The sequence below is a fragment of the Haliscomenobacter sp. genome (assembly GCF_033763495.1).
Lineage (GTDB): Bacteria > Bacteroidota > Bacteroidia > Chitinophagales > Saprospiraceae > Haliscomenobacter.
Genome location: NZ_JANRKL010000259.1, coordinates 1 through 53,306, shown reverse-complemented (window position 1 = coordinate 53,306; position 53,306 = coordinate 1). Strand labels below are relative to the sequence as shown.

General features: G+C 45.5%; 48 protein-coding genes. 25 read left to right on the top strand and 23 right to left on the bottom strand.

Going from position 1 to position 53,306, the window contains the following annotated elements:
- Positions 1 to 188: 188 nt before the first annotated feature.
- The 9 genes from SFV55_RS30120 to SFV55_RS30080 all read right to left on the bottom strand — a co-directional run bounded on the left by SFV55_RS30120 (position 189) and on the right by SFV55_RS30080 (position 7,778).
- The gene (locus SFV55_RS30120; RefSeq protein WP_320033319.1) at positions 189 to 566 is read right to left on the bottom strand and encodes a hypothetical protein; all 378 of its coding nucleotides are present in this window, start codon (positions 564 to 566) and stop codon (positions 189 to 191) included.
- A 68-nt stretch (positions 567 to 634) separates the two neighbouring features.
- Positions 635 to 1,549 (bottom strand): hypothetical protein, encoded by a 915-nt coding sequence (locus tag SFV55_RS30115; protein WP_320033318.1) that lies wholly within the window; start codon positions 1,547 to 1,549, stop codon positions 635 to 637.
- Positions 1,550 to 1,560: 11 nt separating this feature from the next.
- Positions 1,561 to 2,580, bottom strand: coding sequence for a cytochrome-c peroxidase (locus SFV55_RS30110; RefSeq protein ID WP_413776754.1), 1,020 nt, complete (start codon positions 2,578 to 2,580; stop codon positions 1,561 to 1,563).
- 307 nt (positions 2,581 to 2,887) lie between these two features.
- A complete protein-coding gene (locus SFV55_RS30105) occupies positions 2,888 to 3,715 on the bottom strand; it encodes an MbnP family protein (RefSeq protein ID WP_320033316.1) in 828 nt (275 codons plus the stop codon).
- A gap of 146 nt (positions 3,716 to 3,861) precedes the next feature.
- Positions 3,862 to 4,251 (bottom strand): hypothetical protein, encoded by a 390-nt coding sequence (locus SFV55_RS30100; protein ID WP_320033315.1) that lies wholly within the window; start codon positions 4,249 to 4,251, stop codon positions 3,862 to 3,864.
- A 139-nt stretch (positions 4,252 to 4,390) separates the two neighbouring features.
- The gene (locus SFV55_RS30095; RefSeq protein ID WP_320033314.1) at positions 4,391 to 4,864 is read right to left on the bottom strand and encodes a hypothetical protein; all 474 of its coding nucleotides are present in this window, start codon (positions 4,862 to 4,864) and stop codon (positions 4,391 to 4,393) included.
- Positions 4,865 to 4,910: 46 nt separating this feature from the next.
- Positions 4,911 to 5,540, bottom strand: coding sequence for a hypothetical protein (locus tag SFV55_RS30090; RefSeq protein ID WP_320033313.1), 630 nt, complete (start codon positions 5,538 to 5,540; stop codon positions 4,911 to 4,913).
- Positions 5,541 to 5,576: 36 nt separating this feature from the next.
- Complete coding sequence (locus tag SFV55_RS30085; RefSeq protein WP_320033312.1) at positions 5,577 to 6,527, bottom strand: hypothetical protein; 951 nt, start codon at positions 6,525 to 6,527, stop codon at positions 5,577 to 5,579.
- Positions 6,528 to 6,605: 78 nt separating this feature from the next.
- On the bottom strand, positions 6,606 to 7,778 hold the full coding sequence (locus tag SFV55_RS30080; protein ID WP_320033311.1) for a helix-turn-helix domain-containing protein: 1,173 nt from the start codon (positions 7,776 to 7,778) through the stop codon (positions 6,606 to 6,608).
- Positions 7,779 to 7,966: 188 nt separating this feature from the next.
- On the opposite strand from SFV55_RS30080, the gene SFV55_RS30075 reads away from it, so the two are divergent.
- The 5 genes from SFV55_RS30075 (at position 7,967) to SFV55_RS30055 (ending at position 15,789) form a co-directional block, all read left to right on the top strand.
- Positions 7,967 to 9,043, top strand: coding sequence for a glycoside hydrolase family 10 protein (locus SFV55_RS30075; RefSeq protein ID WP_320033310.1), 1,077 nt, complete (start codon positions 7,967 to 7,969; stop codon positions 9,041 to 9,043).
- Between the two features lie 402 nt (positions 9,044 to 9,445).
- Positions 9,446 to 10,546, top strand: coding sequence for an AraC family transcriptional regulator (locus SFV55_RS30070; RefSeq protein ID WP_320033309.1), 1,101 nt, complete (start codon positions 9,446 to 9,448; stop codon positions 10,544 to 10,546).
- A 100-nt stretch (positions 10,547 to 10,646) separates the two neighbouring features.
- Positions 10,647 to 11,168, top strand: a complete 522-nt coding sequence (locus SFV55_RS30065) for a hypothetical protein (protein WP_320033308.1) — start codon at positions 10,647 to 10,649, stop codon at positions 11,166 to 11,168.
- Between the two features lie 79 nt (positions 11,169 to 11,247).
- The gene (locus SFV55_RS30060) at positions 11,248 to 11,634 is read left to right on the top strand and encodes a VOC family protein (RefSeq protein WP_320033307.1); all 387 of its coding nucleotides are present in this window, start codon (positions 11,248 to 11,250) and stop codon (positions 11,632 to 11,634) included.
- Between the two features lie 228 nt (positions 11,635 to 11,862).
- Complete coding sequence (locus tag SFV55_RS30055; RefSeq protein ID WP_320033306.1) at positions 11,863 to 15,789, top strand: CheR family methyltransferase; 3,927 nt, start codon at positions 11,863 to 11,865, stop codon at positions 15,787 to 15,789.
- Positions 15,790 to 15,920: 131 nt separating this feature from the next.
- Here SFV55_RS30055 and SFV55_RS30050 read toward each other — a convergent pair whose 3' ends face one another.
- Together SFV55_RS30050 and SFV55_RS30045 are read right to left on the bottom strand one after the other, a co-directional pair.
- Complete coding sequence (locus SFV55_RS30050; protein ID WP_320033305.1) at positions 15,921 to 16,412, bottom strand: DUF5004 domain-containing protein; 492 nt, start codon at positions 16,410 to 16,412, stop codon at positions 15,921 to 15,923.
- Positions 16,413 to 16,591: 179 nt separating this feature from the next.
- Positions 16,592 to 17,758, bottom strand: coding sequence for a zinc ribbon domain-containing protein (locus SFV55_RS30045; protein ID WP_320033304.1), 1,167 nt, complete (start codon positions 17,756 to 17,758; stop codon positions 16,592 to 16,594).
- 269 nt (positions 17,759 to 18,027) lie between these two features.
- Between SFV55_RS30045 and SFV55_RS30040 the strand changes: the two genes are divergently transcribed.
- The 3 genes from SFV55_RS30040 to SFV55_RS30030 all read left to right on the top strand — a co-directional run bounded on the left by SFV55_RS30040 (position 18,028) and on the right by SFV55_RS30030 (position 23,877).
- Positions 18,028 to 20,385: a TonB-dependent receptor gene (locus tag SFV55_RS30040; protein WP_320033303.1), complete on the top strand. Its 2,358-nt coding sequence runs from the start codon at positions 18,028 to 18,030 to the stop codon at positions 20,383 to 20,385.
- A gap of 16 nt (positions 20,386 to 20,401) precedes the next feature.
- Positions 20,402 to 21,316 (top strand): DUF4249 domain-containing protein, encoded by a 915-nt coding sequence (locus tag SFV55_RS30035; protein WP_320033302.1) that lies wholly within the window; start codon positions 20,402 to 20,404, stop codon positions 21,314 to 21,316.
- Between the two features lie 203 nt (positions 21,317 to 21,519).
- Positions 21,520 to 23,877 carry a M1 family metallopeptidase gene (locus tag SFV55_RS30030; protein ID WP_320033301.1) on the top strand — a complete coding sequence of 786 codons (2,358 nt, stop codon included), beginning with the start codon at positions 21,520 to 21,522 and terminating at the stop codon, positions 23,875 to 23,877.
- A 107-nt stretch (positions 23,878 to 23,984) separates the two neighbouring features.
- Here the strand turns inward: SFV55_RS30030 and SFV55_RS30025 are convergent, their stop codons facing one another.
- A complete protein-coding gene (locus SFV55_RS30025) occupies positions 23,985 to 24,377 on the bottom strand; it encodes a Dabb family protein (protein ID WP_320033300.1) in 393 nt (130 codons plus the stop codon).
- Between the two features lie 130 nt (positions 24,378 to 24,507).
- On the opposite strand from SFV55_RS30025, the gene SFV55_RS30020 reads away from it, so the two are divergent.
- Both SFV55_RS30020 and SFV55_RS30015 read left to right on the top strand, forming a co-directional pair.
- Complete coding sequence (locus SFV55_RS30020; protein ID WP_320033299.1) at positions 24,508 to 24,852, top strand: DUF2853 family protein; 345 nt, start codon at positions 24,508 to 24,510, stop codon at positions 24,850 to 24,852.
- A 114-nt stretch (positions 24,853 to 24,966) separates the two neighbouring features.
- On the top strand, positions 24,967 to 25,884 hold the full coding sequence (locus SFV55_RS30015; RefSeq protein WP_320033298.1) for a DUF1295 domain-containing protein: 918 nt from the start codon (positions 24,967 to 24,969) through the stop codon (positions 25,882 to 25,884).
- 19 nt (positions 25,885 to 25,903) lie between these two features.
- Here SFV55_RS30015 and SFV55_RS30010 read toward each other — a convergent pair whose 3' ends face one another.
- Positions 25,904 to 26,542, bottom strand: coding sequence for a ribonuclease H family protein (locus SFV55_RS30010; protein WP_320033297.1), 639 nt, complete (start codon positions 26,540 to 26,542; stop codon positions 25,904 to 25,906).
- Positions 26,543 to 26,785: 243 nt separating this feature from the next.
- On the opposite strand from SFV55_RS30010, the gene SFV55_RS30005 reads away from it, so the two are divergent.
- The 5 genes from SFV55_RS30005 to SFV55_RS29985 all read left to right on the top strand — a co-directional run bounded on the left by SFV55_RS30005 (position 26,786) and on the right by SFV55_RS29985 (position 34,291).
- Positions 26,786 to 27,619 carry a hypothetical protein gene (locus tag SFV55_RS30005; RefSeq protein ID WP_320033296.1) on the top strand — a complete coding sequence of 278 codons (834 nt, stop codon included), beginning with the start codon at positions 26,786 to 26,788 and terminating at the stop codon, positions 27,617 to 27,619.
- 53 nt (positions 27,620 to 27,672) lie between these two features.
- Positions 27,673 to 30,630, top strand: coding sequence for a triple tyrosine motif-containing protein (locus tag SFV55_RS30000; RefSeq protein WP_320033295.1), 2,958 nt, complete (start codon positions 27,673 to 27,675; stop codon positions 30,628 to 30,630).
- A 47-nt stretch (positions 30,631 to 30,677) separates the two neighbouring features.
- Positions 30,678 to 31,307, top strand: a complete 630-nt coding sequence (locus tag SFV55_RS29995; RefSeq protein WP_320033294.1) for a response regulator transcription factor — start codon at positions 30,678 to 30,680, stop codon at positions 31,305 to 31,307.
- A 292-nt stretch (positions 31,308 to 31,599) separates the two neighbouring features.
- A complete protein-coding gene (locus tag SFV55_RS29990) occupies positions 31,600 to 32,154 on the top strand; it encodes a PepSY-associated TM helix domain-containing protein (RefSeq protein WP_320033293.1) in 555 nt (184 codons plus the stop codon).
- 97 nt (positions 32,155 to 32,251) lie between these two features.
- Positions 32,252 to 34,291, top strand: coding sequence for a glycoside hydrolase family 3 protein (locus tag SFV55_RS29985; protein WP_320033292.1), 2,040 nt, complete (start codon positions 32,252 to 32,254; stop codon positions 34,289 to 34,291).
- A gap of 36 nt (positions 34,292 to 34,327) precedes the next feature.
- Here the strand turns inward: SFV55_RS29985 and SFV55_RS29980 are convergent, their stop codons facing one another.
- Together SFV55_RS29980 and SFV55_RS29975 are read right to left on the bottom strand one after the other, a co-directional pair.
- Entirely contained in the window at positions 34,328 to 35,140 is an 813-nt protein-coding gene (locus tag SFV55_RS29980) for an SIS domain-containing protein (RefSeq protein WP_320033291.1), read from the bottom strand.
- A 41-nt stretch (positions 35,141 to 35,181) separates the two neighbouring features.
- Positions 35,182 to 35,961: an SDR family oxidoreductase gene (locus tag SFV55_RS29975; protein WP_320033290.1), complete on the bottom strand. Its 780-nt coding sequence runs from the start codon at positions 35,959 to 35,961 to the stop codon at positions 35,182 to 35,184.
- A 218-nt stretch (positions 35,962 to 36,179) separates the two neighbouring features.
- Between SFV55_RS29975 and SFV55_RS29970 the strand changes: the two genes are divergently transcribed.
- Both SFV55_RS29970 and SFV55_RS29965 read left to right on the top strand, forming a co-directional pair.
- Positions 36,180 to 36,755, top strand: a complete 576-nt coding sequence (locus SFV55_RS29970; protein ID WP_320033289.1) for an RNA polymerase sigma factor — start codon at positions 36,180 to 36,182, stop codon at positions 36,753 to 36,755.
- Positions 36,756 to 36,763: 8 nt separating this feature from the next.
- A complete protein-coding gene (locus SFV55_RS29965; RefSeq protein ID WP_320033288.1) occupies positions 36,764 to 37,351 on the top strand; it encodes a hypothetical protein in 588 nt (195 codons plus the stop codon).
- An 88-nt stretch (positions 37,352 to 37,439) separates the two neighbouring features.
- Here the strand turns inward: SFV55_RS29965 and SFV55_RS29960 are convergent, their stop codons facing one another.
- Positions 37,440 to 38,192, bottom strand: coding sequence for a GLPGLI family protein (locus SFV55_RS29960; RefSeq protein ID WP_320033287.1), 753 nt, complete (start codon positions 38,190 to 38,192; stop codon positions 37,440 to 37,442).
- 251 nt (positions 38,193 to 38,443) lie between these two features.
- Positions 38,444 to 41,260, bottom strand: a complete 2,817-nt coding sequence (locus tag SFV55_RS29955) for a TonB-dependent receptor domain-containing protein (protein ID WP_320033286.1) — start codon at positions 41,258 to 41,260, stop codon at positions 38,444 to 38,446.
- A gap of 358 nt (positions 41,261 to 41,618) precedes the next feature.
- Between SFV55_RS29955 and miaB the strand changes: the two genes are divergently transcribed.
- From miaB to SFV55_RS29925, 6 genes are all read left to right on the top strand, one after another.
- Entirely contained in the window at positions 41,619 to 43,067 is a 1,449-nt protein-coding gene (gene miaB / locus SFV55_RS29950; protein ID WP_320033285.1) for a tRNA (N6-isopentenyl adenosine(37)-C2)-methylthiotransferase MiaB, read from the top strand.
- A 110-nt stretch (positions 43,068 to 43,177) separates the two neighbouring features.
- Positions 43,178 to 44,497: a sigma-54 dependent transcriptional regulator gene (locus SFV55_RS29945; RefSeq protein ID WP_320033284.1), complete on the top strand. Its 1,320-nt coding sequence runs from the start codon at positions 43,178 to 43,180 to the stop codon at positions 44,495 to 44,497.
- A complete protein-coding gene (gene lptE, locus SFV55_RS29940; RefSeq protein ID WP_320033283.1) occupies positions 44,494 to 45,018 on the top strand; it encodes an LPS assembly lipoprotein LptE in 525 nt (174 codons plus the stop codon). Before SFV55_RS29945 ends, lptE begins: the two co-directional genes overlap by 4 nt.
- Before the next feature lie 23 nt (positions 45,019 to 45,041).
- Positions 45,042 to 45,470 (top strand): hypothetical protein, encoded by a 429-nt coding sequence (locus SFV55_RS29935; protein WP_320033282.1) that lies wholly within the window; start codon positions 45,042 to 45,044, stop codon positions 45,468 to 45,470.
- Between the two features lie 74 nt (positions 45,471 to 45,544).
- On the top strand, positions 45,545 to 45,904 hold the full coding sequence (locus tag SFV55_RS29930) for a hypothetical protein (protein ID WP_320033281.1): 360 nt from the start codon (positions 45,545 to 45,547) through the stop codon (positions 45,902 to 45,904).
- A gap of 278 nt (positions 45,905 to 46,182) precedes the next feature.
- Positions 46,183 to 46,545, top strand: coding sequence for a hypothetical protein (locus tag SFV55_RS29925; protein WP_320033280.1), 363 nt, complete (start codon positions 46,183 to 46,185; stop codon positions 46,543 to 46,545).
- A 58-nt stretch (positions 46,546 to 46,603) separates the two neighbouring features.
- Here the strand turns inward: SFV55_RS29925 and SFV55_RS29920 are convergent, their stop codons facing one another.
- Both SFV55_RS29920 and SFV55_RS29915 read right to left on the bottom strand, forming a co-directional pair.
- The gene (locus tag SFV55_RS29920; RefSeq protein WP_320033279.1) at positions 46,604 to 46,846 is read right to left on the bottom strand and encodes a hypothetical protein; all 243 of its coding nucleotides are present in this window, start codon (positions 46,844 to 46,846) and stop codon (positions 46,604 to 46,606) included.
- 194 nt (positions 46,847 to 47,040) lie between these two features.
- Positions 47,041 to 47,271, bottom strand: coding sequence for a hypothetical protein (locus SFV55_RS29915; protein ID WP_320033278.1), 231 nt, complete (start codon positions 47,269 to 47,271; stop codon positions 47,041 to 47,043).
- Positions 47,272 to 47,558: 287 nt separating this feature from the next.
- On the opposite strand from SFV55_RS29915, the gene SFV55_RS29910 reads away from it, so the two are divergent.
- The gene (locus SFV55_RS29910) at positions 47,559 to 48,026 is read left to right on the top strand and encodes a GNAT family N-acetyltransferase (RefSeq protein ID WP_320033277.1); all 468 of its coding nucleotides are present in this window, start codon (positions 47,559 to 47,561) and stop codon (positions 48,024 to 48,026) included.
- Positions 48,027 to 48,077: 51 nt separating this feature from the next.
- Here the strand turns inward: SFV55_RS29910 and SFV55_RS29905 are convergent, their stop codons facing one another.
- Positions 48,078 to 48,740, bottom strand: a complete 663-nt coding sequence (locus SFV55_RS29905) for a zinc-dependent peptidase (RefSeq protein ID WP_320033320.1) — start codon at positions 48,738 to 48,740, stop codon at positions 48,078 to 48,080.
- 333 nt (positions 48,741 to 49,073) lie between these two features.
- On the opposite strand from SFV55_RS29905, the gene SFV55_RS29900 reads away from it, so the two are divergent.
- On the top strand, positions 49,074 to 50,624 hold the full coding sequence (locus tag SFV55_RS29900; protein ID WP_320033276.1) for a S8 family peptidase: 1,551 nt from the start codon (positions 49,074 to 49,076) through the stop codon (positions 50,622 to 50,624).
- Positions 50,625 to 50,756: 132 nt separating this feature from the next.
- Here the strand turns inward: SFV55_RS29900 and SFV55_RS29895 are convergent, their stop codons facing one another.
- From SFV55_RS29895 to rpmI, 3 genes are all read right to left on the bottom strand, one after another.
- Positions 50,757 to 52,463 carry a hypothetical protein gene (locus SFV55_RS29895; RefSeq protein WP_320033275.1) on the bottom strand — a complete coding sequence of 569 codons (1,707 nt, stop codon included), beginning with the start codon at positions 52,461 to 52,463 and terminating at the stop codon, positions 50,757 to 50,759.
- A 143-nt stretch (positions 52,464 to 52,606) separates the two neighbouring features.
- A complete protein-coding gene (gene rplT, locus SFV55_RS29890) occupies positions 52,607 to 52,951 on the bottom strand; it encodes a 50S ribosomal protein L20 (RefSeq protein WP_320033274.1) in 345 nt (114 codons plus the stop codon).
- Between the two features lie 91 nt (positions 52,952 to 53,042).
- Positions 53,043 to 53,240: a 50S ribosomal protein L35 gene (gene rpmI / locus SFV55_RS29885; RefSeq protein WP_320033273.1), complete on the bottom strand. Its 198-nt coding sequence runs from the start codon at positions 53,238 to 53,240 to the stop codon at positions 53,043 to 53,045.
- Positions 53,241 to 53,306 lie beyond the last annotated feature (66 nt).

Here is a 53,306-nt window from a genome sequence, read left to right as displayed (position 1 = left end):
GGTATAAAGATAAAAAAAGAAGTGAGAAATGAAAAGTGAAAAGTGAAAAACTATAAATAATTTTTCACTTTTCACTTTTCACTTTTCACTTTTCACTTTTCACTTTTCACTTTTCACTTTTCACTTTTCACTTTTCACTTTTCACTTTTCACTTTTCACTTTTCACTTTTCACTTTTCACTTTTCACTTTAATGCATACACTCCTCCATCACTTGGTGGAAGCGATCGTGCAGTGAGGTGATGGCTTTGGTCAATTCTGCATCTGCAGGTTTGGTTTTTACAAACTTGACAATCGCTTTGGATTCTTTAGCCAGTAGTTTGATGGACGTTTTTACCCCGTCTTTTTGGTATTTTTCAGGGATAGCCGAAGCTTTTAGGACTTTGGCTTTTTCGGCCAATTCAGCAGAACGTTCCATCAATGGTTTGAGGTTGCCTTCTTCAGCAGGGTGGAGAGTTGCCGCCATTACTGAGTGGTAGGCATCCAGTTCATCCCAGCCAGTGGCTTTTTGAGCAAAAGAAAACTGGGCCAATCCCAGCAACAGCAATGCAAAAAAGTACTTTTTCATTGATTTGGTTTTATGAATTAATGAGTACAAAGATATTAGACTTCAATAGAAAAAAACGGTGGCATTCATCACCAAAGAATAAGTAACTGTGCCATAAACCGTCGTTTGGCGTCAAGATGCCCGCCGCCCAAATTTTGATACAAAGGCAGTTGATATTTCAACCCCAGCGACCAGCGATTGTTCAGGTAAAAGTCCAACCCAGTGTTGGCCGCCATTAATGAACCGCCCGTTGATTCTACTTCGGCGGCGCGTTGCCAATCGGTAGCACTTTTTTCAACATACAAGCCAGCATAAGGCATTAGGCCCAGGCTTTTGCTCAATTGTCGGATCAAAAATAAGTTGCCATTGCCACTAATTCGGGTGCCAAAGCGATAATCGTCCGCGTTTTTGCCATTCAATTTAACGCTGCCTTCCAGGTTCAAACCCCAGCCTTTCCAACGCAACGTATAATTGGAACTCAACAAATAATCCAAACTGCCGGTACCCAATTGAAAATTGGCGTTGTTCACTTGAGTCGCATCCGTTTCGGTATAACGAAACTGCCCAGTGGGTAATTTCAGCCCGCCCCCTACAAAAAGACTGTGTCGCCAGCCCTCCAGGTTATTTCCCCTTGCGGTATTCCACAGTTGGTAATTGGCCAAAAACAACACATCGCCCAAACCTTGAACCTTCATTTCGCGGTCGGTTTGCATGCGGTGGTTGAAGCTGAAGGGTACAAAACCCAGCAACTGTACCCGTGGATGCAGGTAATAGCGGGTGAACAACTCCGTGCTTTGAAAAATATCGTGTGCGCCATAAGGTACCAACCCTCCGTGCCCATCGTAAATGCTGTTGCGGTAGCGGACACCCAGGAAATTGTTGTTTTGTTGGGGCATGATGCCAAGGTAATAACCTCCGGCTGAACAGCCGCATACGTCACAAGCCCAAGTGTAGGAACAACTCAGGCTAAAAACGAGACTCAAAATCCAGGTGATTTTTGGCATGGCTCAATGGTTTATTGCTCCGACAATTTCCGATCGCGCAGAAAGGTATCGTCACTTAAGGTTTTTAAAAAAACCTTGATTTGTTCTTTTTCCTCATTGCTCAACTCGATGCCCAGTTTGCCGTTTTGCTTTAGGAGTGGGTCTAAAGTTGGCTGATCTTTGAGGCCCAGAGTATAATGCGTCAGCACTTCATCAAGGGTATAAAAGCGGCCATCGTGCATGTAAGGGCCAGTGTTGGCGACATTTCTTAAACTAGGTACCTTGAATTTGTAGTCGTCTTCATCGTTGAGGGTAATGCGGTAACGACCCCGGTCTTTGTTGAATTCGTGGCTCAGGCCATTGTTGCGAAAACTGAAATCGGAGAAGAGTTCTCCTTTGTGGCAGGAAGCACATTTTTGCTGAAACACCTGCATTCCGGCCAGTTCGGTCGTATTCAATTCCCCCCCGGCTTCCTTGCGCACATACTTGTCGTAGCGCGAATCGGCGGAAATGCACATCAACATGAATTGCGACATGGCCTTGAGCATGCGGTCGGTAGTCACTTCTGTGCTGCCAAAAGTGGCTTTAAACATGGGCGCATATTTACTGCTGTTGCGCACTTTTTCTACCGCTTTTTTTAAATCCTCATCCATTTCCAAGGGGTTTTCAATGGGCGCAATGGGCTGCAAATCCAAATCGTGCACCCCTCCGTCCCAAAAGAAGGTATTGTGCCAGGCCAGGTTCATGATCGGCGGGCTGTTGCGTTCACCCAACTGGTCGTCAATGCCGTGGCTGAGATCATGCCCGTGGTGGGTGAAGGCCGCACTTTGCTGATGACAGGAACCGCAGCTGATGCTTCCATCTCGCGAAAGAATAGGGTCGTAAAAAAGCGTACGCCCCAGTTCAAACCCAGCCCTACTGATCGGATTTTTCTTCAAGTCATAAACCGGTTCTGGAAAATTGGCTGGTTTGACAAAAGTAATTGCTTCCTGCTCGGCTTCGGGTTGGCAAGACCAAAGTAGGGCGGCAATAATGAGGATGAGATTGAGCATAGTCTTCATGGTAAATAGGCTTGAAAAACAGGAGTCATACCGAGTTTTGGGATGACAAACCGCGGATGCGGTTGAATTTAGAATAGCCCCGGTCGTCCGGGGTCATTTTGGTAGCAAAAGGTTTCGCAACCGCGGACGCGGTTGAACTTTTAGCTCAATTGAGTTCAACCACTGCCGTGGTTGCCGCCAATTTGACCCAACTATTTACCCCGGACGACCGGGGCTATTCTAAATTCAATCGCTCCGCGATTAGGGTTATCCCCGGTTTTGACTTTTCAAAAATTTGGGATGACGAACTGTTTATTCATTAATCATTGTGCACATGGTGCACCTGGAACATCTCCACGTAATTGTTGGCAATGTTCACGGAATAAGGGGCAAACATAACCGTGGTATTGGCTCCAATGCTCACTTTGCTACTGACTTCGAATGCCTTCAAGATGTCTACAATAATGTGTACTTGTGGGGTAATGCTGCTGCGAACGGTTGCTTTTTCGCCAGAAAAAGTACGGGTAATGGATTTGATGTTGTTGATGGTTTTGCTGTTCATCCCGCCAAATCCGCCGATGTGGTAGCGGAATTTTTTGTTGCCCGCTGCATCAGCAGTTGCTTGAGGAGACAAACCTTCCATCTTGAAAAAAATGTAACCCGAGTTCCAGCTCCAATACATGTTGTCGTCGCCGCTGTGGGCCGCAGGATCTAGAATGCCCGTACGTTTGGACAAGTCCATGGTGTTGCGCGCACTGTCGACACCTACTGTGAAGGAGACTTCACTGTAATCGCCCGCAGGAATGTTATTGAGTTTAATCTCCCGGGAGTCAGCCACGCTTTCTTTTACCAGAAAATAGCTGCTGTCTTGTGGTACAGTGTACACCGTTCCATCACTCTTTTTGAGCTTGATGTTGCTGATGTAATAGTTGAGTAAGGTCACATTGAACTGGTCTCCATTGGCATTGGTATAGGTCTGGGGGCCGTTCAATTGCAGGTTTTGAGAACCGACTACGTTGTCAAACTCCAGGATGATGCTACCCTTGTCGTTGGGGCCAAACTCAGCATCATCGTTTTTATCACAGGAAAAAGAGAGGACCAAAGTTGCCAGCACAGCAAGTGCCGCAAGGATATTTTTGAAATACATTGCTGTTGAATTGAATAGTTAAAAATGCCACACGCGCACAATAGCACAACAGCCAGGGCCGGATTATCCTTTGTGGCTTAGTGCCTTTGTGGCGAAATGAATGAAAATTGAAAATGGAATAGCCAGGGCAGGCTTCGCCCATGAAATTACAGCAATGTAACTGCGGGTGGTTTGATGAGGGCAAGCGTATGGAAAATGGATAGGGGAGTCTGGTAATAAAAATGCAGCTTGGACTGTACCTTGGAAAACACCTTAGGTAAGTGGATGGCAAAAGTTTGAAAAACGTACACCAGGTCTTTGCCCAGCAAATTTTCCAAGCCATTCACAAAATTGTCGTGCCCCTGGCGGTGTACCTCCCGCATTTTGGTCATCAGAAAACATTTGCCATTACAGCTCAGTTCTGGACGGTCCCTGTTGATACACAATTCCTTGGCAATGAAAGTCTGATTGGCTTTGAACCATACCCACACCAATCCCATTCTCCAGCTTGGCCAGAGGATCAGGATCAGGAAAAAGTAGGCAAAAAAGGTTCTCATCGCGTCGTTAATCGCACTTCAATTTGGGAAAATTGCTGTTATCGAGGCAAAGCTAAAGTTTGTGGCCAATTTTTAACAATGATTTTTGGAAAAAAAGAGTATGATAAAAGTCACTATTAAAAATAGGCCACAGTTCCCATTATTTCAACAAGGCTTGATCGGCCACATGCCCCGATTCGGGTGCACCCGCTGCAATCCATTGCCGCACAAATTCAATTTGGTTGGCCGTCAGTTTTAGCCCCCCAGTGGGCATTTTCTGCCCAAATTGATACGCAGAACCTTCCCAACTGATTTTTGCATAAAGGAAACTTTTGGCAGGATCACCTGGTTTGACAGACTTCAACCCAGCAGCTCTTGCCTGTGGATTGTGGCTGTCTTGATTAAGTAAACGTTGATAGGTTTTTTCATCGCCTAAGCCATGATGGCCAAAATCACCTTCCTTCGCGTGGCAACCGGATAAGGCGCAGGAGGTTTTAAAAATTTTTTCATAGATGAGGTTGTAACTGCCTTCGGGAGGGGTATAGCTCGGCTTAGCAGTTTCATCTTTTTTGCAAGCAATAGTGAACAAGAGGCTGGCAAAAACTGCCACGGCTATTTTTTTGGTTGAAAACATGTCAAGTGATTTAAATTTTGAAGAAAGAGGTTAAAGGACTATACCTTTAGAACCCGTAGCGAAGTCCTACGCGAAAGGTTTTATAGAGGTAAAGATTAGGCGCGCCTTCGGGATCAACGGGCATGTATTTCAAGGCCAGTAGCCAGTTGGCACCCACTTGAAAGTCGATAGGGTGGGCAGAAGATGGGGCAAAACGCCAACTCCATTGGATGTCAGGCCCCAGGGTTTGCCGCAAAAAACCTGGCGTTGAATTGTCGGTAGGTACCCATTTCCCTTCCTCGTAGGCGTAACGAATGTCTTTGGTTTTGGCCCTGCCAACGCGGTAAATAAAGCTTGGGGTGAGCCGGAGTTGACTGAATATTCGGATATCAGCTCCCAGGCGGGTACCCAGAAACAAATAGTTTTCAGAATAGGGATTCTGCCAAAATCCAGCGTGCAAATCCTGGAAAAGTCGGGTTTCTTTGCGTTTTCCTTCATCCCAGGTATGTTCAATGGCCAAGGAAAAACCGGGACGTATCGATACCGGATTGGTGGTTTGCAAGGAGCCTGCATCAATGGCAATACCCTTATCCTGGTGAAAGATGTTCAAGGTAGCAGCCCAAGGATTCGTGGTTTGCCCAAAACCCGCGACTGCATAGCTCAAGCAGAGGGCAAGGCATACAAATTTTATTTTCATAACATATGGCTTGAAACACCAGTGCTGGTGTTTTTTTTACAAGTAGAAGTAAAAGAAAATGCCCATTTCATCCTCGGAGGTTACCCCAAAACGGATTTCGCGGTTGGTGTCATTTTCATAGGTGATCATGGTGCGCACACCATTGCCTTTTTCGATTTCAATAAAGTCGGGCAGGTACACAAACTTGGGGTCATGCCAATTGTCGTTCGTGTACATCAGTTGCCCATCTTTGGGGCCGCCAACGTAGTACACTTCAAATTTTTTGCCCCGTTTGTGCATGTGGGAGAACAAGACCTTGAGTTTTCTTTTTTCAGGAAAGACATCGGTGTATTCAATGGTCGTGGTTTTTTTAGCAGGAAGCACCAGTACATCGATGTTGTCTGCGCTTTGTTGTTTTAAAAAATACTTTACTGCTGATTTGGGTTTGGTGTAAATGTTCATACTCACTTCCCCAAAAATGGTTTGATTCGATTTGTTGAAGTAGTGTGAGTTCAGATCGAGCGTTGAATTGGCGGCAATGGGCACAGCAAAACCTTCCGGGAATTCAACCCGTTGGTAGGGCGATGCAGCTTCGGCCAGCAAATTCATGTTTTCCATATTCGAAAAAGTATTGATGCGGCCATCAGCCTGATTTTGGTCCCGCATTTCGCCGATTTTGGGCAGCCCGGCCTTTTTTTCATCTTGGTACTGGTAAGCGATGACGTGATGCGAACCTTCGCGTTGTTTCACTTCATACCCCGACATGTAAATTTCTTCGGTGTTGCCGATGGGTACGCGCATGAACCATTCCCGTTCAAAATTGGCAGGAATGGGAAAGGCGGGAACGTGTAAATTGTAGCCCGTACCAGGATCTGGCTTTTTCAGGGGTACAAAATCCGAGGGGATGGTAGCTGGATCATAATCCCAAGGCTCAACCTTTACACAAGCATAAAGGGCAAGGCTTAGCAAAGAGAGTAGCAGGATGATTTTTGAAATGTTGGTTGCCATACTGAAATTGTTTTTCAATGGCTCAAAACTCCAAAATCATTCGGTCAGTGGTGTTCGAGGTTATAGATTGGAACAAGTTTATTGCAAAATAGAGCGGCTATTGGGTTCAAATTCGGGGTTTGATCTTTCCTGTTTTTGAAACTCAGTAGGCGAAATGCCTACGTTTTTTTTGAAGGCGGTATTGAAGGCGGTTTTGGAATTGAAACCAGCTTCAAAAGCAATCCCAACCATGGTGAGGTGGCTATGCTTTTTCGAAATGAGTAATTTTTTGCTTTCCTCGACGCGGTAACGATTGATGAATTGGGCAAAATTTTCACCAAAGCCCAGGTTGATCAACTCCGAAATTTCATGCAAACTCAAGTCCTGCTGTTTGGCCAATTCGGCAAGACTGATTTCGGGGTTTAGGTAGGGTTTGTTTTTTTCCATACTTTCCAAGAGCAAGGCTTTCAGTTGATCAAATTGATCTTCTGGAATGCGCTGACGCCGTGAGGACAATGACTCGTCCTGTTCTTCTAAAATTTTCTCGGCCTCTTCGGCTTGTTCGGGCGAAAAAGGGAAAACTTCTTTTTGTTGCAAAGAAAAATACCCTAAGGCATAAATGGCGATAAAATAAATGAATGAGTACTTATTTTCCGTTTGTTCGATGGGTAAGAAGAAGACTTCAAGCAACCAGGTTAACACCATTAAATCTACGCCGCATAAAAAATAAAACAACCATTTGAGTTGAAATTCTTCGGGGGTTGCGGTGAAATTTTCAATGTTTCGCTGGTGCCTGAGGAGAACCCTGAAAGAAAAAAACAAATAACCTACTATCTGCAAGACAATCAAGGCGATCACAATGACATCGGCAACCTCCAATTCAACAGCAGTGGTGCTTGGCTTAGCTTGAGCCACCTCGGGAGTAGACAGCCAAACCACGAAGTTCAGGGTCATCAACAACATACTTGGCGAAAAATGCCAAAGGTCTTTTATCCTGAAGTTTCGGTTGGGGGTCACAAATCGCAGAACACAGAGGTACAGCGTAGGGGCCAACACTAAAAAATTGAAGTTGAGCAATAAGATCAGCCAGTAAGGTTCTTCAGCAAAGCCATAAATTTTTAGGTTTCCATCAAAAAGCGCTGAACTCAGCAACAACAAAAAGAGCGCTAACCAACGGTTGGCAATGATGTTGACCTCACGGCGAACCGTAAGCACTAAAAAGGAAAGGAAAATGGCACTTCCCGTACTGAGCACATTGAGCAAAGTAAGCATGATCGGAATGACTTGTAGAACCTAAAGTTCTGTTGATGATTGATTCCCTTTAGATGGAAGAATTGTGGAGTGCCCCCTATTGGGTCAATGGTGAAAAGCGAATAGCGAATAGCGAAAAGATAGTACCTTTGTAGCGTTGTATGCGAAATTGCTATTCGCTATTATCTATTCGCTATTCGCTTAAAATTATGCGTTATTTCATCCTTTTCCTTTGCTGCTTTTTCAGTTATTCGCTACAGGCGCAAGCCCCTCATGGAGCCATACGAGGCATTTGGGTCACTGCACAGGACAGCGTTTTGGACTCCAAAACAAACATTCAAAAGGCTGTCGAAAATTGCAAAAAAGCGGGCATCAACAACATTTATGTCTCGACCTGGAATCGAGGGCGTACCCTCTATCCCAGTGCCATTATGATGGAACGTTTTGGGGTGGCTATTGATCCTCGTTTTGGCAAACGAGACCCCTTGAAGGAGTTGGTTGAGGCAGCCCATGCCGAAAAAATCAAGGTTCATGCCTGGTTTGAATACGGTTTTGCCTCTGCCCAGGGGGATTCGGGAGCTTATTTGCTAAAAAAATACCCCTACTACGCTGCCATAGGACCAGATGGGAAGGGAATTGAAAAAAATGGCCTTACCTGGATGAATGCTTTTCACCCCCTGGTGCAAAATTTTGTCAAAAGCCTGGTACTAGAGGTGGTGAAAAGGTACGATCTTGATGGCATTCAAGGCGACAACCGTTTGACCGCAGCTCCATCCCTGGCCGGTTATGATGCTTATACCCTTGCCGAATACAAAAAGGAACACGGGCGCCTTGCCCCACCAATTAATCATTTGGATAGCAACTGGATTCAATGGCGGGCACATCGTCTGAATAAGTTTGGCAAAGACTTGTATCAATCTGTCAAAGCCGCCAAGCCCAATGTGTTGGTCAGTATGGCACCCAATGTATACCCCTCGTCGCTTCAGGAATACCTCCAGGATTGGCCAAGTTGGCTGCGCGAAGGATATGTGGATTATGTAGTGGTGCAACTTTACAGCTACAAGTTGGACGAGTATGAAAAAATCTTGAAAGAAACGATTCAACAGGTCGGTAGTAAAAAAGGGCAGCTTTATGCAGGGGTGTTGATTGGCCTGGAGGACGGATATCGCGCCAAACCTGAACTATTAAAGGGCATGCTGGAGTTGAATCAAAAATACGACCTACCAGGGGAGCTGTTTTTCTATCACGCTGCTTTACCCAAGTCGGGGAAAATGTTAAAACGGTAGGTAAGCCCATTTGCCTGAGGTTATTTATTTGTATTAAGTCTAAATAAATTTTAATTTTGTGACCATACTTCGAATAACCTCTGCAAATTATGGCTACTCAAAAGAAAGGTTTCGACCCTATGAACATGAAACTCCCCTTTCCGCTCATGGTCATTGCGGGTAAAAAGCACAAAAAAAAGTGCTGCAAAAAATACAAAAAAGGGAATCGCTGTAAAAGTTGCCCCAACGGCTAAACTTTACTTCAGCTCAAATTCCCAGATCGGCAATATAAATTGCCAACAGCAAGAATAGGTGAGTTTTGTACATGGTCTCTTTGCTTTGAGCTGTAAAAAAGGGAATTTAGCTGAAAAACAACTTATTTTACAGCAGCTTTCATGATTTATTGCTAAAAAATCACCCACTATGACGCTCCACTTTTGGGCAATTGCAGCAATAGTTGCGGCAGCTCAAGGGCTTTTATTGACCGTTCTGCTTTTTTCATTGAAGGAGAATCGTTTGCCCAATCGAATCCTGGGTTTGTTGATGGCCCTGCTAGTGGTAACCCTGCTGGAGTGGGCATTGTGGTGGATGCATTGGATGGATCGTTTACCTGGCTTTAAAGTCATTAGTTATCCGCTCCAGCTTGGTTATGGGCCGCTGTTGTTTTTGTACTTTATGGCGACTTTTGAGCGCCCCAAAATGAGTGCGCAAAAACTGCTTTGGCACGCCATACCTTTTATATTCACCACTTTTTTGTTGTTGCCTTTTTATCTCCGCTTTTTTCCATCCCTTACCGCCTACCTAAGTTGGATTCCTGAATGGCCGCTAGTCCACTGGTATTTGATCCCGGTTTTTTTCCAAATGATCACTTATGGCATTTGGATGAAAATTATGCTAAAACCGCATGTCCAGAAAAACCAGGAGTTGAAACGTTGGAGCATCTGGTTGGTCAATGCGTATTGGGGCATTGTGTTGACCTTTTTGTACTACCGACTTTCACATGTTTTTGGTCTGCACGCCCCTCAATGGCGACAACTAGACGCAGTCAGTCTGACTTTTTTTATCTACCTCGTGGCCTGGCTGGGCTACATTGAGCCCAGGGTCTTTGCCGGGATGACCTTAAAAGAAGCGATCAAACCCATTAAGTACCGCAATTCGGTGCTCAGTGTAGAAAATTCCAGCGCACTTTTTCAGCGGATTTTGGAGTTGATGGAAACCCAAGAACTGTTTCGCGACAACCAACTTTCCCTGGACGGCTTGGCCCAAAAACTCAAGGCGCAACGCCATCACGTTTCGCAAGCCATCAACGAACAAGCGGGCAAAAGTTTTGCCGAGTTTGTGAATACCTACCGGGTCAAAGCGGCGCAAGAACTCCTGGCTGGCACCTCAAAACAAGAACTCAATGCCATTGAAGTTGCTTATCAAGTAGGATTTGGTACCAAAAATGCCTTTAACCTGGCTTTTAAAAAAATAACTGGCACTACTCCTTCTTCCTATCGCCGGATGCAGGAAAAGAAAGTCTAATCCCATCGGATTTCCCCTTTTTCCGACGATTTTTCCCTGCTGAACTTGAGTTTGAACTTTGTTTTGTACCACAAACAAACTCAAACTTAACTTCTGTATTATGAAAACATCTCGAAAAGAATTCATCCGCAGCGCCTTGGCAGCTTCTACTGGGCTAATGGTACCTTCATTCGTACAAGCCAATGCTTTAGATCGACCATTGGTTGAGCCTATTGACCTGGCCATTGTCAAGGAATTTGTGCTCAAGTCGCACAACGATTTTGTGCGGGTGCAAGAATTACTAGGGGAATATCCCCATTTGCTCAATGCCACGGTGGATTGGAAAGATGGAGATTTTGAAACGAGCATCGGAGCGATGGCACACATGGGCTATGTAGATCAGGTCAAATTTATGCTTGAAAAGGGCGCTCGGTTCGACATTTTTGTGCTCTCTCTTTTGGGGCAAACCGCCTTGGTGAAATCTTTAATCGAGGTGTATCCTCAGGCACTGCATTCAATCGGACCACATGGTTTTACCCTTTTGCACCATGCAAAAAAAGGTGGAGACAACGCTAAGGAATTGTATGAATACCTCCAGGAAAAGGGATTGAAAGATGAATTCATCAAAACCTTCAAGGATTAACAAGGTTTTTTAACAAAAAGAGTGGTTTGTTGTGGTTTTTTTAACAAAATAAGTTATTTTCAAGCCAAACAAATCAACAATGAAAAGAGTAACAGGTATTGGTGGGGTCTTTTTTAAATGCAAAGACCCCAACCAAGTCAAAGACTGGTACAAAACCCATTTGGGGATGGATACCAACGAATGGGGCGCCAGCTTCGAGTGGCGCAGCAGTGATAATCCTGAACAAAAAGGGTATACACAGTGGAGCCCTTTTACGGAGACTACCACTTATTTCGCTCCTTCCACCAAAGATTTTATGTTTAATTATCGGGTCGAAAACCTGGTGGCACTGGTTGAAATCTTGAAACAAGAGGGGGTGACAATACTGGATGAAATTGAGGAATTTGAATACGGCAAGTTTGTACACATCCTGGATTTGGAAGGCAATAAAATTGAGTTGTGGGAACCAATGGGTGAGTTATCTTAAAAATTGGCAGTGGGGCAGATCAAATGGTAAAGCTAGGCTAGACCCCAAACCCCATTGCTCGTTAAAACAAAAAAATATTCTTCAACTAATCACTACATTTACCAAGTGTAGCAGCAGATGATGTGCTACTACAATTCCAAAACACACTTCTTGGCCTGTTTTAGCAGCCGATACTCGATCAAGGAGGGGATTCATTCAAAGGCTTGATTTTAAGCTAAATTTTGAACAATGAAATCTAATCCTATTTCGAATAAAAAAAAGGCAACACCCCCAAAAGGAAACAGTAAGTCGGCCAAAACGAGTGAAAAGGACCCAGTTGAAACCAGCCCAAGCAATTCCAACGAAACAAAACCGGAAGGCCCACATCCATTCCCGATTGTAGCCATTGGTGCATCGGCGGGTGGACTGGAAGCCATTACCTCCCTGCTACACAACCTGTCGCCCACCACAGGTATGGCCTTTATCTACGTGCAACACCTTAGTCCCGACCACAAAAGTTTGCTGACTCCCATTTTGTCCAAAACCACTTCCATGACCGTTCAGGACATTGAAGACATGGACAAAATGTTGCCCGACCATGTGTACGTGATGCCCTACAACAAGGACATAACCGTAACCGACGGGCACATCAAACTCATTCCTCGCCCGCAAAACAAAACCAGCAACCTGTCTATCGACGTGCTATTTTCTTCCCTGGCCGAAACGCACAAGGAGAATGTGGTTGGCGTTGTTTTATCCGGCAGTGCCAGTGACGGTACCCGGGGCTTGAAAGAAATAAAGCTGGCTGGGGGAATCACTTTTGCACAGGACGATTCGGCCAAATTCGGCAGCATGCCCCAATCTGCAATCGCTGAAGGGATCGTTGATTTTATTTTGTCGCCTCAAGAGATGGCGCGGGAGTTGAACTGGATGAGCAAACACCCTTTGCTGAAACGAACCTCCGTAAAATCAGCCCCGGAAGATACCATTGAGAACAGCAACCCCGATTTAAAACGCATCCTGCAACTCATCCACAAAGCCACAAGCGTCGATTTTAGCCACTACAAAATGAGCACCATTAAGCGGCGGATGTTGCGCAGGATGTTGATCCATAAAATAGCTACCTTGCCACAATACGCTGAATTGTTGGCCCAAAAACCCGTAGAAGTAGACTTGCTGTATCAGGACTTGTTGATCAATGTAACCGATTTTTTCAGGGATATTGAGGCCTTTCAATTTTTGGAAAGTACGTTGCTTCCCCGTTTGTTCAGCAACAAAAAGCCCGGCGAAACCCTGCGCATTTGGGTGGCGGCTTGCGCCACTGGCGAAGAGGTATATTCCCTGGCCATGTTGCTGTTTGAATTGCACAACCGCCAAAACTACCACATTACTTTTCAAATTTTCGCTTCCGATCTCAGTGCTCAGGCCATCAATATCGCTCGGCTTGGGGAGTATTCCCAGCACCAACTTACCCACGTTTCGCCCCAACGCCTGCAGCAATTTTTTACCAAATCCAAAGACAAATACCGCATCACCAAAAACCTCCGCGACGTTTGTGTTTTTGCGGAGCACAACATTTTGAGCGACCCCTCTTTTTCCCGCATGGATTTTATCAGTTGCCGCAACCTGCTGATCTACCTGGATGCCTCCGCCCAAAAGAAGGTTATTTCTACTTTTCACTATGCCCTAAATGAGGATGGCTGCCTGATGTTGGGCAAATCAGAAACCATTGGAACCTCTACCCAACTGTTTAGCGAGTTGAATAAAAAAAGTAAAATCTATTTGCGCAAAAAAAACAAGAGCAGTTACCGCATTCCGGAACTCAATCCACGTATTTTGCTGCCAAGCCCACTCGATCAAGACAAAACTACCACCACTATGCCTAAAAAGACATCCACCACCAAAGGTGACTTGAGCAGCGCCTTTGATGCGGTGCTGCTTGGTCAATATGTGCCGGCTAGTGTGATCATCAATCACGACCTGGACATTCTACAATTTCGAGGCGCTACTTCCACGTACCTCCAACATGGCTCTGGTAAAGCGAGTTTCAATATTTTAAAGATGTCGCACCCCGAAATCACTTTCGAGCTGCGCAATGCCATTCATGAAGTCATCAAGACTGAACAACTGGTGCACAAAGCCGGTATTGAAATGAATCGTGATGTGCCGAACAATAGTGTACACATCCTCAACATCGAAGTAGCCCCACTCAAAGTTGAGGGCGAAGAGCCCTTGTTGGTGGTTGTGTTTAGAGGGCAACAGATCGAACTAAGCGACTCCTCAGCGGAAAGTGAGGAAAAAAACACCATCGCCAAAGACCGCAGGATTAAAAAACTGGAAGAAGAACTTGCCGCTACTCGGGCCTACATGAACGCCATTACCCAGGAACATGAGGCCGCCAACGAAGAACTGCAAAGTGCCAATGAAGAAATCATCTCCAGCAATGAAGAACTCCAGAGTTTAAACGAAGAACTGGAAACCTCCAAAGAAGAAATTGAATCCACCAACGAAGAACTGACCACCAGCAACCACGAGTTGTACGCCCGCATCCAACAAATTGAAGAACTGTACACCTATTACGAAACGATCCTGGCCACCGTGCACGAGCCCATGCTCGTATTGGACAAAAATATCCGCATTAAATCCGCCAATAAAGCATTTTGCACCACCTTTCAGCTAAACGAAGAAGAGATCATTGGCGTCCTCCTGTTCAAATTGAGCAATAGCCAATGGAATATTCCTGCACTGCGCGAGTTGCTGGAAGACACTGTGCCCAAAAATAATCGCTTCCAAGATTTTGAAGTGGACCTCGATTTTGCTGTAGTCGGCCACAAAACCTTGTTGCTCAATGCGCACCAAATTGAACAAGTAAGCAAAAACGAAGAGTTGATTGTTCTGACCATGGTAGACATTACCGAGGTTCGAAGATTAGCCATTGAACTGCAAGGGAAACAAAAGAAGGTCCTCGATGAATTGATCGAAGCCAAAGTGATTGCCGAACAAAAAACCCAGGTAGCCGAGGATGCCGTAAAATCCAAACAGCAGTTTTTGTCCAACATGAGCCACGAAATCCGCACGCCGATGAACGCCATCATCGGTTTTACCAGCGTGCTGATGAAAACCAAACTGAGTGAGACCCAAAAAGTGTACGTCAATGCGATTAAAGTATCCGGCGAGTCTTTGATTGTATTGATCAACGACATTCTGGACCTGGCCAAGGTGGATGCCGGAAAAATGGCGATTGAACACATCCCCTTCCGTCTGTTTTCTTCGGTGTCCGACATGTTGCATTTGTTCGAAACCAAAATGCAGGAGAAAAATTTGATCTTGATCAAAGAATACGATACCAGCATTCCGGAAGTATTGGTAGGTGACCCGGTGCGCTTGCGCCAAATCATTTTAAACCTGATCAGTAATGCGGTAAATTTTACCGAAGAAGGAACCATAACCGTACAGGTGCGCAAGCTTGAAGAAGACGACGAAAATGTAAAAATCGAGTTTGTGGTAAGCGACACAGGAATTGGGATTCCGGCCAACAAATTGAAACAGATATTTGATGCCTTCGAGCAGGTAGCCTCTGAAACTACCCGTTTGTACGGGGGAACGGGCTTGGGCCTGGCCATTGTGAAACAGCTGGTGAAGCTGCAAGGCGGCACGGTGGAGGTGAAAAGTAAGGTAGGCAAAGGGTCCACCTTTAGTTTCAATTTGCAGTTTAAAAAAGCAAAAGGACAAACCGGCCCCTTAGAAGACCCGAGACACGAAAGCCCCACCAAAGACGCTTTGGGAAAAGCAGGGAAAAAAACTATAAAAATTTTGGTAGTAGAAGACATTGCGCTGAATCAGCTCTTGATGAAAACATTGTTACACGACTTTGGATTTGAATTTGATATAGCGGGCAATGGAAAAATTGCCATTGAAAAACTTCAAAAGAACCAATATGATGTGATCTTGATGGACTTAAAAATGCCCGAAATGAATGGTTTTGACGCTACCACCTACATCCGCGAGGTACTGAACATTCAAACCCCCATTATTGCGGTAACCGCAGATGTGACTACCGTAAATGTGGAAAAATGTCGCTCCCTTGGTATGAATGATTACCTGTCCAAACCCATTGACGAAAGATTGTTGTTCAATAAAATCCTCAAGTACACCAAGCAATGGGGGGAAGCTTAAACCATGGATTGCCTTGCGGATTTACGTTTACTAAACTTTAAAAGTTTAGTAAACGTAATAAAGAAGCGCCCCGGATCCCCTCGACCCGGCAGCGCTTCAACAAATTACCATTAAAACAAAAATTATAAAGTCTATTTCTTCACGTAAACTGCCTTGAAGGTGTAAGTTACACCGCCATCCTCAATCTCGTATTCAGCAGTGAATTCACTTTTGCTGAGGTTGCTCAGGTTCCAGCTTTCGGTATCGCCATCTCTGCTTACGGACAAGATGGTTTGAGCTGGGTTGAGGGCCCAGGTACCCGTTACGGTTTGAGGATCGCTGTTTTGGCACTTGGAGCTGCCTTCATCTTCCAGGTAGGTGTTGTTGTTTTGGATGATGACCAAATCGTCTTTGATGCAAGCAGGCAACTGGGCGTAAACGTTGGTTACCGTTGTGCCAAACCAGTCGATGGCAGGATCACAGGTCAGGGACTTTAATTGCCAGGTCCCAACAATTTTGGCTTTGACGCTGTCGTCGTCTTTATCATCGTCCTTGTCAAACAATTCACAAGAAGTGCTCGCCAGAGCAATCGACAAAATAGCCATTACGGAAGCCAGACGGCTCCAGGTTTTGAAAGCAAACATAACAGTCAGGTTTTAGGTGATGAATATTAGTTTAGGAGTTGAGAAGTTTAGGCTGTCGCAGCGACTTAGACACTGACTAACCTAAACTTACTTCTCAACTTTGCTGCGGTCTCATCCGCAATTTGACCATTAGACAGCGACGCAAAAAACGGGTCGCAAAATCGATTCTAAAAATTTTGTTAAAAAACAGCAAACACCACCAAAACCCCCAATAAAAAGAAAACAGCAAATCCAATCCCGTAAACCAAGAAAAAACCAAACCATTTTACGCTTGTCCAAAACCAATTTTGTTGATAAAAACGCTTCATGGTCAACCATGAAAAAACAAAAATACCCAGGCCAACAAAGCCCCATAAATCCCCCAAGGGAAAAAAATAATTCAAACCCATCAAAATAGTAAGCGCAAGCAATACGCCTGAATGCAAGTGCAACAGCACGACAAAATGTTCAACATAATACCTTTTTTGAGGCCAATAAAAAAGGTACATGACTCCTGCCATTGCAATGACCAGAGCCAGGATGGTCCAGGTGAAACTGCCGATGCAGGCAGTAATGAGTTCTTGGGGGTTCTTAACCGATCGGAGGCCCTGACGGATCAGGATTGTACCCAACCAGTCTTTGATCTCATAGTGAGCAATGAGCTCATCGGGGGTATATTCTACTACATCAGTATATGCAATTTTTACCGTACGGTTGACTAAGTTCATGTGGAGGCTATCTTTTGCTAGTTGCTCCCCTAAAGTACTGTCTATCTGGCTGGCCCAACGTTTATTGGTATGATCAAGGATGATTTTTAGGGATTCATGCACGGCTGGCGTTTGGAGCCTGGGCGGCAATGAATCGTAAGCCCCCATTATTTGACCCATTAATACAGCTCGTTCAATATGCGCATAGAAATCAAGACTTGGGTCTCTCTTGTCCTGTTCCGTTTTTTTTGCTTTGTTCCCGGGGGTTCCTCCTTTCTCATCGGAAATACTGATGTGAAACCCCTCAATGCCGTTGTTGGTTACTTTATTGAACACCAGCAGAAAAAAAAACATCACCACAAAGAAGAACTGGAAAGGATGGGGATACTGTTTAATTTTTCCTGCAAAATAGTCCAGACTGACCCGCGCCGGGATCCACAACCGCCAGCTCATGCGCAATAGCTGGCTATCCAGATTGGTGACTTTGTAAAGGAATTTTTTGGTCAATTCCTTCAATGGAATCCTGCCCTCAAAACGTTTTTGGCCACAATGGGGGCAAAACTTTCCCTTTTTGGCCATTTTTTTGCCACAATTGCTACACAATTCCCGGGGTTCTTCGGCAGTTGAGGTGTTGTTGGGATCAACAGGGCTAAGGTCCATGCGGAATGAGTTAATGGTTTTTTGATTTGGAGTTGAGTAAATTTAAGGCAAAATCATGGAAAACAAACGGGATAATCGACAAACCAAGAACGATTACCGAGGATAACGATTGAGTAGAGGAAAAGCGGCGATAGGGTAAAGTACCCCTGGCCATCAAATTTAAAGTACTTTCCTTCTACACTTTACAGCCTTTGGTCGAGTAAACTTATCTCTTCAAAGGACTGTTCATACCTTGTCAACACCTGAAAGGATCTAAAAAACCCAAATTTATGTACAAATTACTACTTGCGTTGTTGGTGGTTTCTTTGAGCATTGGTCATACTGTTGCTCAGGAAAAACTCACCATCAGCGGTTATGTGAAGGACGCCAAAAACGGGGAAGCCCTCATCGGCGCTACCATTTTTGTGCCCAGCCTGGGAGAAGGAGTCAGTACCAACGATTATGGCTTCTACTCGCTCACCTTACCCCGAGGCACCTACGACATCAGCTTTTCTTATGTCAGTTACCTGGAAGAAAAACGCCAGGTCAACCTCGAAAATGCCAACCTCAAGCTGGATCTGGAACTCAAAGAAAGTGCCCTGGTGCTAGAAACTGTGACCATTAGTTCCGAACGGGTCGACGCTAACGTGCGTAGCATCGAAATGTCGGTCAATAAAGTGGACATGCGCACCATCCAAAAAATGCCCGCTTTGCTAGGCGAAGTGGACGTGATCCGCAGCATCCAATTCTTGCCAGGCGTGACCACGGTAGGGGAGGGGGCTACGGGCTTCAACGTGCGTGGAGGGAATATTGACCAAAACCTGGTATTGCTGGATGAAGCGCCCGTATTCAATTCCTCGCACTTGTTCGGTTTTTTTTCGGTATTCAATCCCGATGCGGTAAAAGACGTCAAACTCATCAAGGGGGGCATCCCGGCTGAGTACGGGGGCCGTGCCTCCTCCATCCTGGATGTTCGCATGAAGGAGGGCAATTCCAAAAAATTCTCCGGTGCAGGTGGTATTGGAACCATTTTTAGCCGTTTGGCCCTGGAAACGCCCATCATCAAAGACAAAGGCTCTTTTATTGTAGCAGGGCGGCGTTCGTACATCGATGTGTTGGCCAAACCTTTTTTGAGTGGTGACCTTAAGGATAGCCGCTTCTATTTTTATGACCTTACTGCCAAAGCCAATTACCGCATTGATGATAAAAACACCGTTTTCCTTTCCGGTTATTTTGGCCGGGATGTATTTGGGGCTGATTTTGGCTTTGATTGGGGAAATACAACCGCTTCGGCGCGCTGGAACCACATTTTTAGCGATAAACTTTTCCTCAACACCACCGCTTTTTTCAGCAACTACGATTACCGCCTCCAATCCGATTTGAGAGAGCCTAACCCTCAGGATGCCTTCCGCTGGAATTCCAATATCAAAAACTACAGCTTCAAACCTGACTTCACCTATTTCCTCAATTCCCGCAACAAGATTTCTTTTGGTGGGCAAATGATTTATTATACCTTCCAGCCGGGTAAGGCCGAGGCCATTTCGGGGGGCGAAACAAGGGTTATCGGGCAGGATAGCAAATACGCCATTGAATACGCGGCCTATTTTGGGAACGAGCAAAAGTTGGGTAAAAACTTCACCCTGCAATACGGCATCCGTTACTCCTTGTACGATTACATCGGGCCAGGCAAGGCCTATACCTACGGCCCCCAAACGGGTGAACGCCGCGAGCCCATCAGTACTCAAACCTATGAAAAAGGCGAACGGATTGCTCGTTATGGCAACTGGGAACCCCGCTTTTCGGCTAATATTGGCCTCGGGGAGGCCAGCTCCATCAAGTTGAGTTACAATAGGATGGCCCAGTATCTGCACCTGTTGTCCAACACCGCTGCGGCTTCCCCCCTGGACGTTTGGACACCTACCAGCAACAACCTTAAACCACAATTGTCGGATCAGGTCGCTTTAGGTTTGTTCAAAAACTTCAAAGACAATCTCTTTGAAACCTCGGTGGAAGTGTATTACAAAAAACTACAAAATCAGGTGGATTACATCCCCAATTCTGACTTACTCCTGAATCCGGAATTGGAAGGAGATCTGCTCTTCGGCGATGGCCGGGCTTATGGTGCGGAATTTTTCATCAAAAAGACCAAAGGCAAACTGAATGGCTGGTTGAGCTACACCTTGTCGCGCACTGAACGCCAAATCAAAGGGCTCAACAACGATGATTGGTTTCCTAGTCGTTTTGACAAAACCCATGTGCTCAATTTTGTAGGAATTTATGACCTGAATCAGCGGGTGAGCTTTTCCCTAAACTTCACCTATGGCACGGGCACTCCAGCAACCTTCCCCACCAGCAAATTCATCTGGCAAGGTTATGCGCTACCCCACAATTATTATGCTCAACGCAATGGCTACCGCATCCCCGATTACCACCGGGTAGACTTGGCGGCAACCCTGAAGCAAAAGAAAAAACTCTTTGGAAAGGCTGAAGGAGAATGGGTGTTCTCCGTTTATAACGTGTACAACCGCCGCAATGCTTTTTCCGTGTACGTTCGCCAAAGTGAAGACAATCCGAGCCAAACTGAAGCGGTGCGTTATTCTGTATTTGGGTCCATCATCCCGGCGGTGACCTACAATTTTAAATTTTAACCAAAACTGATCATCCATGAAAAATATACAGTGGTTTTATTTTTTCCTTTTGATTTTGCTAGGTACTGCATGTACCGATGTTATAGACCTCGAAACGGAAGCAGGCGAAACCCAATTGGTGATTGATGCCTGGGTAACCGATGAGTCCAAAGCCCAAACCATCAAACTGAGCCTCACCCAACCCTATTTTGATCAGGGAGGGATTGTGCCTGCCAAGGGTGCTACCGTCATTCTTTTTTCAGAAGACAGTATTCCTTATCCTTTTGTGGATTTGAAAAATGATGGCAACTACGTTTGGCAACCCAAAATGACCGGGGACAAAATCCTGGAGGTCGGTAAACAATATGCTTTGTACGTCAAATATGGTGCAGATGAGTATTTTTCAATCAGCAAGGTCAATCGGGTGCCCCCCATTGATTCGGTGAACTACTTCAAACAAAAATACCCGGTAGCGCCCACTGATTTGCGCCAGGAAGGGTATCAGGTAGATTTTTATGCCCGTGACCCAAGGGGAGAAGGCGATTGTTACTGGGTACGGGCCTATCGCAACGATACCCTTTTTGACAAACCCAGCCAGATTTTGACCGTATACGATGGGAGTTTCAGCCCAGGAGGCTCGGCTGATGGCTTGTTGTTCATCCTGCCCATTCGCGCAGGAGCCAGTCCCGACTTATACAATGCCAACGACAAGGTGAAAGTGGAATTGTATTCTATCCCACCGGAAGCCTTTTTCTTTCTACAACTGGTGCGTACAGAATCCACCAATGGCGGCATTTTTGCCACGGTGCCAACCAATATCCCAACCAACATTCAACCACTGGATCAAAACAGCAAAAAACAGGTTTTGGGCTTCTTTGCCGTATCCGCTGTTTCGAGCATTGAAACCGTAGTGGATGGAAGCAAGGCGATACCAAAGCCCTCAGGGAGGTAGGGATCAGCGATCAGGTGTCAGCGATCAGCCAGGCTCTCATCTGGCTGATCGCTGACACCTGATCGCTGATCGCCGCCATTCATCATTTGTTATCTGTCATTTGTCAGAAAATAGTACCGGATAGGAATTACCCTAAAAGATTTCGTTGTAAATTCGTTTAATTGCAGTTTGAATTCATCCTTTTTTTTTCAAATCAAAAGACTATGAAAATTTCGAGTCCTAACTTACTTAAGCTTTTTTTAATCCTGTTTCTTGCCAATTGTTCCATTGACTCCGTTTTTGGCCAAAACCCGACTGGCTCAAATCATGGTAACAAATTCGAGCAATTGGGTACCATTCTTGCGCCTGGCAACGATGTTCGCGGCCAGGATGGAGCACCTGGACCAGAATACTGGCAACAGCGGGTAGATTATGATATTCAATGTACCCTCGACGAAAAAAACCTGCGGCTGGACGGTAGCGAAATGATTACCTATTACAATCAGTCGCCGAACACCTTGCGCTATTTGTGGCTACAACTGGACGAGAATGAGCATGCTGCAGAGTCGGCAGGGATTCAAAAAGCCAATCCCAGCCACATGACCCCCATTATGAGTGAAAGTGCATTGAAGAATTATGACAAAGAAGACATCAGTAAATACGGCCACAAAATTCAAAAAATCACCGATGCAGTCGGTAAACATTTAAAATACAGCATCAATCAAACGATGATGCGGGTGGAATTGCCACAGCCGCTCAAACCCGGCGAAACCTTCAATTTCAACGTTGATTGGCACTACTACATCACCGATCGGATGACTTTCCGAGGACGGGGCGGTTATGAGTATTTCAGCAAAGATGGAAATTACTTGTTTACCATCACCCAATGGTACCCCAGATTGTGCGTGTTCAGTGATTTTGAAGGCTGGCAGAACAAACAATTCACGGGTAGAGGGGAGTTCGCGCTTACTTTCGGTAACTTTATTGTAAAAATGACGGTACCGGAGGACCATATCGTTGGTTCAACTGGTGAGTGCCTGAACTATTCCACGGTTTTGACGCCAACGCAGTTGAAGCGCTGGGAACAGGCGAAAAGTGTCAAAGAGCCACTGGAAATTGTGACCTTGGACGAAGCCAAGAAAAACGAAAAATCCAAACCCAACGGAACCAAAACCTGGATTTACAAAGCCGACAATGTGCGGGATTTTGCCTGGACTTCCAGCCGCAAATTTGTATGGGACGCCATGCCCCACATCACCGAGGCTGGCAAGCGTGTAATGTGCATGAGCTACTATGGCAAGGAAGCCTATCCCGTTTATAGCAAATATTCAACCAAAGTAGTAGCGCACACCCTCAAGACGTATTCCAAATACACCTTCCCTTATCCTTATCCGGTCGCCATTTCGGTGGAAGCCTCAAACGGTATGGAATATCCGATGATTTGCTTCAACTACGGTCGCGCTGAAGAGGACGGGACCTATAGCGAAGGGGTAAAATACGGTGCAATTGGCGTAATCATTCACGAAGTTGGGCACAACTATTTCCCAATGATTGTCAACAGTGATGAACGCCAGTGGACCTGGATGGATGAAGGCATCAATAGCTTTATGGATGAGGTTGCGATGCAGGAATTTGACAACAATCGCCGTCCGGGATTCCAAGGCATCACCAGCTACATGCGCCTGCCGAAGAATCAGTTGGAGCCAATCATGACCAATAGTGAAAACATTGTGAACTTCGGTCCTAATGCTTATTCCAAACCCGCCGCTGGTTTGAATATGTTGCGTGAAACGATCATGGGGCGGGAGTTGTTTGACTACGCCTTCAAGGAATATGCGCGTCGTTGGATGTTTAAGCACCCAACTCCAGCTGACTTTTTCCGTACCATGGAAGATGCCAGTGGGGTAGACCTGGATTGGTTCTGGCGCGGCTGGTTCTATGGCATTGAACCAGTGGACATTTCGCTGGACAGCGTAAAATGGTTCAAGGCCGATCTGGAAAACAACCCGAAACCACAAGAACGTAGCTTCCCCCGCAAGAGCAGCAAACCAGAGCGCACCTTGACCCAGGATCGCAACCGCGAAGCCGGCGTCGAATTTGCGGTAGAGTCAGACCCCAATCTCCGCGATTTTTATGACTCTTACAAGCCCTGGGAAACGGCAGATTCCGTACAAAACTTCAAACAAACATTGTACGGCGAAACCCTGAGCGATAAGGAGAAAAAAGAACTCTTCGGTGATAAAAACTATTACGAATTGTACTTTAGCAACAAAGGCGGGCTGGTCATGCCGATTATCATCGAATGGACTTTCAAGGATGGCACCAAGGAAATTGAGCGCATTCCTGTGGAAATCTGGCGCAAAAACGAAGATAAATTTTCCAAGGTGTTCATGAAGGAAAAAGAAGTGAGTGGCATCGTGATTGATCCGTTCAAAGAAACGGCCGATATTGATGAAAAGAGCAACAATTGGCCGGTTAAGGAAATGCCGTCCCGATTCCAGATTTACAAACAGCACAAAGCTGATCCACAACCCAATCCTATGCAAAAAGCGGCCAAAGAAGGCAAGGTAATTAAGCCATAAGAAATGCTAACACTGGTATTTTTAAATTGGGTTTTATAAAAAGAGCGCCTTGTAGACTAACTATAAGGCGCTCTTTTTTAGCATTAAAAGGACTTAATGTCTCATTATTATTGCTTCCCTTTCGCATCATAAACAACCACTCGTTCCCACAAATGGCTGTTTTCTTCCACAAATTTTAAGTGGGTAGGGTGAACTTGATAAGCGTCCTGATCTGCTGAATTTTTGAATACCCAGGTGATGGACAAGTCGTAAGAACCATCGATTACCGGGCGTTCCTTGGTATCGGCTGGAGTGCCGATGTAGGCAACTTGGATTTCCTTGATGGTGGTTAAGGTTTTTACCCCCTGATAGAGTTTTTCAAGGTCTTCTGCATTGCCCTTATTTTTGAGCCAGAAAAATACCGTATGGACCACTCCTGTTTTAACCTTTTTGGAACTTGCTTGGGCATAACCCCCAATAAAACCAAGCAACAGGAAGGCAAAAAGTAAAAGAATTTTCATTGGAATGAATTTTTGTGTTTGTTCAAGTTTTGTTTATCCAGCAAAGAAAGGAACAAATCGAGAAAAAATTAGCGCTATTCCGGGAAATTCTCTATTTTACTGCCTCATTCAAAACCCAAAAATTTTTTCCATGAGCCAATTTGATGACTTGCTTGTAAAGTACAAGGAAGAATTGGGCGGTACTCGCGACGTAAATGGCGTTGACGAAACCCTCCTGACAGCCATTACAAAATCATTAGGTCCATCAATCTACAATGATGATTCCTCACGGGTTTCTTGCTCCGACAAGACCGAGTTGGATCGTGTAAAAAACAATTTCCTGATCGGAAAAATGGGACTTGCCGATGGTCCCGATCTCGATGCAGCCTTGAAGGAGGTTTGTGAACAAATGGGTACGGCTAACCGCAACAAGTACCGTGCTATTTTTTACTACCTCTTGGTGAAAAAAATGGGCCTGGAAGCTAAGTTCGCTTAACTTATCAGAAAACCTGCACAGAAGGCATTGAGCTTAGGCTTGATGCCTTTTGTTATTTATAGAACCCTGTTTAATGTCCAAACACCTTATTCGTCCTAATTGACTCGATTATTTATGTTGCGCACCATTATTCTCCTGATCCTCACGCTGATCGCCTTACCCATCATTGCTTTCAAGTACGATACGCCTTTGAATGAGGTACAATGGGCTGCCCTGCAAAGCTCCTTTTACCTGATGCTGGGCGTTGCACTGACCTGTTTTGTCGTCAGCGAATTGACCAAAAACTACAGCCAGGTCGACAAAATCTGGAGCATTGTACCCATGGCCTACGCCTGGTTTTTTGCCCAACAAAGTGACTGGAACCAACGGATGGTCATCATGGCCGCACTGGTGAGCATTTGGGCCATTCGCCTGACCTTCAATTTTGCCCGGAGAGGCGGCTACCACTGGATTCCCTGGAAAGGGGAGGAGGATTACCGCTGGGGTGTTTTGCGGCAAAATCCACTGTTTCAGAAACGCATCAACTGGGTGTTGTTTGGCCTGTTTTTCATCTCCCTGTACCAAAATACCCTGATCTGGTTGTTCAATTTGCCGATTGTGGTGGCCTGGGAAGGGGCAGATAAGCCTCTGAATTGGATCGATTTTATGGCGATTGGGCTGTTTTTGGCACTGGTCGTCATTGAGTTTATTGCTGACCAACAGCAGTACGATTTCCAAACGGAGAAATACCGCCGCATCAAAGCTGGTGAAGCCCTGGATGGGGAATACGCCCGTGGTTTTTGTGCCACCGGCCTTTGGCGTTTGGTACGTCACCCTAATTATGCGGCTGAGCAGGGTATCTGGTTGGCTTATTATCTTTTTAGTGTAGCAGCGACCGGGCGTTGGCTCAATTGGTCGTTGACGGGTGGGATCCTCCTGGTCTTATTGTTTTTGGGCAGTTCGGATTTTAGTGAAAAAATTTCGAGTGAGAAGTACCCAGAGTATGGAGCTCATCAGAAGAAGACGCCGAGGTTTATTCCGTGGAGGTTTTAGCGCTTAAATAAGCTCTTGATTACTTTCTTCCAAAATCCGCCGGAATTTCCCCCCAGTCTTCCGTTTCCCACTTGATCATTTTATTGCTGTAAGTATTGTCGTGCAGCCATTGTTCTGCGCGGTCGATCACGTCGTAGAGTTCAGCAGTTTTGGCATTTTCGACCAGGGTGGTTTTGCATTTTTTCTGCTTGACCCACTTCATAGCATTGACGGAGTCGGAATAAATGGGGTAGTTCCAGCCCTTTTTCTGACAAAGCGCCAGAGCGTGTACCAGCGCGAGGAACTCGCCAATGTTATTGGTACCCAAGGGGAATTCTTTGTGGAAAATCAGCTCTTTGGTATCCGTCCAGACGCCTTGGTACTCCATTTTTCCGGGATTGCCGCTACAGGCTGCATCCACGCTGATGCTGGTTTTGATGATGGCGCTTTTGGAAATGGTGGTGCGGGGTGCGGAGGATTTGCTACTGGTACCCCCTGGCTTGGGCTTGAAGCTGGGTGACCCTTTTTGATAGGCGGCTTCTGCTTCAGATTTGCTTTCAAAAGACTTATAGGCCGCTCCGGGAAAACCCTGGATTTGGGCTTGGCACTCTGGCCAGCTTTCGTAGATGCCGGGTTTGGCTCCTTTCCAGACGACGTAGTATTTTTTTGTTTTGGCCATTGGGAGTGCTTTGGATTTGAGGGCAAGATTACAAAAGTTGGGGGAGAAAGTGGAGGGAAAGTTCTAAGGAAAATTGAGAACTCAATTATTGCTCCAAGACAGTTGGTATTCACATATTCATGTGATTTGAAACCGATACAAAAAATAATACCTTTATGTTTATTGAACTAGATTTTATGACTGCAACCTATGGAGTCTAATTTAATGTAGCAGCGTTTTAATTCACTATAAAAAATAGAAATTATGGCAACCGGAGCAACACTTTTTCCGATGGATTTTGAAATTCCACGTGACACCATCAGAGCAGCACTAGGGGGAGATCCAAATGTTGTAGGCTTGTGCTTTAGATCAGATATGGACACCACTGATGGGTATCAGTTGCATATAGATCGAGTCATTTGGAACGGCCATGACCCAATGATTGACACAACCTTAGTCGTAGAGCCTCAACCTGCGCTGTCGATTCTCGACAATGGAACCCTTTATGATTTTTCTGCCGATGAAAAGGTCATCCATTCGCACTATGACCACAATGATACTGTTTCAGAGCCACCTTTAATTAAGGAATTTATGGTTGTTTTTGTGGACAAAAACATATTGAATCACTACATTAGTGTTAATTTCGCAGGAGACTTCCTTTATGCTTCAAGAGCAGTTGTCCATTTTTTTGAAGATCCTGGAGTATGGCAAAACTACCGGACCTTAAAATTTTCACCATATCGTTACCCCGAAACCGCCATTGTAGTTGAAAATGCGGACAGTGTTGCGTATTATATTGGACCTTCCTGTCCACCAGTATGGAGAAGTGAGGTGGCTCTAGTGGGAGTGCTAAAGTTTTCAGAAACTGGGATTAGAGCTTTTGCTAGCGAAACGAGCTCTTTTGAGCCCAAAGGAGTTGAATACGTCCAATTGCCTATTCGTTCGAAGGAATTGTTTAGGGCGTATAAAGAAATTGGCATAGAGCTCCCCTTCCTAGAAAAAAAGCCTAAAGGAACAGGTCTTCAAGGCTTTAAAAAACTAACCATTGAGCAAAAGAAAAGAATGAAAGAAATGGTTAGGTTTTTCGGCTCGGTTTAACGCTCAAGATAGTTCTCTTACTTGTTGGAGTGCAATGACGTATAACATAAAAAATGATTTATAACAAAAGCACACTGGTTCTATTTGCTTTTTTACTTTGTATCGGGGTTTATTCTCAAGAAACCCTTTCTAAAATTAACTGGCTTACTCAAGAAGAAGGTCTTCTAGAGAGCACTAACGCCTTCATCCATAAAGATAAAATGGGGTTTGTGTGGATCAGCTCTCTGGACGGCCTTCATCGTTTTGATGGGCGTAACATCAAATGGTATCAATCGGATACCTTAAACCCCAGAAATGTATATGGGAACAACATTCAAAGTCCATTTTTTGAAAATTCTCGTGGTGACCTTTGGTTTGTCACAGAGGATGCGATCAACTGTTATCTCCGAAATAAAGGGTACTTTGAACATTATTTTATTCGACGCAATCAGGTGCGCGGGCAAAGAGAACAATATTATGCCTTTCATCTAGAACAAGACCGCTATCTCTGGGTACGGGCTGACAATTTCTTATACCGCTTCGATACTCATTATCCAAATGACAGTCACAAAATCCAGGCACTTCATTATTTTGAGGGGGTACGTTGTACAGTACAATGTATGCCAAATGGTAAGGTTCGTCGAGTTATGGCCTGCCATTGGGATTTAAAACCAGGAATGGAAGTAATTGATTATAAACCCGACTATACCATCCAAAATCAACAACTTTGGTTTGATGGAAAAAAACAGGAGTCATTAAATATTCGTCAGGCACATACGATTGATGGTGTAATATGGTTGGTAAGCAATCGTGGATTGATCGCTTGTAAAGGGCCGCAAGCACAAAACTATCAAATTTTCCCCATAAGCAAGGATGATCGAGAAGGCATCCGGGCCTGTGTTTCATGGAAAGACCATCGTTTATTGGTTTTGACGCAGGAAAAGGGGGAAATTCGTTTTTTTACTCCTCAGACAGGATTGTACAGCCCAGCTATGGAAGTAGAGCGCCTTTCCAACGATATTCCCAATCAAAAAACCAAGGATATTTATTTATTTGGTGATGAACTTTGGGGGGCAGCATATGGACAAGGAGTGTTTTTTGCTCAGATAAGTCCGCCCCATATCAAACACCCTTTACAAATAAATAAATTTCCTCCTACATCAATCAACCAAATTTGGCAAGATGGAGATAATGGGATGTGGTGTATTTCTGAAAATGGACTGGTAAGGATTTTTGATGAAAGATTGCAAATCTATCGCCAGGCGCATTTTCCCTATTACGCTCAGTTTTTTCAGGATGTAACTAATCAGATTTGGTGTTATTCTAATGAGGGCTTAGCAAAAGTTGAAAACAAAGGGTTAAACCTCCAACCTGTGCTAGCTTCAACGGGAGCTTGGCTCATTTATGATGTCGAAAACTTAGGTCTGGATCGTTTGTTATTGGCGACGAATGAAGGGATGCAAGTGTTTGATAAAAAGTTAAAGAAGATTGTCCACAGTTTTAATAGGGAGCCTGCTAATGTGCTACAACCCTTTGCTAAAGATATTTTTTTAGCAGGTACCAATACACAATTGCTTTTATTGGATTCTCGCTCGAGATCAGGGGTTATACGTAAACTTGAAACAGGATTTGTTTCAGGTATTGTTGATGTTCCTAAAGACTCTACAATTTGGATAAGTACGCTTAACGGCCTACGCAAAATTAACCGATTCTCTTTTAAAGAAGACACAACCTTTAAGCAACCTTCCGAATTGAAACATGCCATTAAATCTATGGTACTTGATGATAAAGGAGTACTGTGGCTATCCGGGAATAGGGGGATTTATTCCTATTCAACAACTGAAGGAACCTTGCGCCATTTCACTCGAAAAGATGGCCTTTTTTCCAGTGAATTCAACTTTAAGGGGCTTGTTTTGGACCAAAGGGGGCAGATTTGGGCTGGTGGAAACAATGGAGTGGATGTGATCAATGCTCGGTTAATCGATGCGCCTGCACCTGTTCCGACCTTGGTGATTTCCGGGCTGAAAATCCATGATAAATACTGGTTTGGCGGTACCTCCATTGATAATACAAAATCGATACGTTTGCCCTACCACCAAAATACGCTGAAATTTGAAATGAGTGCGCTTGATTACCGCGATCCTGCGCACAACCAGTTTAAAGTTTATTTAGCAGGATATGATCAGGTTTGGTCAGATTTGGGGACCCAGAATTTTATCACTTATGCCAACCTGCCATATGGCCATTATCGTTTTTTGTTTACCGCCAGCAATGCTCAGGGGGGCTGGCAAAAATACCCTAAAGAACTGAAAATTAATATTGTAAGGCCATATTGGCGTACCTGGTGGTTTTACACGATAATTGCTCTTTTGGTTTGTTTATTGGTGTTTGAACTATTTCGTTACCGCACCTTACAACGGAAAAAGCAGGAACATATTCGCCAGCAAATTGCCAGAGATTTGCATGACGAGATGGGATCAACATTGAGTAGTATTTCGATTCTGAGTGATGCCATGCAAAGAAAACACCCGAATGACGGTATGCTGGGATCAATTCAAATCATAAGTGAAAGGACGAGAGAAGTAATGGATACAATGAGTGACATCGTTTGGAGTGTTAATCCGCACAATGACGAAATGGGGGTGGTGATCCAGAAGATGCGCACTTTTGCAGCAGAAACATTGGAAGCCAAGGATGTTATCCTCCATTTTAATGCTGAACAAACGCTTGAAGGGCTTCAACTTTCAATGGAATACCGTAAGGATTTTTATCTTTTTTTTAAAGAAACCATTAATAATGTAGCGAAATATGCACAAGCCAGCGAGGTATGGGTGAATATCCAAAAAGTTGGTGTATTAATTGAACTAAGGGTGAAGGATGATGGTAAAGGTTTTATATTTGACAAAATAAAGCCAGGCAACGGTTTGCGAAATTTACAAGAAAGAGCAACTCGCTTACGAGGTAAAATGCATTTGGAAAGCAATATAGGGAAAGGCACTTCGGTAGACTTATCTTTTCCCATCACATCATAATGGGATGTTTTACAACAAAATATTATCCGAACTTAATCCAAAAAACTATGCCAATAACTGTAGCCATTTATGAAGACAATTCTGCCTTACGGGAAGCGCTGATAATACTTATCAAAGGATTAGAAAGTTTTACACTCGTGGGTGCCCATGGTGATTGCAATGAAATTGAGGCCCAGCTTCATTTCACTCAGCCCGATGTTATTTTGATGGATATCGATCTGCCTGGGCGTTCAGGAATAGAAGGGGCTTATATTGTCAAACAGATATCTCCCTCTACGGAGGTTCTGATGTTAACTGTATTTGATGAAGATGAAAAAGTGTTTAATGCCCTTTGTGCTGGAGCAAGCGGGTATTTGCTAAAAAAAACCCCACCGTCTAAAATTCTAGAAGCGATTGAGGAGGTATACAGTGGCGGCGCGCCAATGTCCCCAGTGATTGCACGAAAAGTATTACAATTGTTCCCTAAAAAGCCAGCAGTTAATCTCGAATTGGATAAACTTACCAGCCGGGAACAAGAGGTTTTAACCAGCCTGGCTAAAGGCAATAGTTACAAAATGGTTGCAACTGAATTGAACATCAGCATTGATACAGTGCGAACTCACATCAAAAGGATTTACGAAAAAATGCATGTACACTCAGTGGCAGAAGCCATCAATAAAGCATTTTTAAAAAAATAAAACCGCTGAAGTAATAAGACCATCACATCATTATGTGATTTTTTGGTGTTGAAAAATCAATGAACTTTGGGTCAAGAAGTAAAACTAAACCCATTTTTTAGATCTCAATATTATTAAGAATTAAAAACAATTGCCCCATTTAATATTTAAATTGGATGCAGCGCTGAATTCCTTTTCAGCGCTGCATTTTTTTATTTGCCCTTTTTTAGCAAAACCACCAATATTCTTTAGGCCTCAGTCTACCAATTCCAGATTTCTCCTATCTTCAACCCCCACAAATCACACCATCTTCATGAGTCAAAAAACAGCCCGCATTGCCTCTACCACTCGCCTGTACCGCAAACTCCATCGCTGGTTTGCCATCCCCTTGTTCCTGTTTTTGACTTTGATCGGCACCACTGGTTTGTTGTTGGGTTGGAAAAAACAAGCTGGTCTTTTACCCAAAACCGAAAAGGGTAGCAACCTCGAGACCCAAACATGGATTAGCCTGGACAGCATCAGCAAGGTGGCTGGTAACTATGCCACCCTGACTTTGAAAAAATCCCCCGAGATCGACCGCATCGACGTACGTCCACAAAAGGGCATTGCCAAAATTGTATTTGCTGATCATTTTACCGAACTACAAATCGACTGCGCCACTGGCCAGATACTGGCGGTGAATGCCCGCAATTCGGATTGGATCGAAAAAATCCACGATGGCTCGATTCTGGACCTGGAATTGAAGTTGGGCGGCGACCAGATCAAACTATTCTACACCACTTTAGCCGGAATTGGCCTGGTGTTTTTGGCCATTAGTGGCTTTTGGCTTTGGTACAACCCAATTCGGATGAAAAAGCTCAAGAAATGAGTAGGGACAAATAGGTGGCAATAATCTTTTGACTTTTAAGGATTAAAAGTAAGGGTGCCTGATAACTCTTCCGTCTTTTGATCAAAAACGGAAGAGAATGAAAACTGTACCATCACTCCTTTTTACGGCTAAATGCAGAATACTGTTTCTACTCATTTTGGGAGTAGGTCTATTTACTTCGCCTCTTTTTGCCCAAAAACCAACCCAAGCCCAGCTGGGTTACCGCTCCGCCAAAATCATTAAGAAGGCAGGACTTGAATTCAAAGATCTGAATAAAAATGGCAAACTAGATGCCTACGAAGACTGGCGACTGCCCGTCGAAACCCGTGTTCAAGACCTGATCAGCAAAATGAGCATCGAGGAAAAAGTAGGCTTCATGCTCATCAGCACCACCCGTCTGGCTGGTGATTTTTCCTTTCAACAAAATGCGCCAAGGGCAGAGATTACCAGTGGCTTCAACGAAGAAGACCTGAAGCAGGAAACCAACATGTTTTCCCGCAAACCCTTGCCATTTCCCTTACTCACCGCCTCCGGTACCACCAAAGGGGTGAAGGAACGCCACCTGCGGCATTTCATCCTGCGCGTCAATACCTCAGCCAAAACGATGGCGGAATGGGCCAATAACTTACAAGCCCTTTGTGAAGATACACGCCTGGGCATCCCCGCGATTGTGGCTTCCAATCCCCGCAACCACATCACGGTTGATGCTTCCATTGGTTTGAGTGTGGGGACTACGGTTTTTTCGAGGTGGCCGGGTGAACTGGGTTTAGCTGCCATGAACGACCTCAAAATGACCCGAACTTTTGCCGAAATTGCCGCAAAAGAATGGGCCGCAGTGGGCCTGCGCAAAGGCTACATGTACATGGCCGATCTGGCCACCGAGCCACGCTGGCAACGCATTGAAGGAACTTTTGGGGAAAATGCGGACCTCGCCGCAGGCATGATGCGGGAAATTGTACTCGGCTTTCAAGGTACCAAACTAGGCGCTCAATCCGTCGCCTTGACCACCAAACATTTCCCCGGTGGCGGCCCCCAAGTAGAAGGCAAGGACCCACACTTTGAATGGGGCAAAGACCAACATTACCCCGGCAAAATGTTTGATTACCACCTGAAGCCTTTCCAGGCGGCCATCGATGCGGGTACTTCGGCAATTATGCCTTATTATGCCAAACCAATTGGAACCCAATACGAAGAATTGGCCTTCGCCTACAATAAAGCCATCATCAAAGACCTGTTGCGGGATAAAATGGGCTTCAAAGGCATCATCAACTCCGACACAGGCCCTATTGAAATGATGCCCTGGGGTGTAGAAAAACTCAGCATCCTGGAACGCTACCAAAAAGCCATTGAGTGCGGAGTGGACCTGTTTTCTGGCTCTGGCGATCCATCTCAATTGTTGGAAGTCGTGAAAAAGGGAATGATTTCTGAAGCCCGGATCAATGAGTCCATTTCCCGTTTGTTGAAGGAAAAAATGGAATTGGGGCTGTTTGAAAATCCATATGTTGATGTAGCTGTAGCTGAAAAAACAGTGGGCAATGCGGAGTTTCAAAAACAAGCCGATCTGGCCTTGCGCAAATCCATTGTGCTGTTGCGCAATGGTGCCAAACTGCTGCCCCTGGCCAAAAAAACCAAGGTTTACGTAGAATCTTATTACGACAATGGCCGTACCGCCCCAGCAACGGTGATCATGCCTAAAACCAACAATTGGGACCTGGAATTCGTATCCACCCGTGAAGCTGCCGATGTAGTGGTGTTATGGCTGACACCCAACATGGGGAGTTTGTTCAACACCAAGGATGGGCCGATCGAGTTGCAATTGTCCAAAAATAAAATTGACATAGCTCGGGTCAACGAAACGACCTACCACAAGCCTACCGTGCTGGTCATCAACTACAGCAGCCCCTGGGTGATTGACGAAATCGACAATCCGAATGTAAAAACGGTTTTGGCTACTTTTGGCACCTCTACCGAAGCACTTTTGGATGTGTTGAGTGGCAAGTTTAACCCAAGTGGCAAAATGCCTTTTTCAACGCCAGTCTCTCGTTCGGCAGTCCTGGACAATCAGTCGGACGTGCCCGGTTACCTCAAATCCAAAGAATATGCCTTGTTCAAATTTGGCGATGGATTGAGTTATTAATGGAAAGCTGAATTTAGTTAGTCGACCTTGAGAAAGTCAAGGCCGACTAACTAACTCAGAAACATAACTAGGGATACCTACCTTCTCATACATCCGTGCAATGCGGTGGGCATGCTCATCATAAGCAGCCTGAAACAACTCGGTGGCGCGTTCTGTACCGATCACTGCACCGGCAGTCAGTACCTTGGGGGGGTGGCCCGCTTCAGTCAGCAAATTGGCCAATTCAGCCTTGATACAATTGATGAGCATACAAGACCCTACGGTAGAGCCCGGAGCAACAGGTGTATCCAGGTTTTTTATGGAGACCATCGCATCGCCAACTGGAGCGCCCGAATCGAGTACGATGTCACAAAAATCTTGCAGTTTGTGGCCATCCTGGCGTTTGCTGATACTTGCCTCGGAATGCTGCCGGGAAATGATACCCACGGTTTTGATGCCTTTTTGTTGAAACAACTCGGCCATTTCGATGGGCACTACATTGCAGCCGGAAGAAGAAATGATGAGGGCAGTATCCAACTCAGAAAGATCGAAATTCCGCAGAATTTGCTGAGCCAGGCCAGGTATATTTTCCAAAAACATGGCCTGCCGTTGTCCGTTGGCCCCCACCACCAGGTTGTGAAAAGTCAGGGACAATTCCACGATGGGGTTGAAGCCAGGAAAGGACCCATAACGCGGCCACATTTCCTCCACCATAATCCGGCTGTGGCCACTGCCAAAAACGTGAACCATGCGGCCCGCGAGAATGGATTTGGCAAAAAGAGCGGCTGCCCGCTGGATATTGACTTCCTGCTGGGCTACCGTTTCCAACAGACCCTGGCATTTTTGGAGATAAGTTTGAGTATACGACATCGGATTTTGCAATTCGCTTGAGTTGATTTTAGATAAATGCATTAATACTGCCCTTCGGATAGCTCCCAGCCACCGTCGACATACAAGGTTTGTCCGGTGGTGAATTTGGAAGCATCTGACATAAAATAGATGGCCGCGCCATCCAGGTCTTCGGGCCGGCCATTCCGCCCTCCGTCCAGTGGTTGTTTGGTTTTGACAAAACGCAGGATGGTCTCGTCTTTACTGGCCCGCTCTGACATAGGTGTTTCGACCAGGGCAGGGGCCAGAAGATTGATGCGAATGTTGTCGGCAGCATAATAGGCCGCAATGGATTTGGTAAACCCAATCACGGCCGATTTTGCCGCAGCGTAAGCATGGGTGACAAAGTATTTTGGGGAGGGCGAAAAACCCAGGACGGAACCCATATTCAGGATGGTGCCTGCTTTGCCCAGGGCCCGAAACCTGCGAATGGCGGCCTGATTGGAGAGCATGAGCCCGGTGAGGTTGAGCTCAAAGGTTTGGTTCCAACCTTCCAGGCTGAGTTCGTGGAGGGGTCCATCGCCAAATTTTCGTCCACTTCCACCTGCTACATGGTACAAGCCATCAAAATCGCCAAAAGTATCGATGCACAAATCAATGGCCTTTTCAGCGGTAGTGGGGTCGCTGGCATCTGCGGCCATTACAGTGGCTTTTTGACCCAGAGCCGCCTGGGACACCTGGGCACTTTCCGGATTTCTGCCTACCACAACCACTACAGCACCTTCGCGCACAAAAGCCTTGGCCGCAGAAAACCCAATTCCAGTGGTACCACCGATAATGACAATTTTTTTATCTTTTAACATGGTCTGCTCAGCATAATCTCAATGAATACAAGCTCCTGGAGAACTGTAATGCAAAAAAAAACAACTCCTCCGGCAAGCTTGCTACTGCAAATTAACTTTTACGAATCTATTTTGGCCAAAATAGAACTAAATTATTCTGCTATCGGATGTAGCCAACCTGATTTGAAAAAAAAATCAGTGCATGCAACCATTTGTCCCCTTTTGATCACTAACTAACAATGTCACTGTTCACCAACCTGACCGACCGTGCTCTGGTAGAAGCTTTTTTGCTCACGCGTGAAGAATGGGCTTTCCGGCTTCTGTTCCAACGCCACAACCATGTATTGTGGCGCCTGGCTCTACGTTTGTGTCAGAACAATCGGGAACAGGCAGAAGATGTATTGCAGGATGTATGGCTGCGGGGTATTGAAAAATTGCCTCAGTTCCGTTGGGATTCCGGTTTGCGCACCTGGCTGTCGGGTTTTGTACTCATGCGGGTACGCGAGCAGTGGCGGACCCAGGCCCAGGCACAAAAACGCCTGGTTTCGCTTGAGGAAGCGCCAGAACAAGCCATCTGGCCGGATCAGCAATTGGACAGGGCGGATTTGTTGGCCGCCATCGAAGGTTTGCCCACAGGATACAAAATGGTCTTGAGCCTGTACGACCTCGAAGGTTTTAAACACGAGGAAATTGCCAGCCTTCTGAACATTAGTGTGGGGACGAGCAAAAGCCAGTTATCTCGTGCGAGGAATTTGTTGCGGGCGCAATTGGAAGAGAAATTTGATCAGGAAAAGAAAATTGATCTGGAAAAGTAATTTGATCGATGAGTAAGCAGAATCCAAACCAGGACAAACATACACCTGCCCAGGAATCAAACCCTGCGGACAGTGCACCCACTCATTTGTACACCAAAATTGTAGAAACTATGAAAACTGAAGGTTTATTGACTGCACCCAAGGCTCTGATTCCAGCCTCGTTTTTTGGCATTGCCAGTGCAACCCTTTTATGTTTGTGTATTGCTGTTGGCGCATTTTTTGCCGGGAAATCCAGCAAGGAAAGCCTGATTGTAGAAAAATCCAGCGGGAAGCCCCGTTTTGCCCTTCTGGTCAAAGCCGATGATGTGCCACCCGCCGATGGAATGCAACAATTCAAGGAATACACCGCCTGGGTGGAAAACCTGAAAAAAGAGCGCTGGGCTGGGGGTGAAGCCCTGCATGGCAAAGCCTGGCGTTTGCACAAACAAGGTGCCGAGGTAGAGGTGATCGACCATGAGATAAAAACCTCGGCGGATGAAATGAGTGGCTATTTCCTCTTTGAAGCTGCGAATAAAGAAGAGGCTTTAAAAATAGCCAGAACCTGTCCCCACCTGAATTATCGGGGAACCTTGGAGCTTCGTGAAATTTTTCAATAATCGGGAAAAAAAAGGAAAGCGCAGCCGGCATAACACCGAGCTGCGCTTCTTACTGATCTATATTGGAAAGGTTTAGGACAAGTCTTATTTAGATGTAAGGAATATTCCAGTACCAGGGCTGCTCCTCGATCATTCTTTGTTTGATCTGCTCTTTTACGATTTTTTCATAGTCTGCTTGTTTGATTTTTTTGCCCTTCAACTTGGCTGGAGGATCCAGTTCATTCGTAAGCTTTTTCATTTCAATCAAGTCAGCTGTCAAAATCATGGCACCGTCATTGACGTCGATCTCCAGAATCATCCCAGGGAGACCATGAAAACTTTCAGGGCCGCCGTTGTGCAGCATATCTTGGGCAAACCAGGCTACAATTCTTTGTTTGCGCAGTGTATCTACCATGACTGCGTTCATACAGATGTGGCCCGCCACCTCTTTGAGGTCATTTAAAATCCGCCATTTTGGTGCTGAGATGGTATCTTCAATGAGGTAGGGTTTTCCCATCAAAGTCCGACCATCGAATTGGGCATTTTTAGCATAATCACGTTTGATGAAAAATAGTTCCTTGCGCCAGGAATATCCACCTTCATCCTCCGGCTCGGCTTTTTCTTCCGATAGTTCGAACTTGGTTTGTGTTTCATTGAAATACAAATTGCTGTAGGTTTTCCACTCCGAGCGGTTGCCCCACATGTAAGAGGCTCGTTCACGACTTTGTTTGCTCATGTAGTCGAGGTGCGACATCATTTTGGTCCAGTGACGGGTTACCAAATAACGAATGCGACCCTCCATGGGCTGGGAAAAAACCAGTGCTGGACAAAAAAGGAGGATCAAAAAGAGTATTTTCTTCATGTGTGTATTTTTTAGCCTACTGGACATTTTACTCGGAGGACATGAATTGCCACGTGCTTTAGCGCGTGGTTAGCAGGATTTTTTTAAAATGGGCTTCAGCCCTCGTTTAAATATTGATGCCAGGACTAAAGTCCATCAAAAAGGCAATCTCCATCCACGCGCTAAAGCACGTGGCAATTCATGTCCTTCGCTTCTGAAATACAAAAATGTCCAGTAGTATAATTTTTTAGCTGATCGCTGACAGCTGTTGGTTACCAATAATTGTTTTTCTTCAATTTGTTCTCGTACCCCCGCACATTGTAGCTCATGCTGAGCATGAAGTAACGAGCCAGGGTATTGGAAATGCGGCGTTCCACGAAGTTGGCAGAGCCGTTTTGGTTGATGGTCAGGCGCTTGTTGAGCAAGTCAAAAGCAGCCAGGCGCATCTCAATTTTATTGGATTTGCCAATGATGCGGCGTACCGAGGCGTTCCAAATTGGAATGTCCTGTTTGAAATTGAAGCGGTCGTTGCGGAAAATGTTGTAATCCAGGTTGGTTTCCAGGAACATCTTTTTGGCAAACTGGTACTTCAGGTTGCCATCAATCCCCGTATTGCGGATTTTTTGGTTTTGCGAGGACTGAATCGAATAACTAATGTTGGTCATGTTGAGATCGCCAGTCAAGGAGAAAATCAGTTTTGGATTGGGCGTTGCACTCAAACTCATGGAGATGTTCCCTCCGTTGCTTTGGGTCTCATTTTCTACACCATTCACGAAAGCCGGGTTTTTGCTGAACCGGAGGCTACCATTTGCGGACAGGGTCAATTTGGTTTTGATGATTGGGCGATTCATCCACAGGTAACCGGACATTTCTCGCCCTCCGCTAACATTTTCAGGCCGGGTAAGACTCAGGATACCCAGTTCATCATCACTTTGAATAACCTGATTGTAAACGATCTGGCTTTCCTTTATGGCGTAATCCATACTCAATCCCATGCTGCTCATGCTGCTCGGATCCCAGAAGTACATCCCTGCCGACAGATTATGGCTCAATTCTGGATCCAGATTGGGATTGCCTTCCGAGCGGAACGCCGGATTGTTGTAGGTGGTCACTGGCCGCAAATCGTTGAACCTGGGCGCAACCACCGAGTAGGAGTAACTGGTATTGACGCTCAGGTTGCTGAGTAGCTCAATGTCGGCACTAAAATTTGGCGTAACGTGGGTAAAAGTACGGTCTACCGCTGGGGCAACCAGGGGCTGATCTTCATCTCTGGAAAACTCGCCGTGCAAATTGTATTGCAGTGCAGCCAGGCCAAAAGACAGGTTGACCCCTTCGTGGGAATAACGAATGCCACTACCCAAACGATTGTAGAGGAGTTTATTGTCAGAAAAAAGGCTCAGGTTCTCGATCAACTGATCATTCAATTCGGGGTCACTTACCCGACGTTGATTTTGACTGGTGGATTGACTAAAGTTGTAAAAGCTTTCCCAGAACCATTTTTTGCTCAGCGCATCGGTATACAAAATGCTGGATTTGAGCTCATCGTTGCCATTGTTGTCGCGGTTGAGCTGGCGAATCTGATCGGTAAAGGTATTTGCAGTAAAAAAGCGATTGATCGAAGTAAAGCGTTCATCCAAATCATTTTGGTTTTGGTTAAAAGCGGCGCTAAAGGCAAAAGAGCGCCCTTTTTTCTTGAAACGGTGCCGGAAAATCATGGAGCTGGTTAGCGCCCAGGTATCCCGATTGGAATCATTGTCGGTGGAAAGGCGGTTATTGGCCTTTTCCAGGCTATTGGAAAAAAACTGGCTTTGTGAGCTCCCTGCATCCTGATTGCTCAGGCGTGCATTGGCTTTGACGATGAGCACATTATTGGAGTCGAGGTTTTGCTCCAGACGGCCATTGAGGATGTGGTTGTTGCGGAACTCACCCCGGTTGAGCGTGTCATTGTTGAAAAAACTGGTATCCAACAAGAAGGTCTGGCGGAAGGAATATTCGTCCAGGTTCAAGTCGGTTTGGTTGTAGGTGTAACTGGCATTGAACTTGGATTTTTTGCCATTGTCAAAGTTGTAATTGATGCCACCTCCGTAATTTTTGGTGAATCCACGACCGTCAAACCAGTTGGTCAGGCCGCCACCATCGGAATAAAAGAAGCGCATACCGCCCCCGCTGTTGAAACCAAAGTCGCCGCTGTCAAAATCATTGTAGGCATTTTGGCCTTTAAACTCCCCATAATCTTCCCAGTTGACCCCGGTTTGGTTGATGTTGTTGCCAAAACCAATCAATGAAAACTGTTCTTTGGTGTTGAAGCGGTTGTAGTTGCCACGGGCGGCCCAACGGTCCTGATCGCCCAGCGCTCCGGTGATTTTACCGAAGGAACCTTTTTTGTATTCGGCCTTGAGCTCGAGGTTCATCACCTTGTTCTTTTGGCCATCGTCTACTCCGGTTAGTTTGGCTTGTTCGGATTTTTCATTGAACACCTGGACTTTGGAAATGGTCTCGGCGCCCAGGTTTTTGGTCGCTGCTTTAGGATCGTCACCAAAGAAGGTTTTACCGTCGATGTAGACCTTTTTTACGTCTTTACCTTGCGATTTGATGTTGCCATCTGCGTCGACATCGATACCCGGCAAACGCCGGAGCAGGTCTTCTACCGTTGAGCCTGGTGGCACTTTAAAGGTAGAGGCATCGTATTCGATCGTATCCCCGTGAATGCTCAGGGTCGATTTGGCGGTTCTGATCACCACTTCCATCAGCTCCAGCGAAATGGGTTTGATTGGTACATTGCCCAGGTCATTCACTTCCTTGTCGTGCGCCGGGAGCAACATTTGACGAGGCTGGTAACTGATCAGCGAGATTTTCAGCAGGTAAGGAACGTTGCGTACATTTTTAAATTCAAAACCTCCTTTTTCGTCTGCGCGGGTAAAATTGATCAGGCTGGAGTCGGTAGGGTTGAGCAGCATTACAGTCGGGTAGGGGGCAGGCATGTTGGCGGTATCCACCACACTGCCTTTAATGGTAACTTTTGCCGGGTTTTGGGCAAAGACGATGTTGACGGCAAGCAACATAATCCACAGGCCTAGAGAGCGTTTCATTTAATAACAGTTCGGTTAGTCAGGTGTGTAAATATTGTTTCAGTAATATACAAACGGACGAATCCGCTTTGTTGATATTCGAATGATGCGAATTTTCGATAAATAGTTGCTTGAAAAAAGTTTTTTTGAAAAAATGCTGTGAATAGTATGTTTTTAGTTGTTTACTTATTGTTGTAATGCGGGCAGGAACGAATGGTTACAACCAGGCAAGCATTTTTTTAAGCCTTTTTTGAATCTGATTCTTTCTTTTCTTTTTTCTGCCAATTTGGCACTTCAAACCAAAATATCCCTTACTTTTGTGTCCCACGAAACCTGTTTTGCCATTTGGCTGTTCAGGTGAACGTCAATTATCACCAACATGCACTTGTACAACGACAATCCAACCTTGCTAGACGTGCCGCACCAGCAGATGAATGAGGAGCAGCAGGGGGAAGTCTTTTTTAAAAATTATCCACAACAGGTTGAAGATCCTTCCGGCAAACACTTTTACATCGAAAGTTACGGTTGCCAGATGAACTTCAGCGATAGTGAAATTGTGGCATCCATCCTGGCCGAAGTAGGCTTCAAACCGACGAGGAGCCTCGAACTGGCGGATTTGATCCTGGTCAATACCTGTTCCATCCGTGAAAAGGCCGAAGAAACGGTGCGCAAACGCCTGCGGGTATTTGATGCCATGAAAAGGCAAAGACCAGGCACCCTGGTAGGTGTACTAGGCTGTATGGCGGAGCGTTTGAAATCCAAATTTTTGGAGGAGGAACGCCTGGTCGACCTGGTAGTTGGCCCCGATGCCTATCGCGACCTGCCGAAATTGGTGGCTACCGCCGAAGATGGCGATAAAGGCATCAACGTTTTTCTTTCCCGGGAAGAAACCTATGCCGACATCAGTCCCTTGCGCCTGGATTCCAATGGGGTGAGTGCCTTCATTTCCATCATGCGGGGCTGCGATAACATGTGTTCCTTCTGCGTGGTGCCCTTCACCCGCGGTCGTGAACGCAGCCGGGATGCCTTCAGCATTTTGGCCGAAGCCCAGGAACTGTACGATCGGGGATACAAAGAAGTAACCCTCTTGGGCCAAAACGTGGATTCTTACAAATGGACCAACCCGGAAACGGAAAACCTGGTCAATTTCGCCCACTTATTGGAGATGGTGGCCCTGGTAGCCCCCGATTTGCGGGTGCGTTTTTCCACCTCTCACCCCAAGGACATTACCAATGAGGTACTCCACACCATGGCAAAGTACCCGAATATCTGCAAGTACATCCACTTGCCCGTGCAATCAGGCAACAGCAATGTGCTGGAACGCATGAACCGCACCTACGACCGCGAGTGGTACATGGAACGCGTTGAAGCCATTCGCCAGATCATTCCCGAATGTGCCATTTCTTCCGATATCATCGCCGGTTTTTGTGGAGAAACAGAAGAGGAGCACCAGGATACCTTGAGCATGATTGAATTTGCAGATTACAGCATGTCCTACATGTTCTTTTATTCCGAACGCCCCGGTACGCTGGCCGCGCGGAAATACCCGGATGATATCACCTTGGAAGTAAAAAAACGCCGCTTGCAGGAGATCATCAATCTGCAATCCAAGGTGAGTTACCGCCACAACCAGCGCGACATCGGCAAAGTATTTGAAGTACTAATTGAGGGTGACTCCCGTAAATCCGACCAGGATTTCTGCGGGCGCAACACCCAGAACAAAATGATTGTTTTTCCAAAAGTGGCCGGCTACAAGCCAGGTCAATACATAAATGTCCTCGTCAAGGATGCGAGTAGTGCAACTTTGATTGGGGAGGCCGTTTTATAGTTGGAATGTTGAAGAGTTGAAGAGTTGAGCCCCCGGCACTTCGACTACGCTCAGTGACCAGGGGGCTCAACTCTTCAACTCTTCAACATTCCAACTTTTCAACTTAAAGCATGGACAACCTTCTTTCCGTAAAACAGCGCTTCGGCATCATTGGCCATTCGCCCCTTCTCGATCGGGCGCTTAGCAATGCTGTGCGAGTAGCCAACTCCGACCTGACGGTGCTCATCACCGGTGAAAGTGGCGTGGGAAAAGAGGTGTTTTCAAAAATCATCCATTCACTCAGCGCCCGCAAGCACAATCAGTTCATCGCCATCAACTGTGGTGCCATCCCTGAAGGTACCATCAATTCAGAGTTGTTTGGCCACGAAAAAGGCTCATTTACCGGGGCTAATGCTGATCGCAAAGGCTACTTTGAAACCTACGACGGCGGCACCATCTTTTTGGATGAAATCGGCGAAATGCCACTGCAAACTCAAACTTTTCTACTCCGCATCCTGGAAAATGGTGAATTTACCCGGGTGGGTTCTAATAAAGTCCTGCGCACCGATGTTCGCATCATTGCCGCCACCAACGTGGATTTGGAGGAAAACGTCAGAAAGGGTAAATTCCGCGAAGACCTTTACTTCCGTCTGAATACCGTATCCATCGTTGTACCAGCCCTGCGCGACCGGGCCGATGACGTGTACCTGCTTTTCCGCAAATTTGCTGCCGACTTTGCTGAGCGCCACCGCTCGGCACCAGTGCAACTGGACGAACGGGCTCAGCTATTGATCAAAAACTACACCTGGCCGGGCAACGTACGCGAGTTAAAAAACGTGGCGGAACGGGTTTCTGTCTTGTCCGAAGAACGCATCATCACTGCTGAAGCACTGCTGGAGATTGAACCCCGCATTGCTACGCGCAATTTGCCGGTTTTGGTAGGTGCTGGCAACGAAGCAACGGGCAATCTGCAGGAACGGGATATCTTGTACAAGTTCCTCTTTGAAATGAAGCAGGACTTGAACGATTTGAAGTCGCTGGTTTTTGAACTCATCAAAGGCAACGATCTGCGGGTACCCGATTTGCGGCAATTCCGTTCTTTAGACCCTCCCCGCAACATGATTCCTTCGCCTGAACCGCGTTACAATTATACGCCCCCCAAAGAGTCCATTCCCTTGCACAATGGGTTGGATGATCTGGAAGAGGATTACGAAGAAGACCTGAATCCACAAGTCATCATTCCGCAGCAAATGCCCGAGCACAAGGGGGCAACCCAGGGGGCTTTTGGTAGCGTAGAAATCCTGGATGACAATTATCGCATCGAAGACCACGAAAAAAACCTCATCCAAAAGGCATTGCGCAAATACAAAGGTCGCCGGAAAGAGGCGGCCAAGGAATTGGGCATTTCGGAGCGAACCTTGTACCGCAAGATCAAACAGTACGATCTATGAATGTAAAGCCATCCCTGTCGATAGTGTACTTGAGCATCAAGGTGTTGAGCCTATTGTGCCTGTGCTTGCTCAGCGCCTGTAGCATCAAGATGAACCCGGCGGATACGGGGGAGTTAAAGACCTACTACGTCCCACAGTTTCTCAACAACGCGGAGAACTCCCTGCCCAACTTACCCATTCAGTTGACGGAAGCGCTCAAAGACAAAGTACGCTTACAATCCACCCTCAAATACACCGATGAGGACCCGGACATTGAATTGCGGGGCACCCTGGTCGATTTCCGCATCACATCCGAAGCGCCTAGGGTAGGGGAGACCACTGCCATCAACCGCCTGACCATCACCCTGGCCATCGAATACTTCAACAACCGCACTCAAAAAGAGGTCTGGAAGCGCAATTTCTCCTTTTTTTACAACTATCCATCCGATCAGGATTTTTCTACGGTGCAGGAAACGGCGATTCGGACCATTAGCAACCAGTTGATGGAGGATATTTTTAATGCGGCGTTTTCAGATTGGTAGGGGGTACCTTTATGCATAAAGTCATGGCATCACAAATTTTTTACGCCAATTTTTTAGAAGACCGTAGGGTATACGGCTTAGCTAAAACCTATTGGAAGCGCTTTTTTGATCAATTGGCCGCAGCAAATGGTTTTTCTTATCGTCCCTATATCAATGATGCCAATGACTATGACGGCAATCCAATCTTTAGTGCTTATATCCCCGATAAAAATCGAGCGGTTCGAGTGATTCAAATTGATCCTAATGAGCTTGAAGACAACACCCTTACTACTGCATGGATGGATACCATCGAACTAGTGGAAGGCCAAGCGGCGATTGATGAATTGGTGATTTATACGGTGCTTACCGTGGAGACGAGGGTGAAATGTGTGGCTTTGATAGAAGAATGGGTTTTGGGGGAGGTGACGGTTGAGGAGATGAAAAGGAGGATTGAGGAGGTATGGAGAGATTGAACCAGCGTTGCGCCTTAAATGCTTGTGGGCAAGACTTGAACTAGCGGGTTTCATTTCTTTAAAAAGAAGTAACTATGAGAAGCAGGAAGATATTGATTGGCTTAGGGATTTTGATTTTTGCTCTTGTATTTTTTTCCCTTTATCAACTATCAAACTTCACTCTTTTTGATAATGAATTTGAAGTGATTGAGAGCATAAAAGTTCCTGACAAAGACTACATTCTTAAAATATATCATATTCCATCCAATGCTACAAGTCAATCATATATTCAAATAAGGAAAATTGAAAATGGAATAGAAGATGTTTTGGAAAACTATGAAAGGTTTAATCATTTGGAAAATTATGCCTTGGCTAGAGACACATTGGTGCTTAGTGTACGTGATTTAGGTAATGCAAAAGCTGAGATTGTAATAAAAAAAATTCCATTACCTTGATGGAGATTGTCTGGCTGGTGCTAGTATGCATCTGCACCAAATCTTTTCGGAATCAAGCAAAAAATCCCACTACTACCAGCCTCTCCCTACGCCAAATCCTGCCTAAAAACCCTCCCGCTCCTGGAAAACGAAAATTTTCGTAAAGTCTAATGTTTAAGATTGGTAAGTAAGAATGCGGGGTTCTCGAACGTGGTTCGGGAACCTCTTTTTTGTTGAGCGTGTTTGGTCAATAGAATTTGATGATGATGGCTTTGAATGTGCTAAAACAATGAAATTAAATGGGACTTGACTTATTTTTGGTTAAAATTGAAGACAAGGAAATAAAGGAAACTGACTGGCTTATTGCTAGTGAGAACCCCGAACTTGAAGGCAAATTTTCGGCTTTTAAGAGAACAAGGCACTTTCAACACAGCGATCATGAGTACTATGATGAGGTTTATTTTTATAGTGAGATATCCTATCAACGAAAGGGAGTGACCAAGGAATTCTTTAAAAAAGTTCAAAATGATAAATGTCTTGTAAACAAGAAGGATGTTGAAAACCTTATTGGACTGATGGACAAAAATTCGAGAGATGGCTTTAAACGAGACTTTTTAGATAAATTTGTTGATGAACAAACATTTTTAATAATAAGTTGGTGAAGGCATGACAGACTAGGTAATCGGTATTCTTTGAAGCACTGAACCTGCGTTAAATAAATTAACCCTCAGGCGCTTCAACCAACAACCCTTCGCCCTGCATAAAAGACTTCAAAAGCTTGTCGGCAGTAAGAAAAAGATCCGCTTGATGGGATAGCAGTACTGCGGTAGCCAATTGAATACTGTCCAAAGTTCTTAGCCCTTGCAAACCATATTTGGAGACCAAATTTCTGGCTTGCTCAAGAACTAGGCTATCGGTTGAGATAAAGGCGTATTTCTCAAAGTCATTGGTGAACAACTGCAAAGTTCTATTAGCTTGTTCAGGAGTGATTTCGCCTGTTCGAACCTTCTTCTAGATAGTAGAAGCAAATTCGATTTTGGCAATTTCTGATAGGAATACACTGGTGATTCTGAAATTTGAAAACACGAGCTCAAATTCTTCGGTATCTGCCTCTCTATGGTAAAGTTTGAACAAAACGGAAGTGTCTAAAAATAATTTCATAGCTCTGCACTACGCTCTTCAACCACTGAATCACTGAAAGACCCTTTGAAATCCTCCAGGTTTTTTTGGCTCTCCGAAAAAGAAAAATCACTACGGGATAATCCTTCCTCGGTTGGAATGGGGATTTCTTCCAAAAAAGTAACAATAACTTTCACTGGATTGCTGGAAATGAACTCTTTGTCCAGTTTGACATAACCGTTTAGGTAGGTACCGACAAGCGCAACCATGATTTTCTTTTTTAAGTCAACTAGACAAATATACATTAATTTTAGACACGAGGCTTTATCATTTAGACTTTATGAACAGCAGCTTCTTGCAGTTTTACATTCCCCGTCTCTAAAAAGCAAACAACTTCTCCATCGGAGAGATTGAACCAGTGTTGCGCCTTAAATGCTTGTGGGCAAGACTTGAACTAGCGGGTTAGATACCAATTTAACCATTGCATTTTATTTAATACTCTTTAATTTTGCACGGTGATACGATTAACAAAAAATATGGTTAAACAAATTACGAAATGATAGTGCCTCAAATTGAACCCGCAACGATAAATGATTTCAAAGCCTTAGCTCCATTGATAATTGAATTTGAGCAGTTTTTAAAGGCTGAACATGGCGAAAAGCCTATGTCACCCAAAGAAATACAAAGAAGTAAAAGATACTTGAAAAAATACTTGGCATATGATACATGCCTTTATTTATTGTGGAAACAATCTGAAAAAATATTGGGATACACTTTTTTAAGCATTGATGATAAAAATCATAATTTGGGTTTTATAAACGAACTTTTTGTAGTCACAGAAAAGAGACAGAAAGGCATAGCATTTAAGCTTATGGAACAAAGCCTAAGTTGGTTTAAAGAAAAAAAATGTGATAAAGTACAACTAACCGTCAATCGTGAAAACAAAGTTGCTAATAAGTTATATGAAAAAATTGGATTTAGGTTTCATGAGAGCGATTACATTGATATGCAAATAAAGGTTTAGCTTTACGAAGCGAAACCTTCAGGCACTTCAACCAATAACCCTTCGGCCTCCCTACGCCAAATCCTGCCTAAAAACCCGCTCCAACAGATCAAACAACTCGGGATGATTTTTTTTCAACCGCCCGGGCTGTTTGAAAAAGTACTCGCTCACCACGCTGAAAAACTCGGCCTCGTTGGTACTGCCATACACATTGATCGTAGACCTTCCCGCTTTGATCGCTTCAATTTCGCGGTGCATCAGTTTTACCCAGGGAACCAGGAATGGTTGTTGGAGTAGTGCTTCCAGGAGGCCGTCGGTAGCACCGTCGGCCTTATCGAGCAAGTGGACAAACTCGTGGATGCCTACATTGTGGTGGGAACGCTGCTGATCAAAACCTTCGTGCAGGTCAGGTTTGGACAAAATCATCATCCGGTTCATGCTACCGCTACCGACCATGCCCAGGATATTGCGGTTTTTGCCCTGTTCCGTTTCGTAGTCATGATTGAAGGGTGCATCGTACAAGAGCACTTCGTGCAGGTTGTGGTAATGCCATCCCGGAAACCCAAAAAGGGGGATCACTGCGCTCGCCGCTACGAGCAGCTTGTCGGCATCATTCACATCGGTGTCGATGCCGGTGATGCTGATTTTGTCCAAAAAATCTAGTGTGCTCTCCTCAAAACGGAGCTTTTCTGTTGCGGAAAGTTGACTGTAAAAATCGACTTTTTCGCTTAAAATGTGCTTCCATGGTGCGGGGAATGGGGTGGATTTGGGGCGTTTTTTTTTTGAAAAAAAGCCACCACCAGTAGGCGATCAAAAGGAGCAAGAAAAAAGCAGCTGCGATGAATTTATAGTTGAGCATATTTTAGGGAAATAGATGATTTCAACGTAGTGAATGTACAAATTTTTGGAAAGTGGCAAAAAATTAATGCAGCTGGATGTTTTGCTTGGAGGACATGAATAACCAACCAATATTAATTTTTTTCGTTCGCTAACAAGTTTGCGAATATTCGCTATTTTTATGCTCAGAACAATATATCTTTCGTTCATTCCTAAAACACCTCTGTACCAATGATGCGTAAACTTACCTTATTTACGGTTTTACTTACTTTGGCCTTTTCCTGCGACAAAGAAAATAGCCTGAATCTGGACAACAGTCCCAGCGATTTACACGCGGGCGCCACCCTCAAAACCCGCGCAGAAATCAATCGGCAAGCCCTGAACCTGCTGAATGAACACCAGAAATTTGAATGGAGCATGGTGGATGCACACACCGTGTGGAGCGCCAACTTGCTGAGCGATTCCATCATGTGTATCGGCTACCAACCCGCTAATGAAAAAAACGTCAACCAACGCTTGCACCAAATCGACATCCAGCGCAAGGAATGGAAACAAGTCCGCGAAGAACTGATCAATTATATTGTAGAAGAAACCAATCTGCAAAACCCGGCCAAAACCATCACGGCCCGTGACCTGATGCCATTTGGAGAGGAAGCCGTTTTGCCTGTAATCGACATCAAAATCACCAGTTTGGGCATCATCGAAAAATTGCGCAGCTTACCGCAGGTACGCTACATCGAGCCCATGGGTTACAGCTACATCGAAGAGCGTTTGCGTAGTGATTCCGGCTGTGGGGTAAGTGGCAACCCAAGTATTCCGACAGCGGATTTTACCAACATCACTCCCGCTGCCAAGCAATCCTGGCACCATGGCGTGCCCCGCATCGGCACCGCCTGGGGCAACAATTCCGGTAGAGGCATAACGGTTGCGCTCCTGGATACCGGTACTCCAAATCCCACCAGCCAACCCAAACTGGGCAGCCAATTTAACTCAGGTTTGTCCACCGGTCGTACCTTGACTCGTATGGGAACCTATGTGAGTTGCTGGTTTTGCGGTACCCCCGATGGCCCCAATGACCAATGTGGACACGGTACCCAAATGGCTGGCCTGATTGCCGCACCACGCGGATATGATGGTACTCCTGCCGGGGTGGCCTACAACTGCAATTTGTTGGGTATTCGGGTCACCAGTGATGTGATCATCAACGGCTCAAGTGAAAAGAAAGGGGTAGCCGATGGCCTGGTGATTGCAGGCAACAACACGAGTGTAAAAATCATCAGCATGTCGATTGGAGATGTTTTTTCCAGTGGGCAAGTGGAAGATGGAGTGCGATATGCTTATGGAAAAGGCAAAATGTTGCTAGCTGCAGCGGGTACTTCTACCAGTTTTACCAGCTGGTATGGCGTGATTTTCCCTGCCTGGATGGCGGAGTGTATTGCCGTTACTGGGGTAAAAGACGGAGGGCTTCCACTGATCCGTTGTAATACTTGTCACAGCGGCAGCGATGTAGAATTTGTAGCGGTCATGCAGCGCAGAACGGATAATAGCCGTACGGCTCTGACGCTGGCCCCATCGGGCAATGTACCAGCAAATGTGGGCGGCTCCTCTGCTGCTACGGCCACTACAGCAGGTATTGCAGCTTTGATTTGGGCGACCAACCCCGCTCAGACGCGCGAGCAGGTCTATGCTCGGATGAAAGCGAATTCGACCTGGCCAAGTAGTCGGAATGGGGAGTTTGGGTACGGAATTATTGATGCTGGAAAGGCGGTGACGGGGCTGTAAGTCCTGCTTCGCAGGGATTTTTTCACCACCTAAGCAACCAAAGACACTAAAGGGATACCTCAGTAATTAACTACTTCTAAGGTGCCTTTTCAGTGTCTTTGGTTGCTTAGGTGGTGAAAAATGAAAAATCTTTTACTCCCTTTCATTTTCCATATCCGGAAATTCTCCGGGCTCATAAAACACGGGAGGGAACGCACTTTTATCCGTACCCCGGCTATTGTCATAAGCCGCTACCGCTTTATTGGACAATTGAAAAGATCCCCTTGCCTCTGACAATTTGCCTGCTGCAACATCCGCATAAATAGCCTGAGCACGAATCTGCGATTTACTCATTGGCGCAATGCTGCCATCGGTGTAAGTATGCCGCACATTCAGGTAAGCCTGAATCAGGTCGCGTTCATTTTGGTCGGTGAAGGTACTGGGATTGCTCAATCCGGTTTGTTGCATAGCCAATTCTACACAAGGTTTAACCCAGGTAGGGCGGTTGACGTGGTTATCCAACAAGAGCGCAACCCCATAGGCTGAAGTAATCACTGTGCTGAGCAAGTTACCAAACACCGCATGACTTGGCTTCCAGTAGAAGTTTTTGAGGCGATCGAGCGCATGTTCAACTTGTACGGCCTGGAAATCTGGCTCCTGGAGTGCTCTCCAAAAATGGAAACCCCAAGCAGGATCCCGAAATTGCTCTTTGGCTTGTGGTGTATTGACTGCTAAATTATTCAAGGTCAAAAAACCATAAGTGGTCTTGGTATCCTGGCTCACATCAATTCCAAGTGGAGCAAAATGCCGTCGGAATGAATCTGGAAACTGGTCGCGGAATTTTTTCAACAAGGCGGGCAGCTCACCCGCTTTGTCATCCCGGCCCAAAGTCCATTGAAAAGTGCCAATGCTCAGAATGCCCCGGTCGTAGGAGTTGATGGCATCCATCCGGCCTTCATTTTTGCCGATTGATTCCATCACTTGCAGGGCGGAGTAGGTCAGGTCCAGCTCAACCAGGCGCTCTTTGTTTTGCTCCACAAAGGCCACCAGGCTATTAAACCCGGGGGTGGAAACACCCATGGGTTGGTGTTTGCGGAATTGAATCTGGCGTGAACCGTCCGAAATCACAATCGTTCCGCCTCGGTCGTCAATTTGTAAATTGTTGCCGATGGCTGGATTGGTGGCAGGAGGGTTACCAATCCCTCCTGGGCCCCCATTGTTGGTGTGGGGCTCATAGGCATAGGGGCCGGGATTATTTCCAGTATTGCCTGGACCGCTGATGGGAGGATTGGTAGTGCCAGGGTTGATGGATAGTTTGGACAAAGCATCTCCATACAATTGGTACAAATCGTTTAGCAGGGCTTTGGCCAGGCTTTCGGTAAGCTGGTACCCATCTGAAGACAATCCTTTGCGCAGGGCAAAATTGCGCAAGGCATCCTGGGTGGTCGTTCCGGTAATGCCTAGGGTTTGGAGCAAACTCCGCAAAACGACATTGTTGCGATCAGCACTGTTTTGGAGGTTAAATTGGGCATATTGGCCATTGGCAATGGCTCCCTCCAGTGTTTTAAGTTCAGCCAAGGTTTCGTGGCGCTCTACCATGGTGGCACCCAAAAAAGGGGTTACCGTCAGCCCCGTGGAATCGAGTTTGTTTCGCCGGGCAAAACTCACTACAGCATTTACCACCTCATTGCCAAAATAATCACTGCTACCAATCGAGCTCATTTTTAATTCATTAGAAAAACCCAGTTCGTTCAGCATTTCACGAAATGCCACAACGTAATTGTTACGGGCATTGACATTTAAAAATTTGCTGATGGAATTGGTACGCAATAAGTCGCGGATCGCTTCGACGTTGGCCATGTGAATGAGGGTTTATAAAAAAACTTAAACGCAAATTGCGTTAAGAACAAGTATAAAAGTGAGAAAAATTTTAATAAAAACAAAACGGGGCAGCAATATCTTCTGATATGGCCGCCCCGTTTGGGTCGATATCGTTGTATCTATTAACGTACAGACTCTACAATTGCTTTGAACGCGTCGGCATGGTTCAATGCCAAATCTGCCAATACTTTCCGATTCAACTGGACATCACTCTTGGCGAGATGGTGCATCAGGCGAGAATAAGAAACGCCATATTGACGAGCACCTGCGTTGATACGTGCAATCCACAAGCGGCGGTAGGCACGTTTTTTGGCTTTACGGTCGCGGTAAGCGTAACCCATTGCCTTGTCCAAGGCATTTTTAGCTACAGTCAGAACTTTGGAGCGAGCACCAAAGAAGCCGCGAGCGGCCTTTAAAACTTTTTTGCGGCGGGCTCTTGAAGCCACCGCGTTCACTGAACGTGGCATTTTTTGTTTTTTTAGTACAATACAGGGACCACCCGCTGGATGATTCTTTCTCCTGTATTCTCGTTAAAAAAGAGAACAGAGCAGTCTGTTCTTAAGCTTTGCAGAGCATGCGCAATACACGCTTTTCTTCTGCCTCACAAACAAGAGTAGAGTCGCGGTGAGCCAATTTCGCACGCTTGCTTTTGTTGCGCATTAAGTGCGAAGTGTTGGCCTGGAAACGCTTTACCTTGCCGGATCCAGTCACCTTGAAACGCTTCTTGGCGCTGGAATGTGTTTTCATCTTTGGCATGGTTCAACAGTTTTTATGAACGAGGTGCAAATGTAGGAAGAACATTCAGTTTAATCTAGTTTTTTA

Coding starts and splice junctions, on each gene's coding strand:
- SFV55_RS30065 (WP_320033308.1), top strand. CDS start 10,647: ATGAAAACATCTCGAAAAGAATTCATCCGCAGCGCCTTGGCAGCTTCT.
- SFV55_RS29930 (WP_320033281.1), top strand. CDS start 45,545: ATGAGAAGCAGGAAGATATTGATTGGCTTAGGGATTTTGATTTTTGCT.
- rpmI (WP_320033273.1), bottom strand. CDS start 53,240: ATGCCAAAGATGAAAACACATTCCAGCGCCAAGAAGCGTTTCAAGGTG.
- rplT (WP_320033274.1), bottom strand. CDS start 52,951: ATGCCACGTTCAGTGAACGCGGTGGCTTCAAGAGCCCGCCGCAAAAAA.
- SFV55_RS29910 (WP_320033277.1), top strand. CDS start 47,559: ATGATAGTGCCTCAAATTGAACCCGCAACGATAAATGATTTCAAAGCC.
- SFV55_RS29975 (WP_320033290.1), bottom strand. CDS start 35,961: ATGTTAAAAGATAAAAAAATTGTCATTATCGGTGGTACCACTGGAATT.
- SFV55_RS30025 (WP_320033300.1), bottom strand. CDS start 24,377: ATGAAAATTCTTTTACTTTTTGCCTTCCTGTTGCTTGGTTTTATTGGG.
- SFV55_RS30095 (WP_320033314.1), bottom strand. CDS start 4,864: ATGTTTTCAACCAAAAAAATAGCCGTGGCAGTTTTTGCCAGCCTCTTG.
- SFV55_RS29985 (WP_320033292.1), top strand. CDS start 32,252: ATGAAAACTGTACCATCACTCCTTTTTACGGCTAAATGCAGAATACTG.
- SFV55_RS29915 (WP_320033278.1), bottom strand. CDS start 47,271: ATGGTTGCGCTTGTCGGTACCTACCTAAACGGTTATGTCAAACTGGAC.
- SFV55_RS30115 (WP_320033318.1), bottom strand. CDS start 1,549: ATGCCAAAAATCACCTGGATTTTGAGTCTCGTTTTTAGCCTGAGTTGT.
- lptE (WP_320033283.1), top strand. CDS start 44,494: ATGAATGTAAAGCCATCCCTGTCGATAGTGTACTTGAGCATCAAGGTG.
- SFV55_RS30020 (WP_320033299.1), top strand. CDS start 24,508: ATGAGCCAATTTGATGACTTGCTTGTAAAGTACAAGGAAGAATTGGGC.
- SFV55_RS30105 (WP_320033316.1), bottom strand. CDS start 3,715: ATGTATTTCAAAAATATCCTTGCGGCACTTGCTGTGCTGGCAACTTTG.
- SFV55_RS30030 (WP_320033301.1), top strand. CDS start 21,520: ATGAAAATTTCGAGTCCTAACTTACTTAAGCTTTTTTTAATCCTGTTT.
- SFV55_RS30110 (WP_413776754.1), bottom strand. CDS start 2,580: ATGCTCAATCTCATCCTCATTATTGCCGCCCTACTTTGGTCTTGCCAA.
- SFV55_RS29980 (WP_320033291.1), bottom strand. CDS start 35,140: ATGTCGTATACTCAAACTTATCTCCAAAAATGCCAGGGTCTGTTGGAA.
- SFV55_RS29900 (WP_320033276.1), top strand. CDS start 49,074: ATGATGCGTAAACTTACCTTATTTACGGTTTTACTTACTTTGGCCTTT.
- SFV55_RS30085 (WP_320033312.1), bottom strand. CDS start 6,527: ATGGCAACCAACATTTCAAAAATCATCCTGCTACTCTCTTTGCTAAGC.
- SFV55_RS29935 (WP_320033282.1), top strand. CDS start 45,042: ATGGCATCACAAATTTTTTACGCCAATTTTTTAGAAGACCGTAGGGTA.
- SFV55_RS30060 (WP_320033307.1), top strand. CDS start 11,248: ATGAAAAGAGTAACAGGTATTGGTGGGGTCTTTTTTAAATGCAAAGAC.
- SFV55_RS30080 (WP_320033311.1), bottom strand. CDS start 7,778: ATGCTTACTTTGCTCAATGTGCTCAGTACGGGAAGTGCCATTTTCCTT.
- SFV55_RS30010 (WP_320033297.1), bottom strand. CDS start 26,542: ATGGCCAAAACAAAAAAATACTACGTCGTCTGGAAAGGAGCCAAACCC.
- SFV55_RS29995 (WP_320033294.1), top strand. CDS start 30,678: ATGCCAATAACTGTAGCCATTTATGAAGACAATTCTGCCTTACGGGAA.
- SFV55_RS30055 (WP_320033306.1), top strand. CDS start 11,863: ATGAAATCTAATCCTATTTCGAATAAAAAAAAGGCAACACCCCCAAAA.
- SFV55_RS29970 (WP_320033289.1), top strand. CDS start 36,180: ATGTCACTGTTCACCAACCTGACCGACCGTGCTCTGGTAGAAGCTTTT.
- SFV55_RS30120 (WP_320033319.1), bottom strand. CDS start 566: ATGAAAAAGTACTTTTTTGCATTGCTGTTGCTGGGATTGGCCCAGTTT.
- SFV55_RS30090 (WP_320033313.1), bottom strand. CDS start 5,540: ATGAAAATAAAATTTGTATGCCTTGCCCTCTGCTTGAGCTATGCAGTC.
- SFV55_RS29960 (WP_320033287.1), bottom strand. CDS start 38,192: ATGAAGAAAATACTCTTTTTGATCCTCCTTTTTTGTCCAGCACTGGTT.
- SFV55_RS29990 (WP_320033293.1), top strand. CDS start 31,600: ATGAGTCAAAAAACAGCCCGCATTGCCTCTACCACTCGCCTGTACCGC.
- SFV55_RS29965 (WP_320033288.1), top strand. CDS start 36,764: ATGAGTAAGCAGAATCCAAACCAGGACAAACATACACCTGCCCAGGAA.
- SFV55_RS30050 (WP_320033305.1), bottom strand. CDS start 16,412: ATGTTTGCTTTCAAAACCTGGAGCCGTCTGGCTTCCGTAATGGCTATT.
- SFV55_RS30100 (WP_320033315.1), bottom strand. CDS start 4,251: ATGAGAACCTTTTTTGCCTACTTTTTCCTGATCCTGATCCTCTGGCCA.
- miaB (WP_320033285.1), top strand. CDS start 41,619: ATGCACTTGTACAACGACAATCCAACCTTGCTAGACGTGCCGCACCAG.
- SFV55_RS30015 (WP_320033298.1), top strand. CDS start 24,967: ATGTTGCGCACCATTATTCTCCTGATCCTCACGCTGATCGCCTTACCC.
- SFV55_RS29955 (WP_320033286.1), bottom strand. CDS start 41,260: ATGAAACGCTCTCTAGGCCTGTGGATTATGTTGCTTGCCGTCAACATC.
- SFV55_RS30070 (WP_320033309.1), top strand. CDS start 9,446: ATGACGCTCCACTTTTGGGCAATTGCAGCAATAGTTGCGGCAGCTCAA.
- SFV55_RS29945 (WP_320033284.1), top strand. CDS start 43,178: ATGGACAACCTTCTTTCCGTAAAACAGCGCTTCGGCATCATTGGCCAT.
- SFV55_RS29925 (WP_320033280.1), top strand. CDS start 46,183: ATGGGACTTGACTTATTTTTGGTTAAAATTGAAGACAAGGAAATAAAG.
- SFV55_RS30045 (WP_320033304.1), bottom strand. CDS start 17,758: ATGGACCTTAGCCCTGTTGATCCCAACAACACCTCAACTGCCGAAGAA.
- SFV55_RS30035 (WP_320033302.1), top strand. CDS start 20,402: ATGAAAAATATACAGTGGTTTTATTTTTTCCTTTTGATTTTGCTAGGT.
- SFV55_RS30040 (WP_320033303.1), top strand. CDS start 18,028: ATGTACAAATTACTACTTGCGTTGTTGGTGGTTTCTTTGAGCATTGGT.
- SFV55_RS30075 (WP_320033310.1), top strand. CDS start 7,967: ATGCGTTATTTCATCCTTTTCCTTTGCTGCTTTTTCAGTTATTCGCTA.
- SFV55_RS30005 (WP_320033296.1), top strand. CDS start 26,786: ATGGCAACCGGAGCAACACTTTTTCCGATGGATTTTGAAATTCCACGT.
- SFV55_RS30000 (WP_320033295.1), top strand. CDS start 27,673: ATGATTTATAACAAAAGCACACTGGTTCTATTTGCTTTTTTACTTTGT.
- SFV55_RS29895 (WP_320033275.1), bottom strand. CDS start 52,463: ATGGCCAACGTCGAAGCGATCCGCGACTTATTGCGTACCAATTCCATC.